General features: G+C 62.2%; 49 protein-coding genes and 1 pseudogene (1 of these 50 running past the window's edge). 22 read left to right on the top strand and 28 right to left on the bottom strand.

Annotated features, from left to right (window positions below; genetic code table 11):
• Positions 1–2107 carry the 3' portion of a hypothetical protein gene (locus tag IPL79_00250; GenBank protein MBK9069431.1) on the top strand. It extends 410 nt beyond the left edge of the window, so 2107 of the gene's 2517 nt are visible here — the last part of the coding sequence; its start codon lies off the left edge, out of view; its stop codon occupies positions 2105–2107.
• Here the strand turns inward: IPL79_00250 and IPL79_00245 are convergent.
• Entirely contained in the window at positions 2091–2873 is a 783-nt protein-coding gene (locus IPL79_00245) for a CPBP family intramembrane metalloprotease (GenBank protein ID MBK9069430.1), read from the bottom strand. The two genes, IPL79_00250 and IPL79_00245, sit on opposite strands and share 17 nt — an antisense overlap.
• A 10-nt stretch (positions 2874–2883) precedes the next feature.
• Positions 2884–4349, bottom strand: a pseudogene (locus IPL79_00240) (glutamate--tRNA ligase).
• A gap of 135 nt (positions 4350–4484) precedes the next feature.
• Here IPL79_00240 and IPL79_00235 point away from each other — a divergent pair.
• Both IPL79_00235 and IPL79_00230 read left to right on the top strand, forming a co-directional pair.
• Positions 4485–5663, top strand: a complete 1179-nt coding sequence (locus IPL79_00235; GenBank protein ID MBK9069429.1) for a hypothetical protein — start codon at positions 4485–4487, stop codon at positions 5661–5663.
• A gap of 269 nt (positions 5664–5932) precedes the next feature.
• Positions 5933–6631 (top strand): hypothetical protein, encoded by a 699-nt coding sequence (locus IPL79_00230; GenBank protein ID MBK9069428.1) that lies wholly within the window; start codon positions 5933–5935, stop codon positions 6629–6631.
• 668 nt (positions 6632–7299) lie between these two features.
• On the opposite strand, the gene IPL79_00225 is transcribed toward IPL79_00230, so the two are convergent.
• Positions 7300–8013, bottom strand: a complete 714-nt coding sequence (locus IPL79_00225; GenBank protein MBK9069427.1) for a response regulator transcription factor — start codon at positions 8011–8013, stop codon at positions 7300–7302.
• 35 nt (positions 8014–8048) lie between these two features.
• Positions 8049–9617, bottom strand: coding sequence for a HAMP domain-containing histidine kinase (locus IPL79_00220; GenBank protein ID MBK9069426.1), 1569 nt, complete (start codon positions 9615–9617; stop codon positions 8049–8051).
• Positions 9618–9820: 203 nt separating this feature from the next.
• On the opposite strand from IPL79_00220, the gene IPL79_00215 reads away from it, so the two are divergent.
• Positions 9821–10771: a hypothetical protein gene (locus IPL79_00215; protein MBK9069425.1), complete on the top strand. Its 951-nt coding sequence runs from the start codon at positions 9821–9823 to the stop codon at positions 10769–10771.
• Positions 10772–10876: 105 nt separating this feature from the next.
• Here IPL79_00215 and IPL79_00210 read toward each other — a convergent pair whose 3' ends face one another.
• Positions 10877–11719 (bottom strand): HAMP domain-containing histidine kinase, encoded by an 843-nt coding sequence (locus tag IPL79_00210; protein MBK9069424.1) that lies wholly within the window; start codon positions 11717–11719, stop codon positions 10877–10879.
• 89 nt (positions 11720–11808) lie between these two features.
• Here IPL79_00210 and IPL79_00205 point away from each other — a divergent pair, with 89 nt between their 5' ends.
• Together IPL79_00205 and IPL79_00200 are read left to right on the top strand one after the other, a co-directional pair.
• Positions 11809–12783 (top strand): ParA family protein, encoded by a 975-nt coding sequence (locus IPL79_00205; GenBank protein MBK9069423.1) that lies wholly within the window; start codon positions 11809–11811, stop codon positions 12781–12783.
• 13 nt (positions 12784–12796) lie between these two features.
• Positions 12797–13126 carry a hypothetical protein gene (locus IPL79_00200; protein ID MBK9069422.1) on the top strand — a complete coding sequence of 110 codons (330 nt, stop codon included), beginning with the start codon at positions 12797–12799 and terminating at the stop codon, positions 13124–13126.
• Positions 13127–13160: 34 nt separating this feature from the next.
• Here IPL79_00200 and IPL79_00195 read toward each other — a convergent pair whose 3' ends face one another.
• Positions 13161–13880 carry an SCO family protein gene (locus tag IPL79_00195; GenBank protein ID MBK9069421.1) on the bottom strand — a complete coding sequence of 240 codons (720 nt, stop codon included), beginning with the start codon at positions 13878–13880 and terminating at the stop codon, positions 13161–13163.
• A gap of 89 nt (positions 13881–13969) precedes the next feature.
• On the opposite strand from IPL79_00195, the gene IPL79_00190 reads away from it, so the two are divergent.
• From IPL79_00190 to IPL79_00175, 4 genes are all read left to right on the top strand, one after another.
• Positions 13970–14956 carry a calcium/sodium antiporter gene (locus IPL79_00190; GenBank protein MBK9069420.1) on the top strand — a complete coding sequence of 329 codons (987 nt, stop codon included), beginning with the start codon at positions 13970–13972 and terminating at the stop codon, positions 14954–14956.
• A 92-nt stretch (positions 14957–15048) separates the two neighbouring features.
• Positions 15049–16467: a hypothetical protein gene (locus tag IPL79_00185; protein ID MBK9069419.1), complete on the top strand. Its 1419-nt coding sequence runs from the start codon at positions 15049–15051 to the stop codon at positions 16465–16467.
• Complete coding sequence (locus IPL79_00180; GenBank protein MBK9069418.1) at positions 16460–17251, top strand: DUF455 family protein; 792 nt, start codon at positions 16460–16462, stop codon at positions 17249–17251. The genes IPL79_00185 and IPL79_00180 overlap by 8 nt, the downstream gene beginning before the upstream one ends.
• On the top strand, positions 17248–18339 hold the full coding sequence (locus tag IPL79_00175) for an ATP-grasp domain-containing protein (GenBank protein ID MBK9069417.1): 1092 nt from the start codon (positions 17248–17250) through the stop codon (positions 18337–18339). The genes IPL79_00180 and IPL79_00175 overlap by 4 nt, the downstream gene beginning before the upstream one ends.
• On the opposite strand, the gene IPL79_00170 is transcribed toward IPL79_00175, so the two are convergent.
• Positions 18263–18850: a hypothetical protein gene (locus IPL79_00170; GenBank protein ID MBK9069416.1), complete on the bottom strand. Its 588-nt coding sequence runs from the start codon at positions 18848–18850 to the stop codon at positions 18263–18265. The genes IPL79_00175 and IPL79_00170 overlap by 77 nt on opposite strands.
• 260 nt (positions 18851–19110) lie before the next feature.
• On the opposite strand from IPL79_00170, the gene IPL79_00165 reads away from it, so the two are divergent.
• The 6 genes from IPL79_00165 (at position 19111) to IPL79_00140 (ending at position 26179) form a co-directional block, all read left to right on the top strand.
• Complete coding sequence (locus IPL79_00165) at positions 19111–19833, top strand: hypothetical protein (protein MBK9069415.1); 723 nt, start codon at positions 19111–19113, stop codon at positions 19831–19833.
• Between the two features lie 113 nt (positions 19834–19946).
• Positions 19947–22610 (top strand): SBBP repeat-containing protein, encoded by a 2664-nt coding sequence (locus tag IPL79_00160; protein MBK9069414.1) that lies wholly within the window; start codon positions 19947–19949, stop codon positions 22608–22610.
• A 69-nt stretch (positions 22611–22679) separates the two neighbouring features.
• Positions 22680–23459 (top strand): hypothetical protein, encoded by a 780-nt coding sequence (locus IPL79_00155; GenBank protein ID MBK9069413.1) that lies wholly within the window; start codon positions 22680–22682, stop codon positions 23457–23459.
• A gap of 191 nt (positions 23460–23650) precedes the next feature.
• Positions 23651–24220 carry a ribonuclease gene (locus IPL79_00150; protein MBK9069412.1) on the top strand — a complete coding sequence of 190 codons (570 nt, stop codon included), beginning with the start codon at positions 23651–23653 and terminating at the stop codon, positions 24218–24220.
• Entirely contained in the window at positions 24217–24654 is a 438-nt protein-coding gene (locus tag IPL79_00145) for a barstar family protein (protein MBK9069411.1), read from the top strand. The genes IPL79_00150 and IPL79_00145 overlap by 4 nt, the downstream gene beginning before the upstream one ends.
• A gap of 133 nt (positions 24655–24787) precedes the next feature.
• The gene (locus tag IPL79_00140) at positions 24788–26179 is read left to right on the top strand and encodes a right-handed parallel beta-helix repeat-containing protein (GenBank protein MBK9069410.1); all 1392 of its coding nucleotides are present in this window, start codon (positions 24788–24790) and stop codon (positions 26177–26179) included.
• A gap of 12 nt (positions 26180–26191) precedes the next feature.
• On the opposite strand, the gene IPL79_00135 is transcribed toward IPL79_00140, so the two are convergent.
• A complete protein-coding gene (locus IPL79_00135) occupies positions 26192–28891 on the bottom strand; it encodes a hypothetical protein (protein ID MBK9069409.1) in 2700 nt (899 codons plus the stop codon).
• Between the two features lie 154 nt (positions 28892–29045).
• Between IPL79_00135 and IPL79_00130 the strand changes: the two genes are divergently transcribed.
• On the top strand, positions 29046–29489 hold the full coding sequence (locus tag IPL79_00130) for a hypothetical protein (protein ID MBK9069408.1): 444 nt from the start codon (positions 29046–29048) through the stop codon (positions 29487–29489).
• Between the two features lie 138 nt (positions 29490–29627).
• Here the strand turns inward: IPL79_00130 and IPL79_00125 are convergent, their stop codons facing one another.
• From IPL79_00125 to IPL79_00115, 3 genes are all read right to left on the bottom strand, one after another.
• Positions 29628–30233, bottom strand: a complete 606-nt coding sequence (locus IPL79_00125) for a hypothetical protein (GenBank protein ID MBK9069407.1) — start codon at positions 30231–30233, stop codon at positions 29628–29630.
• A gap of 150 nt (positions 30234–30383) precedes the next feature.
• Complete coding sequence (locus tag IPL79_00120; protein ID MBK9069406.1) at positions 30384–30824, bottom strand: J domain-containing protein; 441 nt, start codon at positions 30822–30824, stop codon at positions 30384–30386.
• 53 nt (positions 30825–30877) lie between these two features.
• On the bottom strand, positions 30878–31486 hold the full coding sequence (locus tag IPL79_00115) for a J domain-containing protein (GenBank protein MBK9069405.1): 609 nt from the start codon (positions 31484–31486) through the stop codon (positions 30878–30880).
• Positions 31487–31696: 210 nt separating this feature from the next.
• Here IPL79_00115 and IPL79_00110 point away from each other — a divergent pair, with 210 nt between their 5' ends.
• Both IPL79_00110 and IPL79_00105 read left to right on the top strand, forming a co-directional pair.
• Positions 31697–33160 (top strand): hypothetical protein, encoded by a 1464-nt coding sequence (locus IPL79_00110; protein MBK9069404.1) that lies wholly within the window; start codon positions 31697–31699, stop codon positions 33158–33160.
• A gap of 316 nt (positions 33161–33476) precedes the next feature.
• Positions 33477–34769 (top strand): hypothetical protein, encoded by a 1293-nt coding sequence (locus IPL79_00105; protein ID MBK9069403.1) that lies wholly within the window; start codon positions 33477–33479, stop codon positions 34767–34769.
• Between the two features lie 37 nt (positions 34770–34806).
• Here the strand turns inward: IPL79_00105 and IPL79_00100 are convergent, their stop codons facing one another.
• The 3 genes from IPL79_00100 to IPL79_00090 all read right to left on the bottom strand — a co-directional run bounded on the left by IPL79_00100 (position 34807) and on the right by IPL79_00090 (position 38172).
• The gene (locus IPL79_00100) at positions 34807–35637 is read right to left on the bottom strand and encodes a hypothetical protein (protein ID MBK9069402.1); all 831 of its coding nucleotides are present in this window, start codon (positions 35635–35637) and stop codon (positions 34807–34809) included.
• A gap of 159 nt (positions 35638–35796) precedes the next feature.
• On the bottom strand, positions 35797–36882 hold the full coding sequence (locus tag IPL79_00095; protein MBK9069401.1) for a hypothetical protein: 1086 nt from the start codon (positions 36880–36882) through the stop codon (positions 35797–35799).
• A gap of 216 nt (positions 36883–37098) precedes the next feature.
• Positions 37099–38172 (bottom strand): Fic family protein, encoded by a 1074-nt coding sequence (locus IPL79_00090; GenBank protein ID MBK9069400.1) that lies wholly within the window; start codon positions 38170–38172, stop codon positions 37099–37101.
• A gap of 255 nt (positions 38173–38427) precedes the next feature.
• Here IPL79_00090 and IPL79_00085 point away from each other — a divergent pair, with 255 nt between their 5' ends.
• Positions 38428–38667: an addiction module protein gene (locus IPL79_00085; GenBank protein MBK9069399.1), complete on the top strand. Its 240-nt coding sequence runs from the start codon at positions 38428–38430 to the stop codon at positions 38665–38667.
• Positions 38668–38691: 24 nt separating this feature from the next.
• Here the strand turns inward: IPL79_00085 and IPL79_00080 are convergent, their stop codons facing one another.
• Positions 38692–39270 carry a hypothetical protein gene (locus IPL79_00080; protein MBK9069398.1) on the bottom strand — a complete coding sequence of 193 codons (579 nt, stop codon included), beginning with the start codon at positions 39268–39270 and terminating at the stop codon, positions 38692–38694.
• Positions 39267–40061 (bottom strand): hypothetical protein, encoded by a 795-nt coding sequence (locus tag IPL79_00075; GenBank protein MBK9069397.1) that lies wholly within the window; start codon positions 40059–40061, stop codon positions 39267–39269. Before IPL79_00075 ends, IPL79_00080 begins: the two co-directional genes overlap by 4 nt.
• Before the next feature lie 300 nt (positions 40062–40361).
• Between IPL79_00075 and IPL79_00070 the strand changes: the two genes are divergently transcribed.
• Both IPL79_00070 and IPL79_00065 read left to right on the top strand, forming a co-directional pair.
• Complete coding sequence (locus IPL79_00070) at positions 40362–40679, top strand: hypothetical protein (protein ID MBK9069396.1); 318 nt, start codon at positions 40362–40364, stop codon at positions 40677–40679.
• The gene (locus IPL79_00065; protein MBK9069395.1) at positions 40598–41488 is read left to right on the top strand and encodes a DUF3800 domain-containing protein; all 891 of its coding nucleotides are present in this window, start codon (positions 40598–40600) and stop codon (positions 41486–41488) included. Before IPL79_00070 ends, IPL79_00065 begins: the two co-directional genes overlap by 82 nt.
• 238 nt (positions 41489–41726) lie before the next feature.
• Here IPL79_00065 and IPL79_00060 read toward each other — a convergent pair whose 3' ends face one another.
• From IPL79_00060 to IPL79_00005, 12 genes are all read right to left on the bottom strand, one after another.
• Positions 41727–43166 (bottom strand): hypothetical protein, encoded by a 1440-nt coding sequence (locus IPL79_00060; protein ID MBK9069394.1) that lies wholly within the window; start codon positions 43164–43166, stop codon positions 41727–41729.
• A 53-nt stretch (positions 43167–43219) separates the two neighbouring features.
• Positions 43220–43438 (bottom strand): hypothetical protein, encoded by a 219-nt coding sequence (locus tag IPL79_00055; GenBank protein MBK9069393.1) that lies wholly within the window; start codon positions 43436–43438, stop codon positions 43220–43222.
• Positions 43439–43869: 431 nt separating this feature from the next.
• On the bottom strand, positions 43870–44811 hold the full coding sequence (locus IPL79_00050; GenBank protein MBK9069392.1) for a hypothetical protein: 942 nt from the start codon (positions 44809–44811) through the stop codon (positions 43870–43872).
• Positions 44780–45739 carry a hypothetical protein gene (locus IPL79_00045; GenBank protein ID MBK9069391.1) on the bottom strand — a complete coding sequence of 320 codons (960 nt, stop codon included), beginning with the start codon at positions 45737–45739 and terminating at the stop codon, positions 44780–44782. The genes IPL79_00050 and IPL79_00045 overlap by 32 nt, the downstream gene beginning before the upstream one ends.
• Before the next feature lie 869 nt (positions 45740–46608).
• Entirely contained in the window at positions 46609–47949 is a 1341-nt protein-coding gene (locus IPL79_00040) for a hypothetical protein (protein ID MBK9069390.1), read from the bottom strand.
• 111 nt (positions 47950–48060) lie between these two features.
• Positions 48061–48321: a hypothetical protein gene (locus tag IPL79_00035; GenBank protein ID MBK9069389.1), complete on the bottom strand. Its 261-nt coding sequence runs from the start codon at positions 48319–48321 to the stop codon at positions 48061–48063.
• Positions 48322–48364: 43 nt separating this feature from the next.
• Complete coding sequence (locus IPL79_00030; protein ID MBK9069388.1) at positions 48365–50815, bottom strand: DEAD/DEAH box helicase; 2451 nt, start codon at positions 50813–50815, stop codon at positions 48365–48367.
• Positions 50816–50817: 2 nt separating this feature from the next.
• The gene (gene brxD, locus IPL79_00025) at positions 50818–52191 is read right to left on the bottom strand and encodes a BREX system ATP-binding protein BrxD (GenBank protein MBK9069387.1); all 1374 of its coding nucleotides are present in this window, start codon (positions 52189–52191) and stop codon (positions 50818–50820) included.
• Positions 52188–53882, bottom strand: coding sequence for a BREX-2 system phosphatase PglZ (pglZ, locus tag IPL79_00020; GenBank protein MBK9069386.1), 1695 nt, complete (start codon positions 53880–53882; stop codon positions 52188–52190). Before pglZ ends, brxD begins: the two co-directional genes overlap by 4 nt.
• A gap of 31 nt (positions 53883–53913) precedes the next feature.
• Positions 53914–54786 (bottom strand): hypothetical protein, encoded by an 873-nt coding sequence (locus IPL79_00015; protein ID MBK9069385.1) that lies wholly within the window; start codon positions 54784–54786, stop codon positions 53914–53916.
• 511 nt (positions 54787–55297) lie between these two features.
• Positions 55298–57019, bottom strand: a complete 1722-nt coding sequence (locus IPL79_00010; GenBank protein MBK9069384.1) for a hypothetical protein — start codon at positions 57017–57019, stop codon at positions 55298–55300.
• Complete coding sequence (locus tag IPL79_00005) at positions 56940–57587, bottom strand: hypothetical protein (protein MBK9069383.1); 648 nt, start codon at positions 57585–57587, stop codon at positions 56940–56942. Before IPL79_00005 ends, IPL79_00010 begins: the two co-directional genes overlap by 80 nt.
• Between the last annotated feature and the right edge of the window lie 84 nt (positions 57588–57671).

The raw sequence follows: 57671 nt of genomic DNA, 5'->3' as shown, positions 1-57671 counted from the left end.
TGTAGAATTTGTCCGAGACCAGGGCGGTGCGTGGCTGGCGAAGCTGACGTGGACCACGAACGTCAAGAATGAAGCGCTGCCGCAGCCGACCGTTTCCTTGCTCGATGCCAAGGGCGTCGAGTACAAAGCGACCAGCCCACTGGCAACCGTGTTCGTCGCGCACAGTGGCGACGTGCTGCAACTCGCCAAGCGCAAGGTCTCGCGTCCGCCGCCCAAGCAAGCTTTGACCCCGCGCGAGATGATGCTGCCCGATGGCACTTACGGCGTCATTAAAGGGTCACTAGCTGACCAAGCGTCACCGCGCCAGCTCGTGGTCGACCACGTGGGCGTTCCCCTCGGCGTCGCCACGATGGTGCGCGGCGAGCCAACCTCGAGCGAGTTCGGACCCGACGACTTTTCCGCGGGCAGCCCGCTGACCTCCGAAGTCGACCTCATCGAAACCACCGCGCCTCACCTCTTGCCCGACCGCAAGGTCGTGGAGATAACGACGGCCGCGCTCCGGCTTGGCAGCGGCACCGTGGTTCGCGGCAAGCTCGTACACAAATCTGCCGACGCGCTTGTGCTGACCGATCACGCAACCGGCAAGAGCACGCTCGCGGTTCGCCGCGACGGCAAATGGCACCAAGGCCAGAGCAAGGATCGATTTATCGATGCAGACGGCACCGCGTGGCACGCAACCCAGGTCGGCGCTAGCGACGGCGATGTCGACTATATCATCGGCCGCACCATCGTCGATGCGCATACCTTTGCGAAGGCCAAGATGTTTGCCCGCACGTTCAAGGACGGCACGTGGTCATTTGAGCCGGCTCCCGAGCGTTCGGGCAGCTCCCTTAATGGCACCGGCGACGTCGCGATCGTAAACGGCACGAGCTATCGAATTGTGTCCGTGCCCGCGTCGGGGCAGAGCCAAGCCGACATGCTCATCGGCATGTTTGAACTTATAGGAAAGCGCAAATCGGCCGAGACGTCGGCGCATCCCATCGCGCAGGCTTTGGCCGAGCTTGGGGTGAAGACGCCAAAACAGTGGAAACAACGACGTGCCGCCATCGTGGCCGATGTGCGAGCGAATGCGGCGGCGGTGATCGCAAAGATGCCCCGCGCGCTGAGGCTTGAGCTGGCCTCGATGACCGTGCCCGGCGCGGAGGACTTCCCCTTTGTCATAGGTGTCAAATCAGCTTACATCAACACGCCGCAGACGATCGCTGATTGGAACAAGATCGCAAAGCAAGAGCTCAATGACTATCACCCCGCCGACCTCGCGTTTTTTACGCGCGGGCCGGGGGGCGAGTTAGTCCCCGCTTCCATCGGGGCGCTGCGCGACTTTTTTGATAAAACCCTGGGCCACTATCGCCCGCTGGTTCACTTTAAAGACCTGGCGCGCCCCACGGACGTCCAAGTGATCGACGAGGCATCACAGCTGGTCGGCGACCCCGTGCTCACGGCCAAGGCGCGCGTGCAAATTTCCAAGGTGCAGCGCGGGGCCGACGACAAGCTCATCGTCGCCTATGATGCCTGTGGCAACGTCGCGGTACGGCGGCTGGATATGGAACATGCAACCGACGAGCACCCTGCGATCGCGCAGTGGCAACAGTGGCTTAAAAAGCTGCCGCTGCTGACGACGCTGCAATCAGACTATTTTTCACACACCATAAAGAAGAATAACGGCGCCTTCGGAAAGCAAAAAATCGGCAAGGTAAACGGGACCGAGAACGGCACCAAGATGGGCTTTATGCCCGGCGGCTACACCGAATCCTCTGGCCTGCGGCGGCTCGTGCATGAAAGCCTAGGCCATGGCACCGAGAGGATGCTGCCTTTGATGCAGACCATGATCGCGCTGACCGCGTATCTCGACGCCGCCGAGGGCACCAATTTCATGGAGCGAACCTATCAAAAAGGGCCTTGGGAGCAACACACCACAAACCTTGAGGCCTATGCCGAAGACTCAGCGCGCTACTTCATGGAACACCCATATCACGCCCAGCTGCTGATGACGGTGCTGCAGGCCGACAGCCCGGCGCCAAAGGCAATGAGCGATGGCGGCTTGTATCAGCGCCTGCGCGGCGCCATGGGCCTCGACCAGGCCGCGGCCACTACCGGCGAGCCATAATCGCCAACGCGTCCATCGCGACGGCCACCGCGATGTGGAGCACGACGCCACCCCAAATGCTCTTGCTGCGCAGCGCCATGGTGCCGAGCACGAGCCCCGCGATGACCGAGCCGATCGCTTCGGGCATCGGCTTGGGAAAATGGATCATGCAATACGGCACGACCGCGATGAAGATGGCGTGGGCGCCAAACATGGGGCGCAGGCCATGCAGCAGCCAGCCGCGAAAGAAAAACTCGACGCCGATAAACTGCGCGCCGTAGATGAGCTGCCATGCGATAAAATCAAACGCCGAGCGGTGCGCCAATGAGTAAAACGGGTACGTGTCGCGAAACGCGGGCGCCTGCGAGGCCAGCCACACCACCGGCAGCACCGCGAGCAACATGATTCCATAGAGCCATGCGTGCTTTGGCAATTCGCCTAAGCCAAGGTGAAAATCTCGCACCCGCTGGCGCAACACCCACCAGATAGCGGCGCACGGCAGCACGATGTAGCCCACCACCCGCCACAGCCCCCACCAACAAAACTGCCACAGCTCCCAATACGCGCCAGCCGCGTCTTGATACGACGAAAAGTGGCGCACAAAAAACCGCCGCGCGCCGACGTACTCTTGCAGCAGCATGCCGAGGGTTGCGACCAAGAGCACGGTAGCGACCACCACGCGCTCGCTGGGGCCATTTGCCGGCAGGGGCGCGCGCTCGGCGTCGATGGCATCAAAGGCAGCAACCACGTGGGCGTAGCCGCGGCGAACGAGCGAGGCGCTGGCCATGCGCCCTGGCCTACCGCTTGCTCTTGGCGATGGCGTCCGCGGCTAGGCGTAGCCGCCGGCGCACCATTTCTTTGCCGAGCACGGCTATGGTTTCAAACAGCGGCGGCGACGCCTTGCGGCCGGTCGCGGCGCAGCGCAGCAACATATAGGCATGCTTGCTCTTCCACCCAAGCTGCTCGGTCCATTCGCGCGCCTGCGTCTCGAGGTCGGTGGCATCCCACGCCTCCAGCGCCTCGCAACGATCGACGTAGGCGAGCAACCCCTTGGCGATATCGCCCGGCGCGACCTCGGGCCACATCATGTCGCCCAAGACCTCGCGGTAGTCGACATCACCGGCAAAGAAGTACTCGGTCGCCGGGATAAACTCATCGAGCTTGCGAATTCGCTCGCGAATCAGTGGCGCCACCTTGAGCAAATAGTCGCGCCGCAGCCGCCAGCCGAGCAGCGCATCGACGAGCTGTTCGTGCGAAAGCTGGTGCAGATACTGTTCGTTGAGCCAGGTAAGTTTTTCGAGATTAAACACCGGCCCGCCCAGCGACATCCGCTGCCAGCTAAACACCTCGATCATCTCGGGCACCGAGAAGACCTCGCGTTCCCCGCCAAACGACCAGCCCATCGTGCCCAAGAAATTGACCAGCGCCTGCGGAAAGATCCGACGTCGCGATAGTAGTTGATCGACACCGGATTCTTGCGCTTGGAAATCTTGGATTTGTCGGCATTGCGCAAGAGCGGCATGTGAATGAACACCGGCGGCTCCCAGCCAAACGCCTGGTAGAGCAGCACGTGCTTGGGCGTCGAGGTGATCCATTCCTCGGCGCGGATGACGTGGCTAATTAGCATGAGCTTGTCATCCACCACGTTGGCGAGGTGGTAGGTGGGCAGCCCGTCGGATTTCATCAACACCTGATCGTCGATCTGGGTGACGTCAAACACCACCTCGCCGCGCAAGGTGTCGTGGACGGTGACGTGGCCCGCCAGCGGCGTCGCCAGACGAATCGTATGTGGCTCGCCGGTCGCCGCGCGCCGCGTCGACTCGTCGGCCGCGATGGCGCGACAATGCCGGTCATAGCCGGGATTTTGCTTGGCCGCCATCTGCGCGGCGCGCACCTCGGCCATCCGCTCGGCGGTGCAAAAACAGCGATAGGCCTTGCCGCTGCCGACTAGCATCGCGGCGTGTGTCTGGTAGATCGATGCGCGCTCGCTCTGGCGGTATGGCCCATAGGGCCCGCCAACATCCGGGCCCTCGTCCCATGACAGCCCGAGCCACCGCAAGGCGTCGTAGATCATGCCTTCGCTGTCGGAGCGCGCCCGCGCCTGGTCGGTATCCTCAATGCGCAGGATGAACTTGCCGCCGTGCTGCTTGGCAAAAACGTAGTTAAAGAGCGCGATATACGCCGTACCTACATGCGGGTCGCCTGTGGGTGACGGCGCGATGCGTACGCGCACCGGGCCCTTTGGCGCGTCGGCCGCTAAGATCGCTGGCGAGTGATGTTGAGACGAATGCGGCTTGCCTGGGGCGTCGGTCACGCCACGCTTTTATCACGGCGTGTTAGACTGCGCATAGTGCGTACCCCTTGGCTTGTTGGTGATATTTTTGCAGTTTTACGGCTCGTGGCATCGCTGCTTGTGGTGCTCGGCACGATGGGCTCGGCGTGGAGCGAGGCGCCAGGCGCCGCCCGCGAGTTCAAGCAAGCGCAAGGCGAGGTTCGCCAGGCCACCGCCATCCGGCTGCCGGGTGGTCACATCGCCACGCGCAGCCTGATTGCGCTCGCCGACGGCACGCAGGTGTGGCTCACCCAGCCCGGTGGCGACATGTCCGGTTTTCGGACAACAGTCTTTCCCTCGTTGCCGCTGTTGCGAGCCGGCCAACACGTTGAAGTTTCGGGCCTCGCGACGCCGTTGCCAAGCGGCGCCCTGCGCCTGCACGCCACATCGCTCCAGGTCACGCTAGGCGATGGCGACGCGAGGCTGCCCTTTGTCAGCAACACCAGCAGCAGCGGGAATCGCTTGTATTGGGCAGCGAACTGCATCTACCTCGGGCTCGACGAGGCGGGCACGACGCAGCTCGCTGGGGAGCTCGAATTTGACGTCATCCAGGCCGCCCTCGACACCTGGACCGACGCGACCGCGAGCTGCTCGTACCTGACCTTCATCCCCGAGCGCATCGGCGGGCGCGAGGTAGCCGTCGACGGCGTCAACTTAATCAAGTTTCGCGACACCAAGTGGTGCGTGCCGGCCACCGCCGACGCACCCGAGGAGTGCTTGCTGCCGGCGGCATCCGCGCTGACATGGCTGCAATCAGTCAATGACCCAACCAGCGATCGCGACGGCGAGATCGTAGATGCCGATATCCAGATCAACGGGGTCAACTTTGCCATCGCGCATAACGGCACGACGCTTGGCGCCGCAACCTGTCAATCCGAGCTTAGCAACGTCATCACGCACGAGCTCGGGCACCTCCTCGGCCTTGGCCACACCTGTCGCCTCAGCGGCGAAGAGCCCGCCGTCGACCACCTGGGCAATCCCGTACCACTATGCACGCAAACCGCCGATCCGGACCTCACCGAGGCGACCATGGCCGCAGGCCAAGAATGCGGCGACGTCAACAAGAACACCCTGGAAGCCGACGACATCGCCGCCATCTGCGCCAACTATGCCGCCGTCGACGTGCCCGCCACCTGCGAACGCGCCAACCTCGGCGGGAAGGGATGCTGCTCCGCCTCCGGCGGCTCAGCGTCGATCTTGCTAGGTCTCGTCGTGTTGGCGCGCCTGCGTCGGCGCGGCCGCTAAGGCCATCACATACAAGTCCCTTGTAAATGTGCTGAGCCTACCGGCGGGGCCCGTCGCGCCGCCGGTCAATTAGGCCACGTCGAGCCTCCGCGGCGCGAGCCATCTTTCGCCTTGCGATGCGGCGCACCTACGGCCAGGGCGAGCTGGCCGCGTAACTTGCTACTTCTGATGGTTTTTTTGGACGGTCATTGATTTAGCATTAATGTGCAAACTGGGCCGAAAGGCTCCAGGTCCGCAATAATGTTTCCGGTTGCACACGGAAATCACCCATGTCGCACCGCGGCGCTGTCTTGATTCTCGGGGTCAAACACGCAACTGTCGACCTCCTAATGTACGGCGTGCCAAACTTTGAGCCCAATTTTTTTCGCGATCCACACACGCTGATTGAAGTATTAGGTGCAGAGCTTAACGGACTCATCGGCAAAACGTTCGAAGATTACTGGGTCATGTGGGATCTTCGAGAAGACGTGCATTACACGGATGGTCCTGTTGTTCTAAAAATAGGCGGCGAACCATACGAATTTGTTGCAAGGGATCTGGACAAGTTCAGCATAACGCGTGCACGTGTTGATCTGCTAAGTCCCTTGGACTGGTATGGCGCGGGCGATGAGCTTCCATTGGCGTGGAGAACTCAGACGGAAACGGCAATCAATCAACTGATTGGACGCACAGTAAGCGGCATAGATATTTTGCTGTATGCGCTTACGACGGACCTCATCTTCGCCAAAGAGAGCCCCAGCGAGCTTGCTCAATCTCATACCTCCGCGCAAATGCTTCACGGGTTAGAGCTAGCGTTTGAAACTGACGCCGATCGCGCTGGACCCAACTACCTTCAAATATGGAATGCGCTGGATGCCACAGGCATCTCAAGCTCGATGGAGGTTGCCGCCTACGAGGGACTGACCCGCGTTGCCTTGAGTCTCCCCTCAAATAGATGGCCACCAAGCCAGCTACTTCCATCCCGATAGCGACTGTCACGGCTCCGTGCCGGTTATTACTTCGATTTTTAGCCCCTAGACGCCAAAGTGCTTGATTTGTCAGTAGCGCAAGGCTACCGCAATGGGTCTGGAAAAAAGTTAGCGAGGCCGCGTGCACGGTCGCGAGCGTGCATGGCGAAGCCGGCATTGTTCGGAGGGAAGCGCTCACCATCCATCGATTCAAATCCCGCCGCTGCTCCGCTATTCACTAAGCGCCTTTTTAGAGAACAGAAGCTTCCGTTCATTGAATAGGGCCACCTTTGTGAGGTCACTGAATTATCCAACCAGAATGAAAACTGGCACACAAATAATTTACCCCCCCCCATCAGCGCCCGGCCCGGGCCCCTCAAAGCCCAGGGCCGGGGACGCGGCAACACGATTGTTAGCCATATCCGAATCTGATCCGCAGAACGCAACGTGAACCAAGGCGTTCCGCCGATTGCGACCAGCGCGATTTTTACGGTTCAGCTTGCTTGGCGATGGAGCGCCGGGGCGCTGGCCATTTGGAGCCGCGCCCGGCGCCTATACGAACAATGTCTCGCGTGAATGAGGGATTTTGCGTCCAGTTTGGCGCACGCCCACAGCGATGCTGAGGCGCGTACGACGGTACGCAACGAAGCTCGCGAGGACGTACGCCGAAATGGGCGCAAAAGACCCATTCACGGCACTAACTTGTAGCCTTGGCCGTATACGGTGACGATGTGCTTCGGCTCTTTCTGATCTTCTTCGAGCTTGCGCCGTAGCTTGACGATGAAGTTGTCGACCGAGCGGTTGTTGGGCGTGGGCGCGACGCCCCACACCTTTTCGAGCAGCTCGTCGCGCGAGACGGGCTCGTCGCGACGCTCGCGCAAGATCTTGATGACCTCGATTTCGTAAAAGGTTAGGCGCTTAACCGCGCGCCCCTTGCTCATGGTGTGCTTGCGCAGGTTGACGTGCCATTCGCCAATGGAGAAGGCATCGTCGCCAGACATCAGCCGCGCCTGGCGGCGAAAAATTGCCTTGATGCGCGCCACCAGCTCGGCGACGGAAAACGGCTTGGTGACGTAGTCGTCGGCGCCGACCTCGAGCCCGCGCACCTTGTCGCTCTCTTGGCCCTTGGCGGTTAGCATGATCACCGGCACGATCGGATCGCGCTGGCGAATCTCTTGGCACACGTGATAGCCGTTTTCGTCGGGCAACATCAGGTCGAGCAAGATCAAATCAGGCTGCCATGACTCGACCGCGGCGATGCCCTCGAGGCCAGTGAAGCGGCTTTCCGTAACGAAGCCCTCGAAATGCAGGGCATCGGACAGCCCGCGCGCCAAATCGGGTTCGTCCTCGATGATGAGGATGCGCCGTTTATCTGGTGATTCCACGCCGCCGTTGTAACGCATTCCGTGCGGCTGCGCCCAGGCGGCCGCGCGCAAAATCACACGGGGTCAGGCAGCGGCGCTTGCGTCGGGGTGCGCCTGCGCGGGGGCGATTGCGTCAACGGAATCGACAGCGTAAACGTCGCACCCTTGCCGATCGCGCTGGTCAGCGTCACATCGCCGCCGTGCGCCTGCGCGATGCGCTTGACCAGCGCCAGGCCAACGCCCGAGCCACGGCTCTTGCCCGCCCGCGCCGCCTTGCTGCGATAGAAGCGTTCGAACACGCGCGCCTGCTCTTCCGCCGCGATGCCCGGCCCATTATCGCTCACCGTGATCTGCGCCTGATCGCCTTGGGGCCGCACCGACACCGCAATGACATTGCCCTTGCCGGCATACTTCGCGGCATTGTCGAGCAGGTTGATGACGGCAATAAACATCGAGCCCTCGTCGGCAAACGTTACGGTCGGCTCGAGCGCGCGGGTCACCGTCTGCCCCGCGCGCGCGATGCGTCCCTCGGCGATCTCCAGGGCGCGCTCGACGATGCCCGCCAGATCGACCTGCGTGAGATCCTGCTCATCCATGGCCGCCTCCATGCGCGAGAAGTCGAGCAGGTTGTCGATAATCTCGGTCAGGCGCACGCTCTCGCGGCGAATGGACTGCGCGTATTCTTGCTGCTGCTCGGCGCTGGTGACGCGGCCCAGCGCCATCATCTCGCTAAACATCGAGATGATCGACAGCGGCGTCTTGAGCTCGTGCGACACGTTGGACACAAACTCGCTCTTGAGCTCGATCGACTTGCGCTCGCGATACATCGCGGCCAGCAAAAAAACGATGCCCGCGACCATCACCAACAGCGCCAGGGCAACGAAGGTCAGATCGAACACGCGTCGATCGCCGAGGGTCGAAGCCGCGGGCGATTGGCGCTCGGCCACCCGCACCCGCCAACGATCAACCGTTTCAACAAAAGGCGCCTCGACCACGGTGCGCGCGCCGCGAAACGGCCAGCCATAAACGATCTCGCCCTGATCGTCGACGACCTGGTATAGCCGCGGCGAGCGAATATCAAAGTACTGGGGAAAGACCGAGCCAACGAGATACAAGAGGTCGCTCTCGACCACGATGTAGTGCGAGCGCCCCTCGACCTGGCGGCGCACGAACGAAAACAGGTAGGGCAAGCCGTCGACCACGAGGTGGGCGTGGCCACGGCTATCGTTGCCCACCTCGCGCAGCGGCAAGATCGGCAGCAGGCTCTCCTCAAAGAACTCGCGAAACGCGATCGCCTCGGCGCGCTCGCGCTCGCGCGACGCGACGTAGCCACCGGGCAGCACCTCCAATTGTTCGTCGAGCACGAACACGCTGCGCACCGGCACTCCCAGCTGATTAACGACCCGGTCAAGGCGCGCGAGGTCCGCCAAATTCACCGCGGCAAACAGCTTGTCGTCGGTTGCCAGGAGCTGGGATTCGATCCCGAGGACCTTCTCCATTGCCAGCTCGTGCAGCGTATCGCGGATGGTGATGCGCTCCTGGGCGTACGATTTCTGGGACAGCGAATACGAGTACCAAGCGAGCGCGACGGCAGCCAATAACACCGCGAAAATAATTAACTTTATGGGGGAAAAGCGCAGCACCCGGGGTGCATCCTAGCCCAAGTTGGCCACTTGCTGCGGCAAACGAGATCTCCTGTGATGCCTAACCAATCGCTTTTCTAAGTAGCTAATCTTGCTATGAAACCAGGTAGCGTGCTACCGGGGATGTACAAGTGCCAGGGTAGGTTCTCTGGCACATCAGAATTCTTCTTACTTAGCGGTAAGACTCAGAGATTGAGGTAGGGATGGACTCTATCTTCGAAGAAGATGCGGGCGAAGTAGGCGGCGAAATTGAGGCGAATTGCCCATCACCTCGGTGTAAGGCGGATACGACTCATACCATCGTCAGCATGTACGAAGACGAAATTCGTCGGGTGCAGTGCGTGGTTTGTGGCGATGTCCACGCGTACCGAAAGCCTCGCGGCGACGGTGCTGAAGATGCCGACCTGGTGCCCAAGAAGCGCGCTTATACCAAGCCGACGTGGAACGACGCCCTGACCAAGTGCGCCGAAAACGACCTTGGCGGCTGTCGCGCCTATTCCATTCGCGATGCCTATGAAGAAGGCGATTTCGTGTTGCACCCGGTGTTCGAAGTCGGCGTCGTGACCGAAAGCCTGCCCGACAACAAGGTCGAGGTGGTGTTTCGCGATGGCGCGCGCGTGCTCGTGCACAATCGGGGCGACCTCGCCTCGCGCATGCCGGGGCTAAGCGATTTGCCGACGCCGCGTGAAGGCAAGAAGCGCCGCGCAGCAGGCAAGGAAGAACTATCCGACTCGCCACTGCGCACCGTGCAACAGGCGATCGAGTTAGCCAAGGCCGCGACGGTGCGTCGCGCCGAAGGTGGCAAGGCTCCGCGCGGTGGCAAAGGCACCGTGCCTCCACCAGCCGCTGTCGGCAAAGGCAAAACGCCAGACGCCAAGGCTGTGCCGGTCGCTGGTAAGGCCGCTGGCAAAGTGGCGCCAGCACCTGGCAAGGCACCCGCCAAGGCGGCAAGCAAAAGGGGCCGGCAGCGGGCAAAACCGCCGCCAAGGTCGCCGCCAAAGCTCCAGCCAAGGCGAGCAAAGCTGCCGCGAAGTCTGCGCCCGCCAAAAAAGGCAAGCCCGTCGCCAAAAAAGCGGCGGCCAAGCCTGCCAAGAAGGCGCCGATCAAAAAGGCCGCACCTGCTAAGAAACCGGCCGGCAAAAAGCCCGCCGTGAAAAAGGCCGCGCCCGCCAAGAAGCCAGCCGCCAAGAAAACCGCGGCAAAAAAGCCCGCCCCGAAAAAAGCCGCCAAGGCTAAATCCAAAAAACGCTAGCGCCGCGTTAGATCGCGGGCAGCAGCACGGTGAACTGGGTGGTGTTTTTATCCGACACCACCGAGATCACGCCAGCGTGGCGTTCGATCAGGCGCCGGGCAATATAAAGCCCAAGCCCCGACGAGTCGCTGGTGGAAGAGCCGTGATGCGTCGCGTTGGAGAAGGTCCCGAACGGTTCAAACAGGCGCGCGAGCATGTCGGGCGCGATGCCGGGCCCCGGGTTTTCGATCACCAGGCGCACCCATGGGCCACCGAGTGCCTCGATGGGAGGCAGGTCGACAAGGCACGAAATTGTCGAGCCAACCGGCGAATACTTGGTGGCATTGCTCAGCAAGTTGACGACCACCTGGTGCAACTTGTCCTTGGCGCCAATCGCGACGGCATGCGGCGGCAGGTGCAGGGTCAGGTCCTGCCGTCGTTGTCGAAACAACAATTCTAGCTCGGCGGCGACATCGGTGAGCACGCCGGGTAGATCAACCGGGCACAGGGTCAGCGGCGTGGCGTCCGCATCCAGGCGCACGGTTTCGAGCATTTCATCGGCCAACCGGCGCAAGCGGTGCCCATTGCGTTGGATGACCTCAAGCGGCCGCCGCAGCGACTCGGCGATGGGGCCAAAGGAGCCATCGGCCACCATGTCGGCATACCCAACAATGCTGGTGAGTGGCGTGCGCAGCTCGTGCGCCACGATCGCGATGACGTCGCGATGGCTCGCTTCATATTGTGCAAGCGCTGCGGTCAGCCGCGCGATCTCGAGCTCGGCCGCTTCCAAGGCTCGCTCGACCTGTGCGGGCGCGACGGTGGTGCCGCCTTGCGAAGCTGCGCGGGTCTCCGATTCCTTGGTTTTGCTCACCCTTGCCCCACTTTATGCATCTTTTTGCGGGCAATCGCGCCAAAAAGTTGCGCCCAACCCCGTTTCGCCATTTCTATAACAGCATGGAGATGCAGTGTACCAATTGTAGCACTCGGTTCCGCCCCGCGTTTGTCTATCAGGTGGCCGTTGGCCAAGATGGATCTCGCCAGCACTTCTGCAGCGTCGGCTGCCGGAAGGCCACGCTGGGCGACGATGCCTTCCGCGCCAAGCGCGCCCGCCGGATAGCCATCCTCAACCAAAAGGGCGGCACCGGGAAAACCACAACCGCCGTCAACCTCGCCGCCGGCGTCGCCGAACGCGGCAACAACGTCCTGCTCATCGACACCGACGCCCAAGGCAACGTCGGCGTATCGCTGGGCGTCAAGGGCGAAAAGAGCCTCTACCACGTGCTGGTCGAGGGCGCCGACCCTGCCGATGTCGCGGTGCCGGTACGCAATAGCCTCGACGTCATCACCTGCGACCAGACCCTGGCGGCCGCCGAGATTTGGCTGGCGCGCCAGGCGCCGCAGCACCGTTCGCGCGTGCTGACCAAGCGGCTCAATCACGTGCAGGTGTCGCGCCGCTACGACTACGTCGTGCTCGACTGCGGCCCGTCGCTCAACCTGCTCAATCAAAACGCGCTTTCTTATGCCGACGAGGTCGTCATTCCCGTCACCTGCGATTACTTGGCGCTCGTTGGCGTCAAGCAGGTGCTGCGCACCATCAAGGACGTCGAACGCCACCTCGGCCACTCGGTGCGCGTCTCGGCGGTGCTACCGACGTTCTACGATGCGCGCACCAAGCTGTCGCGCGAGGTGCTCGAAACCCTGCAAGGCCACTTCAAGAGCAAGTGCCTGCATCCAATTCGCCACAACTCACGCCTCGCCGAGGCGCCGAGCCACCGGCAAACGATCTTCGAATACGCGCCGCAATCAAACGGCGCGGAGGACTATGATCGCGTGGTCGACTGGATGCTAACCACGAATTCAAGCACCGACCAAGTCGTCGCGCCAGACGCGCCGGCCACACCATTTTTCACGCCAACCGCATCGATGCACGTTTAATAAGGGGGACACTATGAAAGAAGAAAAATTGTTACGCCACGATCCACTGCTAGAGGCCGACGCCATCTTGAGCGAAAGCTTCTATGGCCGCCCGCTCGCGGCGAACGCCACGTCGACGGTTGACGACACCTTTGCCGAGGGCACGCAGATAACCCCTCCTGCCGAGAAGCCAACCCACTACAAGGTGATTTGCATCTCGATGTATACCAAGGACCTTGAGCAACTCGACGCCAAGGTTGCCGAGCTCAAGCGCCGCGGCTGGACCAAGGCCAACAAGTCGCAGCTGATTCGCCTCGCGCTCAGCCAGCTCGACGTCGACGCGCTCACCACGCCGCCGCAGTGAATCTGCTAGGCGCGCGCGCCTAAGGACATAGTCGCTACTGGCGCCCCGTCCCCGACCGCGCCAGATAGCGCGCATGATGCGACAACGCCTGCATGCGCCCCGGATCTCGGGAATCGTAATAGCCGCGAATGGCCAGCGACCGATCGAGCAGGACAAAATGCCCGCTGTGATTGATGTTGGGCACGGCGCCCTCGCCCGCGCCCGGCTCGCTGCCGTTGTGTTCCAACGCGAGCTTAAGGCCGTCTTCCATGACGCTGCGGATTTGCGCGAAGTCGCCGGTAAGAAAGCGCCAGCGCCCAGGGTTAGCGGCATAGCGCTTGGCATAGGCCGCGAGGCGCGCCGGCGTGTCATACGCGGGATCGACGCTAAACGACAGCAGCTTCACCCCATCCGCGACATCCTTGGTATCGAGCTGCAGCTTGGCCATCAGCGCGCTACTCACCGGACAGATCGTATCGCAGCGGGTGAAAATAAAATTTGCGATGATGACGTTGCCGACTACCTCGCGCTCGGTGACGGGCACGCCCGCCTCGTCGACGAACGCAAACGCCGGCATCTGGCCAAGCGTTGGCAGGTTGAGCGCGCCGCGCTTGGCCAAGAGTGACCCGCCCGCGATGATGCTAAAGAGCACCACGACGAGCAGCGCGAGGATGACAAAGGCGAGCCGACCCGAGATGCGACGCGGCGCGGCCGCCTGCGCCGGCACAGACGCCGAGGGCCTAAGAGTGGGGACTTGCTCCATGCGGCGAAGCATGGCAGAAATTTGCCGGCGCGCTGCCCCCCGCCGCACGACTTTGTGACGCAGGCCTTGATTGTCTGGGGCAGACCTAGCAACGTCGGCGCGTGCCCATTTCGCTCGAGGTCGCGCGCTTGCTCATCGGGGTGCTGATGATCTCCTTTGGCGCGGAGCTGCTGCTGCGCGGCTCGGGCTCGCTGGCGCGCAAATTGGGCAGCAAGGCCCTCGTGATTGGCCTCATCGTCATTGCGTATGGCAATGCCGCACCTGAGCTCGCGGTGTCCACCGATGCCGCGCTGTCGCAAGCGACGCCGCTGGCACTCGGCAACATCATCGGCTCGTGCATCGCCAACCTCAGCCTGGTGCTCGGGCTGGCTGCCGTCATTCGGCCGGTGATCATTGATGGCCGCCTGCTGCGCCGCGAGCTGCCGGTGCTAGTGGGCTCGGTGCTCCTGGTCCCGCTCTTGCTCCTTGATGGCACCATCAGCCAGGTTGAGGGCGGGCTGCTCATCGGTTGCGCGGTGGTGCTGACGGTGCTGACGCTGACCATCGCGGCGCGCCACGATCACACGCTGGGCGAGCAGCGCCTCGTCGACGCTGCGCGTGATGCCGGGCAATCGTATGCCGGCCGTACCGCCCCGCGCACGGCGTGGCCGATGGCGCTCGTAATGTTTGCGGCGGCGATCGCGTTGTTATTTTTTGGCAGCGGCGTTTTCCTCGATGGCGCGCGCGCGCTTGGCCGCGAGGTTGGCATCTCCGATCGCGTGCTCGGCCTGACCCTGGTTGCGCTTGGCACCGCCATGCCCGAGCTGGTGGCAGGCGTGATGGCGGCGTGGCGAGGCGACGGTTCGCTCGCGATTGGCTCGATTATCGGCTCCAACTTGCTCAACGTGTTTTTGGTGCTCGGCGTGGTCGCCTGGATGCGCCCCATCAGCCTCGGCGCGCGAGCCAACATGTACGACCTGGTCGGCCTGGTCGTCATCACCCTGCTGGCGGCATTCTTTGTCCGGAGTGGCCGCCAAATCGACCGCCGCGAGGGCGCCATTTTGCTGGCCGCCTATGCCACCTTTGTGACGCTCGCGGCTGTGACATAGTGTCCGCTCAGGGGGGGTAAACCCGCCGTGAGCGGCACTTACCGATTGCAACAACGAGGGCCTTGCGGCACATTTCCGCCTTGGTGCCCCCCATGCTTTCACAACGCGGCCGCTCCCCGATTTTCTCACTGCTCGCCGGCATCGCGCTCGCGGCCAGCGCGCCCTTCGCGGCTGCCTCGCCGCTGCTAAAAACCCCGTCGCCTGATGGACGCCCGATGCCGGCGCGCGCGTGGGTCGATCCGTCGATGGTGCAAATGTCTTCGCCGCAGGCGTTTGCCGCTGGGGGCACGGGTTCGCGCCTCATCTACCTTAACAACTGCAACGTCCCCGACTCATGCTTGGTGACCTATGGCCCCGAGGACTCGCGCACCAACCATTCTGCAATTATCGACGTCGACCAAGGCGAACTTTCGCCCTTCCCATATTCGGCGACCGTATGGAACGACTTCGTGCAGTGCGTGCGCGAGACGCTGCTTCCCTTTGACGTTGAGGTCACCGAGTCCGACCCGGGCAATGTGCCGCACTGGGAAAACATGGTCGCCGGGCATCCCAATGATATGGGCATGAGCAGCGACATCGCCGGCGTTTCGCCATGGAGTGGCGGCTGCGCGGTGCTTAACAATACGATCACGTTTACCTACGCAGAGAATCACAATGAAAGCGCCTATCAGCTGTGCTGGACGGCCGTGCAAGAAGTGGCGCACTCATGGGGGCTCGATCACGAGATGCTCGTCAAGAGCCCGATGACGTACCTCAGTGGGCAGCTGCCCAAGCGCTTTCAAAATGTCGATGCCTTTTGCGGCGAGGACCAAAATCGCCCCTGCGAGTGCGGCCCGAGCAAGCAAAACAGCTGGGAGTACTTAATGAATCTCTTTGGGCCATCGACGCCGATTCCGCCCACGGTGTCGATCTCGGTGCCGCCGGATGGCGCGCGCGTTGCGCAGGGTTTTGCGGTTAAGGCGATCTACAACGATGACGTCGGGGTGGAAAAGGCCGAGCTTTATATCGATGGCGTGCTGATCAGCACGGGCACCAGCGAGCCATTTGTCTTCAACGCGCCTACCGACTTGGCGCCGGGCATGCACCAGGTGGTGGTCCGCGCCTATGACGTGCAAGATGCGGTTGGCATATCGGCGCCGGTGAACGTCGAGATTGGCCCGCCGTGCGTGAGGCCGTCTGAGTGTGGCGCGGGCAATACGTGTTTTCTCGGCGAATGCGTGCCGGGCCCCGATACACCCGGTGGCATGGGCGCGCCATGCTCAGAGAACGAACAATGTTTTGACGCCTGGTGCGCCTCCAATGGCACGATTGGCGTCTGCAGCTCGGAGTGCGATATCGCGGCCGCCAATTGCCCAAGCGGCTTTGACTGCGTGCAAGCTGGCGATGCTGGCGCTTGCTGGCCGAGCTCCGATAGCGGCTGCCAAGGCAGCACGCCCGACAACGTGCCGCTGCTGCCATGTCTGCTCGCGATGGTGGTGTCGTGGGTGATCGTGCGCCGTCGCCATGCCTAAGCCAGCGCATGAGCTGTTTGCCTTTGCGGCCCGGGTCTTACAAAGCGATGCGCTCGCCGATAAGCTAGCGCCGCCGCCGCGCAGCACCGCAAGCTCCGGCACGCCGATGCGCCTCGCCGCGCCGGTTCGCCCTGCCACCTTGCAGATGGTGCCGGCCAAGCTCGCCAAGGTGCCGCCGCCGCAGGGTTTGACTGACCCGCACCAACGCGTGCGCATCTTGCATGCGCTGGCCAATCACGAGCTGCAGGCGGTGGAGTTATTCGCGTGGGCGATGTTGGCGTTTGCCGATATGCCGCCCGCCTTTCACCATGGCCTGCGCGGCATTCTTGAAGATGAGCAGCGCCATTTTCGCCTCTACGAGGCGCGGCTGGCCGACGACGGCGTGGCGTTTGGCGATTTGCCGGTGAGCGGGCATTTTTGGAATATGCTCGACGAACTCACCACGCCGGCGCGTTTTCTCGCCGTGATGGGGCTGACGTTTGAAAACGCCAACCTCGATTTCGCGCAAGCCTATCGCGCGGTCGCCCTGGCTAAGCACATGCCGGCGCTCGCCGAGGTGTTCGAGATCGTGCACCGCGAGGAAATCGCCCACGTGCGCTTTGCCTATCACTGGCTGCAAAAGTTGGTGCCTGGCGACGGGTGGGACGCCTACGTCGCCAACCTGCCCGCGCCGCTGACGCCGGTGCGCGCGCGCGGCAAGGAATTTGATGTGGCGGCGCGCCACGCGGCCGGGCTCGATGACGCGTTTATCGCCAGGCTCGCCCGCGCGACGAGCGTGGCATGACCACCGTGAACGCGCGCCGCGCGGTGCTCGTTGCGAACTTTGATTGCGAGCGCACGTGGGGTGGCGGCGCGCCGCTGCCCGCTCGCGTCGCGCGGCGGCTGGCACCGCTGGCCCCGCTGATGCGCGCGCTCGTGCCTGCCGATGTCTCGTGGCGCCTGGCTGGGATGGGCGCGCCGGTGGAGGCCGAAGCGGACGAAGCGCTGCTTGCGTGGGGCGCGCTTGGCGACGCGCCTGAGCAAGAGCTTGACGACGGAGTGACACGCGCCAGTTTTCCGCTCGCGGTATCGACGCCCAACGCCATGCCAACCTCCGACGAGGCGTTGTGGGCCTTGCTGCTTGCGGCGACGCCTCACCGCGCGGCCGCGATCGCCGGCAGCGATCGACGCGAGGTCGCCAGCCTTCACGACGCGCTTGGCATTGCCTTTGGCCCCATGCACCACGTCGACACCATGGGCGAGTTACAGGCCGTGCTCGCCACCAGCGCCGCACCCTTTGTCCTTAAGCCCTCGCTCACCGCCGCCGGACGCGACCGTGTCGTCGTCGCGCAGTCGTCCGATTTTCGGACGTTCGACATTGCGCGCGGCTTGCTGCGCGATCACGGGCGCGCCATCGTTGAGCCATGGGTGACGCGCACGCGCGACGTTGGGCAGGCCGGGCTGCTGACGAGCCGCGGCGAGCTGCATGCGTTTGCGCCGCACGAAATTGTTACGTCGAGCGACGGCACGTTTATCGGCGCGCGCGTGCATGCGGATGACGCGTGGTTGCCGGCGCCGTGGCGCGCGCAGCTAGCCGCGGCCTTTGTGGCCGCCGCGCAAACGCTGGCACACGTTGGCTACCGCGGCCCGTTTGGCATCGACGCCTTTGCCTATCAAACGGCGGCCGGCGAGGTGTTTCGCCCGCTGTGCGAGATCAACCCGCGCCTGACGTTTGGCTGGCTGGCGCAGGCGTGGGCGCGACGCCTCGGCTCGCCGGGGCTGCTGACGTTGCGCCGCCCAAGTCCCGCCCAGGGCCCTACGGCGTTGGCGCTGACGACGCCGGTGGCGGCATCGTCGCCGGCGGCGTGGTTTGTCCCGGCCCCCGCTGCGTGATCACTAGCTTGCTCACCGGCTGCAGTCGCGGTCGCAAGTCGCCACGCCGCTCGAGGCGATTGCCTTGGCCGTGAAATTCTGGAAAAGGTTCGTTGTCATTGATCATGGTCACCGCGACATTGCCGCGCCGCGATACCATCAACACGGGATGTAGCGCGGGATCCGCCACCGGCCAGTCAAACGAGAGATGAATTCCTTGCGCGTCAAACGCCGTCACGGTCGTGCCCGCCACAACGCCCGGCAACAGCGTAGCTAGCTTCCATGCACGGCGATCTTCGTCTTTAAAATCTGGCGCGCGTTGATCGAGCAGCGCGTTGGTGATGGTGAGCACCTCACGCTCGCCGGCAAGCACCGCAATGCCAAACGGCTTGCGCTCGGTCTCCTGCGGCGGCGGCTTCGACGTTCGCTTGGCCTGATTTTCGTCGCTAGCCTTGCCACATCCGAGCATCGCCGCGCACAACACGCCAAGCGCCAGCCAATGCGGCGCGAGCGGGCTCGAGACATCGTTCATACTGTTCATTGTACCCGGGCCAGGCGCTGCCCGCCGCCCTTTGCAGCCCAAGGTGGCGACTACCAACCCCATCGTTGGGTGGCTCCTCGCAACACGATTTGCCAGCGCAGAACAATAAAATCCTCGCAACTACCTAACATCGCAATGAAATAGCGCCTTAGATGGTAGGCACGGGTCTTGCTTAAGTTACAGATGTGTCATTATTTTCCGCCAAACTCAGCACTCGGGGCGGCCTCGGGTCTCGAGGCGTTGCCTGTGCCTTGCTGCTCGTCCTACTGACGGCATGGACGGTACCGCTGACGCACGCCGCGTCCTATCGCGGACGCAGCGGCGGCTATCGCGAAGCTCGTCCAGCCTCCGCGCTTAGGCCGCCGAGCATAAATCGAAAACCGGCGCCCCGCTTAACATCCAAGCACGCGTCGGCGCTTGCGTTTCGGCAGGCCGCGGATCAAGCCACGCGGAAACAAGCCGCGGTGAGCAAGCGCCTCTCCAAAATCAAGTTGGCGCCGCCCACTGTCATCGAGCTCCTCGCGCGCCAGCCTGGCCCCATCGGCGAGTTTATGCGCGGCGTCTTGCGCGACGGGCCTAAGCACATGTGGCATTCCATGGTGAAACGCCCCGCCATCTTTTTTGGCGGCCTGATCGCGGTTGGCACCATCGGCGCGCTCGGCGCCATGTATGACCTCCATACCGAACCAGCGGTTGTCGTCGCGGGCATCGCGGCGCTTGCCATACAACTATGGAGCGGCCTCAAGATCGTGCGCCAAGCCCCACCCCACCAACGCGCGCGCGCCATCGGCGCCGAGCTCGCCTTTCCGACCTTAGTTTGGGCGGGCAGCAGCGCCGCCGCGATGTCGCTCGGGCATGGCGCCACCACCTCGGGCGCAGGCGATGCCGCCGCCAAGGCCATGTTGTTTGGCGGCGAGGCGCCGGCAAATCTGAGCATGGCGACGCGCGGGGCCAAGCCGGCCGCGACGCACTAGCGCCAGCCCAACAACGCTTTGCTGGGCGCCACGCAGAGGAGGCATGGCGCAGCTAAGCGCGCCAAGCAGACACTTAAGCCCGCCTTCCGCGCACGCGGTGATATGTCGGCGACATGACAATAAGTGGGATTTGGCCGCTCGCGCTCGCAACGGCGGTGATGGGTCTCACGCCAAACCGTACCTCGCAAAACGTCAGCTCGTCTGCGCTGCCAAGTGCCGCGGCGATCGCCGGCATCGAGGTGCCGTTTCAAGAAAATCGCGGGCAATGGGACGCGCGCGTCGCCTTCAAGGCCGACATGTTCGCCGGTTCGCTGTGGGTTACAAACAATGGCGCGCTCGTGCATGCGCTTGCGGGACAACGTGCGGCCGATTCGAGGTCACCATCGCCTGAGACCGCGTGGTCCTTGGTCGAATCGTTTGTCGATGGCAAACACACCATGCCCACGATGATCGACCGCTCGCCAACCAACGTTTCGTATTTCCTCGGCGACCAGGCTAGCCAATGGGCTGACCGCGTGGAGACCGCGTCGCGCATCTCGCTCGGCGAGGTGTGGCCTGGCGTCGAGGTGCGCCTGCAGGCGCGCGGCAGCCGTATCGAGAAGTTTTTTCATGTGTCGCCCGGCGCAAGCCCACGCGCCATCGCGGTCCGGCTCGATGGCGCGCGCAAAATCTCCATCGACGGCTCTGGCCGGCTGATCGCCGCAACGGATCATGGCGACGTCGCTTTCTCCTCGCCCATTGCGTTTCAAATCATTGCGGGCCAGCGTCGCGACATCGCGGTAGCCTATCGACTTACGCCCTCGGGCTATCGCTTTACCGTTGGCTCTTATGACCAACGCCACGAGCTCGTCATCGATCCGATCTTGCAAAGCACGTACGCCGGCGGCGACGGCACCAACTTCGCCAGGGCCATGGTTCGCGACAGCGCGGGCAACATCCTTATTGCGGGCACCACCGGCAGCCTCGATTTCCCTGGGACCACTGGCGGGGCCCAACCTTCTTATGGTGGCTCGTTTGACATGATCGTGCTTCGTTTTAACAGCAGCCTCACAACGATGCTGCAGGCAACCTACCTTGGAGGCGACGGCTCAGACGACGCCAATAGCATAGCGGTGGATACCGCCGGCAACGTAGTCATCGCCGGGGAAGCGGGATCAAACTTTCCGGGTACCGCCGGCAGCGCGCAGCCAACATGGGGTGGCTCGCAAGATATGGTTGTGGTGCGCCTAAATGCGACGCTGACGACGCTGGTTCGATCAACGTACCTTGGCGGGGCCAATAGCGAAGGCGCCCAAGGCCTCACCCTTGACAGCGCTGGCAATATCTTTGTGGTCGGGCGAACCGGCAGCACCGATTTCCCTGGCGTGAGCGGGGGCGCACAAGCAACCAAGGGCTCAGGGAACGACCTCGTGATTGCAAAACTCAATAGTGGACTGACCACCCTGATCCAAGCCACCTATTTCGGCGGGTCGGGCGCCGAAGGTGAGCTCTGCGCCATCACCGTCGATGAAAGCGACAACGTGCTGATCGCAGGTGCCACCAGCAGCGCGGCGATGGCCGGCTTTGCTGGCGGCGCGCAATCGTCTTATGCCGGTGGCGGTGGTGATGCCGTTATCGCAAAATTCAGCAATGCCTTGACGTCCCTTATTGGGGCCACTTATTTGGGGGGCACCGGCAACGAAGGTGCGTCCGCGATTGTCATCAACAGCGCCGGCAATGTCGTGATCACGGGTTCGACCCAAAGCGCAAATTTTCCGGGCACCGCAGGCGGCGCACAATCCAGCCACGGCGGCGGCTCCGATATGATGATCGCGATCCTGAGCAGCGACCTGACAAGCCTAGTCAGGTCAACCTACCTAGGCACCGCGATGGACGATCATTCCTATGCGCTAGCAATAGACGAAAATGGCGACGTTCTAATCGCTGGCAAAACGCCTGGCACAAACTTTCCGGGTGTTACAGGAGGCGCGCAAGCGACGATCAGTGGCGTGGACGGAGATATGGTCATCGCGAGGCTTAACGGCACCCTTACAACGTTGAAGCAAGCTACCTATGTCGGCGGCACCGCCGACGATCAAGCGGCGGCTATTATGTTTGACGGCGCAGGCAATATTCTCGTCGCCGGTCACACACAAAGCACCAATTTCCCAGCGACCTCCGGCGGCGCCCAACCAGCCAAGGGCGCAGGCGCATCCAATGTCGCGGTGGTTCGCCTGACGCCGAGCTTGCGGCTAGTTGAGCCCGTGCCGCCACCCGACGCGCCGACCATTACGGCCCCCGCACAGAACGCCGTCATCGGCGACACCACGCCTACGATTAGCGGCACCTGCGAAACCGGCGCCGAGGTGGTCGTGAGCGAGGCCATAACCGAGTTGTGCACCACCACGTGCGCCGCGTCGGCGTTCAGCTGCACATCGACGGCACTGGCCGACGGCGAACATATTATTTACGCCACGCAAACCACCGCCGCGGGTGAAAGCGCACCGTCTGCGGACCGAACGTTTACGGTGAGCAGCAACGGCGAAGACCTCGACGCCGACGGCGATGGCATCACCGATGACCTCGACAATTGTCCGTTGGTGGTAAACGCCGACCAAGCCGACATCGACGACGATGGCGTCGGTGACGCCTGCGAGGACACGGATTCACCAGACGAGCCCAGAGGCTGCGGTTGCTCATCACCCGCCACCCCCGGCGCCGGCTCGGGCATCGCCGTTGCGTTGCTCGTTCTCCGGACATCGCGTACCCGCTCCAAACGTCGAACCACCTACATGTAGCCGCGACGCGCCTTTGTTCTAGCAGGAGCGCCGCCTTGTTCGCGCAGTACGCGCGTGCGACGATCTCTCGTGATCCAAAACATACCGCGAACGATCCATGCGCGCTTGCTTGCCGCGTTAGCCAGCACCGTGATGCTGACCAGCTGCTACTTCGAGGGCGGCGCCGCATATTATCCAAAAATCCGCCAGACCGTCGAAACGCCCGAAGTCCCCACGCTCACCGACAACAGCAGCGGCTGGTCGCTGAGCATGACCATCGGCTTTTATCTCGACGTTAGGATTAAACGCGCCGGCTTTGGCCTTGGAGGCTCACCCGGCTTCAACGGCGGCGGCGTCGAGCCGTTTGATGGCATCGCGAGCGCCGATGGCAAGGGCCTCGTGCTGCGTGGCGACGTCACCGTCCCTACCCGGTTTTTGCCGCGCAAACTCGAATCGCGCTTTACCGCCATCTACCATGGCCTCGAGGACGTCTCGGCCACCGTTTTACCCGAAACCGAATCGCGCACCTCCGAGCGCGTCGATGCCAGCTCGTGGTTTTTTGGGACCGGGCTCGCCTACCGCCTGCCGGTGCGCAACGGCATCAAGAAGGGTAATTTTCTGTTTATCCTAAACGCCGGCATCGAGCGCTACGCCGCGGAGGTCGAAGACATCGATCACCGCATTGTCCGCATGTCGGGGACCGGCCTCGGCGCGCGCCTAATGGTGGTGCCGGCCATGATCGGCACGCCAACGCCCTCGCCTTACGAGTCGTACAAAAGCCCGGACACGTACAAAGGCAAGGCGGGCTGTTACTACGCGACGGATTGCGATGTCGACGGCAATTGCACGGTGCAATACAAGTGCATGTAGCGGGCTAGCCCGGGCTACGCACTACGGGGTCACTCCACACCCTTTTTTCCGCAATTGATTCAGTTACTTGTCTACCCTACTGCGTGATTACCACGCTGCCTCAATAGTAGGCACTCTGCTCCGCAACGACTTAAATGCAAACAGGTTTTAGACCCGGTACGTGACCCTATCGAGGTTGCTATAACGACCGCATGCCCGCCCGCCGCGCGCCGCGCCTGCGCCGTTTGCCGATTGCTCAATTTGTGCCGCCCAAGTGGCGCGCGGCTATCACGATTGTTGTCGCTGTCGCCGTGTTCGCGTTTGCGTGGTGGCAGCAGTCGCGGCAGCCGCAGCCGTCGACACCGGCGCAAACACCTGCGACGACTCAGCCCCAATCGCCGCCGCCGATACAAGCGCCGGCAACCGCGCCACCCGCCGACGCCGCCTCCCTCACCATCCCCGATCAAACCATCCGCAATGAAGACGGCCGAGTCCTCTATCGCGGCGACATCGATCTCGCGGCAACGCTGGCACGCATCGCCGCCGGCGCGCGCGACGAGCACGTCAACGACGGCGCATACTATCGCAACTTCGAGCGCCGCCTGCCCGCGCAGCACGACCGCGACTACTATCGCGAATTTGTCGTGCGCACGCCGGGCCATCGCGGCGTCGGGCCGCAGCGCCTCGTGCTTGGCAACCGCGGCGAGGCCTATTACACGCCGGATCACTATCAAACCTTTCGCAAGCTGCCCGTGACCATCGCCGAAAGCGAGCGCCCATGACCGACCGCGCCGTCGAAGATTTCGACACCCTCGCCGCCACGTGGGCAAATCTGCCGCCCGGCTTTCATCGCCATGCACTCGACCGCGCGCGCGCTATATCTTCGCCACTCGCCCTCGCCGCCGCCTGCAACACGCACGCCCTGCGCCTGGCCGTGCTGGATCTCCGACCCATCACCGACAAAACCTCCCTGCTGCATGCGCTGACCCGCGCGCTCTCACTCCCGCCTTCAGCGCGCACCGGCTTTGACGCCGCCACCGACGCCATCGCCGCCTATCTCGCCACCCCACCCGCCACCACCGCCATCTTGCTCTGGCAATCGCCCTCGCTCCTCCGCCGCCGCGATCCCGCCACCTGGCGCACCGCCCTCGACGTCTTTACCGAAGCCGCCGCCCGCGCCGCGTCGCACGGCCCCGCCCTCGTGCTGGTCACCTAAGTGGCAACAGCGAAAGGCTACGCATCGCGTATCCCCACCGACGCTGCCAAAGCGCCAACGCCTTACGCCGCCCTGCCTTTCCCGCTTACCCGCCATGGCACCCGCCCGCCAATCGACGTATAAACGGCGGTACATGAGGCATCTGCTTTTAGCCATGGTTTCGCTGGGTTGGTTCGCGTTTGCCGCCGCCACCACCGCGTCGTGCAAGAAGGAAAACGCGGCGTACTGCAGCCCCGACGAGCCCGCCAGCGCCGAGCAGCACCCGCTCAACCGCTGCGCCGCCGACGAAGTGTGCCTGGTCGGCATCGCCAATAGCTGCCTACCCAAGGCCGCCTGCGACGACGGCTCACTGTGCGGTGGCACCTCGGGCACGCCCTTCTGCGCGGCCAACGCCGACACGCGATCGGCCACGTGCGAGGCCGCGTGCACCGCCGATGTTCAATGCGCCGCCCTCTCGGCCGACTTGCCCATGTGCGCCGGCGGCGACTGCGTGCAATGCATCGCCGGCGCCGACTGCGCCTCGACGCTGTGCAACACCGACAACACCTGCGTCGACGCCGCCGAAGTCGCCTACGCCGCCCACAACGGCAGCGGCAATACGTGCACCCTCGCCACCCCCTGCGACTTCGCCACCGCGCTGACCAAGGTTTCCGCAACGGTGAAATATATCAAGCTGGCCGCGAGCTCGTCGTCGCACTACCAAGCGCCCTTTGTTATCAGCGACCTCGACGTGACAATCATTGGCGATCTGAACGCGGATGGCATCCCCACCGCGCGCTTCGTCGATATCAATATTTCCGACGACCAGCCGCTGTTGAAGATCAACGGCACCGGTTATGACGTGCGCTTTGTCAACGTATCGATCGAGGAAGGTAACAACTCGTCGGCCGCCGACGCCGTCAACCTCGAATGCTCCGGCACCGGCACGGTCTCCATTATCGGTTCGCGCGTGATCGACAGCGAGGGCGTTGGTGTTCGATCGGGTTCGTCGTGCACGTTGGTTGTGGAAGGCTCGACGATTGCCCGCAACAATCTCGGTGGGCTAGACATCTCGGGGCCGTTTTCGATTACGAATAACTTTATTGCGTTTAATGGCGACGAAAACGCGTCTGCCGTTGGCGGCACCAGCATTGCCGTCGCCGGATCTCCTACCAGTTCGATTTTTTCCCACAACTCTGTAGTCAGCAACGAATCGAATCTCGGGGCAGGCGGTGTTGTTTGCACGATTAACCAAGCAACAGTGCTATCCAACAACATCATTGCTCTTAACGACTCAACATTTGGCCAATTGTCTCTCGCTAGCCAATGCACAGCGAGCAACACCGCCAGTGACGATTCGCTCGGCACCAACCCCGTCGTCGTCTCCGTCTTCCCGTTCGTCAACGCCGCCAGCAGCGCCAGGTTCGACCTCCACCTCACCGCCGACCTGCCATCGCAAGGCACCCCCATCGCCGCCATCACCACCGACATCGACGGCGACACGCGCTCCACCACCGCGCCCGACATCGGCGCCGACGAACGCTAGCCGAACGCGCAGCTACTCACGTTGCCGAACCACAATGGCGATGGCCGGGTTCACTTGATACCCACCTTCCACCGTTTGCAGCAAATCGCGCAGCCCCAAGGAACGTAACGTCGATAGCGCGACGTGCAACCGATTAGAAGCCGACTCAAACGACAAATTATCGTGCCACGCCGCATGCGTTAAGGCGTCAAACGTAAGTGGCGTCCCCGGGCGCTCAAGGCGCTCCTCAACTAACGCACCAAGTATTTTCTTCAACGTGTTTCGTCGGCGCACGTCGATAACATTTTCTCCGTACGTCAAAAGTCCAGCCGGATCCCATTGCGCGACCGAAGCCGCACCAGCCTGCCGAGCGGCGCACCGTTGATAAAGGCGATAAAACAGCTCGGCATCGTCACCTTCCACCAGCTCCTGCAACACCGGGGTGCCTTGGACCGCGCAGCGCGCGCAGTACACCGCGAAAGTCACATTCGCTTCGGCGGCGCTCGCGGCCTCCGCCTCGGCCAATTCGAGGCAGCGCGATGCCTCCTCGACATTGCCGAGCGACAGCATGGCCATGGTTTGGAGCGCGTGAATGAGCGCCAAATACCGCTTGGCACCCACCGCCGCGATGAGCGACAAGGCGCGAAAACTGAGCGACAGCCCTTGCGATGGGTCGCCTTGCTCGAGATAGGCGCTCGCCAACGAATACAGCGCCGAGCCTTCGCGGTGCGGGTGCCCGATCTCGCGAAAAATTCGCGCAGCCTCGGCCTGCTTTTCGATGGCGCCAGGCACATCGCCGCGTGCCTGGGTTGCGATGCCTAAGGCGAGCGTCGCGGCCGCCTTCATCATCTTTGAAACGCTCGTGCTGCGCGCCAGCTCCAAGCACTGCGTCGCGAGCGCCCACTCCTTTTGAATAATTCGGATCACGCCGAGCTCATACGCGACCGCCGCCAAGCCCAGCCGATTTTGCTGCGTCTGAAACAGCGAGTGGGCGCGCAAGGCATCGCCCAGCGCGCCCCCAACCTCGCCAAGTCGGCGCAAGATGTGCGCTTTTCGCAACAAAACCTCTGCCTGCACATTGTCGCGGTAGGCCGCCGATACCAATGGCCCCGGCTGGCCCTGCGTTGCCTGCACGAGCGCGCCATCGATCAAGGCTAGCGCTCCAGGCAAATCTCCCTCGACCTCGATCACTTCGGCTTGGCGGCAACCAACGAGCGCGGCGACAACCTGGAGTTGCGCCGCATCCTCGTGGTCAGCCAGCAGCGCCAGGCATGCATGCCAATGTTGCTTCGCTTCCTCAAAGCTACCGAGCTCTCGATAGGCGGCGCCCCGCTGGCACAAAACGAGCGCCTGCAAGCGCCGATCTGGACACTCAGGAATCCGCGTCAGGAGCTCAAGGCGGCTCCGATGGTCGCCTTGCTCAACGAAGAAGCACTCCATCCACAAGGCGAGCGCGGCCGCTAAGTCTTCGGCAGGCCGCTGCTCGTTCCCAAGTCTAAAAATACACCCGGTTTGTTTGGCCGCTTGCAGCGTTGTCTCAAGCGCGTACCGCGCATTCGGCATCATCAACGCCAAATCGTTGGAGAATGCCATGGCCTTAACACCTTGCCAGGCGCGCATGGCATAGATTTCCGCATGACGCAGCCGCAGGCGCCACAACGCATCTGGCGGATGATCTTCGCCCGCGCGCTCGCGAACAGACTCATAAATTTGATAGTAGGCTCCGGTAAACTGAACCAAGCCATAGCTGCAAAGGTGATCTAGGCTTTCGTCCGCTCGCACCTCTGCCGAGCTAAGGTCGCTTGCCTGTTGCGGCAAGACCTCGCGATGTAGCTGCCGCCAGTCGTCTCGCGAAAAGGGGCCGTGGAAGGCCGCCAGCAAGGGGAAAGCATGCATGGCGGTTGATGGCACCAGCTTTAGGGTGTCGGCGAGCGCCCGCCGCAGCGAACTATGCTTGTCAGGCCCTGTCTTGCCGAAACCGTCGAGCGGTCGCTGCGCGCGTTCCAACATGTCGCGGAACGAACAAAACCGTGCCGAGCTTGCCGCCAGCTCGAGCGCAAGCGGCACGCCTTCGAGCAGTTGAACAATTTTACCTGAAAGCAGCGCGTCTTCATCGCAAGGCAGCGCAAGTGGGTTGCCCGGCGCCGCGGCACGAGCCTCACGCGCGCGCTGAATAAAAAGCTGCCATGCGGGGCTTGCCTTGATCGCCTCAAGCGACGTTGTCGCCGGCGTCGGCAACGGCCCGAGCTGATGCTCAACGTGACCCGGGACGTCAAGCGAGATGCGCGACGTAAGCAGAATTGAAACGTGCGAACTGGCGAGCCATTCGACGAGTTGCAGGTTTAGGGCCGGCAGCAATTGTTCAACATTGTCGATGCAAACTACGGCTCGGCCAAGTCCACGCATGATCGCCGTCGACGCGGCGGCCGGGGAGATGCCCGGCGCCGCCAGCTGACCTCGTTCGCCAAGCCCCATACATACCGCCTGGCACAGCTCATCGACGTTGTTGCAAAACGTGGCATCCAAATAAATGCAACCGCGTCCGCCGTGGTCGGAATAGAGTGTTTGCAGGCGTTCTGCGGTTTCGACGAGCAGCCGCGTCTTGCCCATGCCTCCAGGCCCGACAATCGCGACAAGGCGTTTATCAGTGGTGAGATGCCGCTTGATCGCTTCGAGATCTGGCTCGCGACCGACGATATCGACCAGTTGTTGTGGGAAGTGCCTGATCTCCATCGAAGGGTCCAAGTCTAAGTCCAATCAGCTAACGATGCATTAAGCATTCATTATCCGCATAACATTTTCGGGTTGACTTAAAACTCCTTAAAATCAATCGTGAACGCTGTTCGCGCATTGCGGGGCGATGTGCACATGCCTAGCGTTTAGCCATATGAAGCACATACTTTTGCTGATCGCCCTAAGCCCACTCACCTCCTGCTTGCTCGAGGAAAACCTGCCGATTCCAACGCCAGGCCCAGCGCCGCAGGAACCACAAGATCCTGAGATTGATCCCGCGGATTGCTATGCCAATCTCGCCGAGCTTCCGGCCGGGCCGTATGTTTCAATGACGATGGACTATCCGCATTACTGCCAAACCCAATCTGGCAATTTTTGGATTGGCCGCGACCACGCCAATACCGTCTGGCTAACCAATGGCAACGGCGGCTCGGTTGAAGGGACGTATCAGTACGATGCGGCAACGTACGTTTTCACGTTTACCTCGGCGGACGGGTGCCTAGCTATTTCGTCTCACCTTTACTCCATTGAGACCTCGCCCGGCTCAGCCACATTTGGCGGCACCGGAACCGAGTCGGTAGATTGCACCGTCCCTTAGCACACGCCACGTCTTCGGCGCGGTGCTGATTTCGCGCCAAACAAATGCTCGTCGTCAGATACAACCGTGCTCCAAAACAATATCGGCGCCGACGAGCGCTAACCCAACAACGCCGCCTGCGTTCAAGCCGCGCCCACGCTACGGAATCGCAGGCGCGGACGCATCGCTGTCGCCTGGAGCGTCATCGGCCTTATCCGACCCAATACGCGACGCGAATAAATCCTTCGCCAAACCGACGGTTGAATCACCAAGGTACCAGGTGATCTGGCCGACCATTACCGCCAGCACGGCAAAGCCGGCGCTAAGCGCCACCAACGCCGCCGGCTGGGATGACTCCAGCGCCAAATTAAAAATCCCCTCGGCGATGCCGCCCATCTTGGCCGTCAGGCCGACGAGGCTCACCGTTAAAAAGCTCGCAAACGCGGTGGTCAAGATGCGCCCCGCGAATTGCTTGGCGGTCACGCGCTTCGTCGCCTTAGCCTTCGCTTTCGCCTGCACGTTCGCCTTCGCTGCCACCTTGGCCGGCGCTTGCGACGTCGTCGCCTTGCTATCGCTCAATTTTGTCAGACCGCTGCGCTTAGTTCGAGTGCCCGCCGCCACTCGCGCCTTTTGCACTTGCCCCGCGCTCGCAATACTGCTGCGCCGGTTCGCCTCCGCGCTATGCACCGGCGCCGCCACCCCGGCGGCAAAGACAGTCACAACAACAGCGGCAGCGAGACGACGGTGAAAATGTAAATTAGTCATACTTATTCCAATAAGCAACCTTCGTGCCGACTGCCGCCCACCCCAATTCGCGCACTTGCCCCCGCGCCATCTCGTTCCCTCCGGCTTCCCCCCTTGCCGCTGGGGCCACGTGTCGCCAAGCCTAGCGGACGCAGGGCGCCGTCCGCCCACCTACGGCGAGGTGCTGATGTCCAGCCACACAAAAACGCAGCGCTCGGAGTCTTCGTTGGTGTTGGCGGCGGCACCGGCGCGCGCGGCGGCCTGCGCCCGGGCGGCGGCGGCGCGCTCTTCGGCGTCTTGGCGGCGCAGGCGCTCGTTGGCGTCGGTCCACGTCGACACGTTGGGCGTGGTTGGTTGCAGCGTGGGCTTCGCAGTTATCGCTGCCACAGGTGGCGGCGGCGCCTTGGCTAGCGGAAATCCCGCCGCGGCGATCATCTCGTAGGCGCGCCGCAACTCGATAAACGCGGCGTTGGCGTCGGCGGGCGTCACGCCGGCCAGCGTGGCGTGATCGGGATGCATCGCCAGCGCGAGCCGACGAAACGCGGTTACCACGTCGGGCCGCTGGCTGCCGTAGCGGAGCTGCAAGATGCGATAGGCCTGCGCTAAATTCATTGTGTTTCCTTTCGTTGGATGGTGCTTGCGAAGCGATATGCCGCTGGCGGCGCTCACTCGGTAAACAGCGAAATCAACAAGGCGATCAGCACGAACAACCAAAATTCGCGATCGGCCTCGCGCTCCGCGACCTCACGCGTCTGCGCGGCTCGCCACTGCGCCTCGGCGCGTGCACGCGCCAGCGCGGCTTCGCTGGCAATGCGCGCTGCCTCGGCCGCAATGAATTCGTCCGCGTCCCTCGCCGCCTTGGCCTCGCGCGCCTCCTGCCGACGCAACTCGTCCGCCTCGCGCCGCCATTGTGCCGCGCGGCTTTGAACGTATTGCTCCCAGGCGCGGTCGTCCTCCGACGCCGACGCGCTCGTTTTTGCCGACGTTCGCGCCGACGTCGATGATTTCGCGGATGCCGACGCCGCCGCGCGCGCCGCCGCCGCCGGAAACCCCGCCGCCTCGATCACCTCATACGCCGTCTGCACCTCGCGAAAGCGCGCATTGATCGCCGCCACCTGCGCCGCCGTTTGCCGACGCGCCTGCGCCGCGAACCGATCGGGATGCCGCTCCTTGGCCAGCCGCCTATACGCCGCCTTCACGTCGGCACGCGCCGCGCCAGGTGCCACGCCGAGCACAGCATATGCTGCCACCAATGAAATCGAAGTTCGCGCCATTAAGCCTTGCTCCATCCGGCAATTTCCGCCGTTCTCCCAGCATGCGGCGGGCCTCTGTCATCGAGCGCCGCCCGCACGCACCGCAAAATTTTCGGCTAGCCCACCGCCACGACACCGCTAGCGTCGCGCCAGCCGACAGACACTAAACGCCGCCATAGGCGCCAATACCGGCCAAATTCGCTGTCAGAGGTCGGATCTGATACTGAATTCATGCACCCTAAACCAAACGTCGTTATAGCCGCGCTGCTCGCCCTCGCCCTTGTCATCTCGCTCAGCCTAGTCGCAGGATGTCGCCACGGCGCCGGCCGCGGCGTCGATGCCACCGCCTCACTGAGCGGCACCGACCTCGCCATTGGCTCGCTTCGCAACAACCTGAACTTCGAAACCGCCCTCTCAAGCGCAACCGGCGCCGCCGACACCGTCGAGGCCGACGCGGAAATCACCCGCACCGCCGGTGGCTACCAAAACTCCGAACCGGCCGACATGGAAACCTTTCGCTATGGCGACGCCGATGCGGACGAGGTTTGCGTCCCGCGTCGCCCCACCAAGTATGAGCTCACCTATGAAAAACGCCTCTTGGCGCCCGGCGCCGCCGATGCAAGCTCGCTCAAGCTCGACGACGAGTTCGTCTGCGAAAAAAAGCGCATGTGGTTCACCATGGAGCAGGCGCTGCCCGACGGGCAATTACTCGCGCTCGGCGCCGGCTCGCTGCTCATGACCAACGCCTCGGGCTTGGTCGCCGCGACCTACGACTCCACCAAGGGTTGGCTATTGGGTGCCACCGTCGCGCCGGTGTCGGCCAAAGAGCCCATCGCCGCCTACAACGATCGCGACGACGAATACCTCGCGCTGACTCGCCCCGGCCACGTCGCCGTCATCGCGCAACGCGCGACCACCGCGGCGCCGTCAAGCGGATCAGGTAACCCCATCGCCACCAATGCGTGGGTGGTCACCAGCGTCATCGCCGATCCAAACCCGCGCGATCCGTCGCCGCTCAGCTCGCTGCACGTCGCCGGCAATCACGTGCTGTGGTGGTCGGCCAGCAAACACCGCGGCTACGTGTTTGAGCGCCAAAACACGGGTGACTACATTTACGTGCAGCAGCTCGGCCTCTCCACGCCGCTGCTCGCCACCGGCTACAGCCGCGTCGTCGCGATGAACTCGCTCACCATTGCGATCTTGGTCCGCCAATCGGCGCGCGCCCCGGAAAGCCTGCATCTCTTTGGCAAATACAACGCCAACTCGACCGCGCATGCCGAACGCGACCCAAAGTGGTACTACGAATCCAAGTCGGCGCTGGGCGACGCAGACAGCGAGTTCGTCGGCGGCACCGGCTCAAACGCCGGCGTGGCCATTTCTATGACTATCCCAGGCAGTCGCGGCCAATTCGTTACGATCTATGACAGCGAGGCACGCACGCTGGTGCAACGCCTCGAGTATCGCGACGACGAGGTTACCCCCATTGCCATCACCAAGGACGTGCTCATGCTCGACTGCACCGACGCCATCGAAGGCCCTTACACCTGCATGCTCGTGCGCAACGTCCACGATCGCTTCGAGCCCTATTCCAACATCGTCGGCGTTCAGCCGCTGGCCTATCGCGCCCGCGTCCTCATCGGCCGCGACCACGCCGGCCCCGGCGGCGCCGCGCGCCTAGTCGTGCTGCGGCATTAAGCGCTTGCTTGGTAAACGCCTTCTCACGGCGCTGATGATCTCACGTCGAATGCACCTCCCCGGCGCGCGCAAACGCTTCGCCTCAACCTCGGTTTCAGAGATCGGACCTCACCCTACATGAATCAAGCAAACTCGCCGCTCGCAACGCCCCGGTTGGGATGGCTCGCCTTGGCGCTCGCGGTTTGGCTCGGCTTGTTCGGCCTGCTCGGCGGCTGTCGCAGTGGGGGTGGCGGCGGCGCAGCGTCAGCCCTTGCCTCCGCCGCACCGTCCGCCGCGCCTGCGTCGCCACCACCCCCCGCTCGAACGAATGGATCCATTGAAGCGCCTGATTGGCAGGTTAGACAATCAAGGGCCCGTCGACCTGGGAACCTTTCGCGACGGCACGACGCCCGACGGCGTGACCTGCGTACCGCGCCGCCCCACCAAGTTCGCGCTGCGCTACGAGCGCAGCTTGCTCTTGCCCGCGCTCAATGAATCGGCGCAGGTCTTGCCGCCGTCGGCATCATCGTCAATTGCAGCCTCGTCTGCCGCGCCAGGCGACAAGAGCTCGCTGCTACGCGACGACGATTTCGTCTGCGCGCCGACACGCCTTGGCTTTTCCGTGGTGCAAACCCTGCCCGACAGCACCTTGCTCGCGCTGGGCCGCAATTCGCTGCTGACGGCCGACGCCGCCGGGTTGCAGCTCGTTGCGCTCGTTGCACCCAATGGCGGGCAGCACCGCACGACCATCTCGCCGATCACCGTCAAGTCGCCCACTGCCGCATACCATCGCTACGCCAACGAATACCTTGTGCTGGTTCGTCCCGGCGAGGTCGCGGTGGTGCGTCATAGCGAATCGATCGCCGCTGCGACGCCGACCAGCACGGTTGGCAAGGCCACCTACGCCTGGCAAATCACCGACGTCATCACCGACCCCAACCCTAGCGATCCCGCGCCACCAACGTCGCTCCACGTAACCTCCGACTATCTGCTGTGGTGGTCGGCGTCGAAACACCGCGGCTATATCTTTGAACGCGACGAAGCCGGCGCCTACATCTACGTGCAAGCGCTTGCGCTCGCGGCGCCGCTCTTGGCCTCGGGGCAAAGCGAGGTCTTGACCATGGACAACGCCGGCATCACCATCCGCGTCCGCCAGTCGGCCCGCGCACCCGACGGGCTCCAATTCTTCACTAGGCTCGAGCTGCAAAGCGCCGCCGACTCACCCGATGCGATGTGGTTCTACCAGTTTCAATGGCCCATCGGCGACGCGACCACCACGTTGATTAGCGGCGCGAGTTCAAACGACGGCCTGGCCTTCACGTACGCCGACAAGCAGAGTCGTGCCTACGACGTGCTCGTGCTCGACGCTAAGCGCCAGCAAATTGCCCAGCTGCTGCACTTCCGCACCCGCGCCAAGGCCATAGCCATCACCAAAGATATGTTGCTGGTCGACTGTGCCGACGCCGGCGGCCCCCGCACCTGCATGTTCGTGCGCAACCTCCACGATCGCTTCGCGCCGTACGACTACATCGCCGGCCTGCAACCGCTCGCCTATCGCGACGGCCTCTTCATCGGCCGCGACCACGCCGGCCCCGGCGGCGCGGCGCGCCTGGTCGTGCTGCGGCATTAGTCATTTCGTTGCACCAGCGACAGCCTGCGCGCGTGCGTTAGGCGCGTCGCCGACGCAAACCCACCCACGCGCCAACCGCCGCCATCACCGCCAACGTGCCGCCACCACCACCGCCTCCATGCGCCAACCCACCTTGCACGGCGCATCCAAAATAGCCTTTCGGTTGCTCGCCGTCACTCGGTGGCGGATCGGGTACAATCGGCGCGGTGCCGCTCTCGGCGCCACTGGCCGACACCGCGACCACGTCATAGGGTTCATTAAATTCCGTGCCGGGCACGGCAAACGAAGGCATTTCCGGCAACACGAATTCGCGCATGAACGCGAAATGCAGTTCGTTCTCGGGCACATACACGCGATGCGCCACGGTGTCAGTGGTGGCGCGAGGCGCAAGCTCAAGCGAAACGATCACGTGGTTGCCCACTGGCGGGCACGGCCCGGCCTCTTCGGAAGAGACAAACTCCGTGTTGAACTCGGATATCACCGGCGGCAGCGGCACGTCATCGGGACCAAATCCCGTGGTGAATGAATAGGTGTACGTGGCGCATTCGACTTGCTCGATGGGGGGCGAGACCGATACATGATACTCCGTATTGGGCGCCAACGCCGCTGGCAGCGACACGAGCGGTTGCGTATCGACAATTGGTAAATCCGCATGGATCACGTTGTCGTCGGCATCGCGCACGGTGAGGGCGCCGTTATACGTCGTCCACAATTTGGTGTTGGTCGGCACCAACGTGGCGCCGTCACTTGGATACCGCAAGGTTGGGCATGGCTGTGGCGGCACGCAGGCGTCGGCGCGCTTGGTCGCAACCGCGCCGCCAAGTGCCGAAAACCCCGCAGTAACAATGACAAGGTTAGTTAACTTCATGCGGCCACCCTGCCAAGCCCGGGCGCATGCATCAACATAGTTCAGTCGCAGCCACGCTTAAGTGTGAAAATGTCACACCTAGGGGGGCGCGGCGCCTGCTCACGCGCGACCAGCGCGTCGAGCGAGGGCACCAGTTTGCCCGCGAACCTAATGCACCCACTACCTCACGTTATACGCCACGCTGGTCAGCGCAAACGTGCCGTAGACCAGGTCGCCTTGTGGATAGCTGTAGATGGCCTCGGCGCTGCTCGCCAGGCGATGGCCACCAATCTCGCGGTAGGCCGTCAGCGGCGTCGACCACGGCAGCTGCTTGCCAGCGTCCGCCGCGTAACGATCTTCCGACGTGAAATTGACGAGCGCACCCTGCGCGTCAAAGTGAAGCCACGCCGACACGGTAATGCCATTGTTGGTGAACGACGCCTTCACCTTGTTGCCCTCAACCGCCAACCACGTAATGCGTGGGTCGATCAGCGTCGCCGGCGCCATGCAGGCCATGTCGTTAAAAAATGTCACCGTTTCGGCGACGCCCATTGCCGCGCCGTCGAGATATTGCACGCGCACCAGCGACAACAAACGAATATCCATAAACGCCGCGCCGTTGACAAAGCGATGATAGCCGGCGACGGGCAAGTGCTTCATCACCGCCTTCATAAAAAACAGCCGCGTCGGCACCTGCATAAAGTTGTACTGCTCGGAGGTAAACGGCATCCACGGCGAGGCGGCGTCCTTGCGCAGCTTGCCGGTAAACGCAATCTTAAAGTTATGCACCTTGGGCTTACCGACGGCGCCCGCATACCGCACATACTGCTTCACCAACTCCGGCAGATGCTGCATGTCGGCCTCGGTCAAAGGCGCCGCCGGCACCGCCGGTGCTTGTCGCAACGCCGCCTGCACATCGCTGGCAAAGCGGCCATGAAACCGCGCCGCGCTGTACCCCAGCACCACCGCAACCAAGATGATGAGATTGGCAATGGTGCCAAACTTGGCATCTTGCCAGCTCGAAACAATGAGCGCCTGCGAGACCACCACCGCGACCACGCCGGCGATCCACCAATTACTTTTTGCCAGCGCCACCAACAGCGCCGCGGCCAGCAACAACCCACACGCCACCAACCATCCCGCGCCCAGCGCCTTGCCCACCGGTTGCGTTAACTGGCTCACCTCCGCCAACCCAAACGCCTTGGCAAAGCCAAGCAAGTGGATCAACCCATGAAGCACCATGACAACAACGAAGGCGGCGCGCATTTCAGGCAATTCCTATCATTATTCGTCCGCGAAATTCGCCAATTGGCACTAGACATGGAGTGCGGCGATTCCCCCACAGATCTGACGACCGCCACGCTCGCTTCGCAAATGCGCATACCCAAGCCGAGCTCGCAAGCATGGCCGCGTCAGGTATCCGCCGCACGTACTCATCAGCTTCGCCGCTTGTGGCAGCCTTCCGCAGCCGCGGCGCCTCGACTACGATATAGTCACATTGCTCAGCAACGCAAAAAGCGGCTCATTGACATAGAAGTTGGTCTTGCCGACCTTCTGCTTGCGCAGCAAGCCGGCCTCGCTGAGCTGGTTTAGGTACTTGGTGGCCGTAATGCGCGACACGCCTAGATCGTGCTCGATAAATTCGATCTTGGTATAGGGATAGCGAAACAGGTTGTTGAGCAAGTCTTGGCTATATAGTTTTGGCAGGCGCGTGCGAATGGCGTGCTTGGTCTGCAGCATCAGATCGCGAAAGGCCTTCACCAACCCAATCGCGCTGCGGGCGGTGACACCCACCCCCTTGACCATGTAGAGGCACCACTGCGGCCAATGCGCCTCGTCGTCGCGCACGGCTTGCAGCAACTCATAATACGCCGGCTTGGTCGCGGTGATATAGCGGCTCAGGTACAGCACCGGCAGCTCGAGCAACCCATCGCGTTGCAACATGAGCAGGTTCAAAATGCGCCCCGTGCGCCCGTTGCCATCATAAAACGGATGGATGCTCTCAAATTGATGGTGGGCGATCGCCATGCGCAAGAGCGGATCGAGGCCGTCGTCGGCGTGCATAAAATCGACGAGATTGGCCATCAGCGCCGCGACCTCGGCCGCGCCTTGCGGCGGCTCATAGACCATCGCCCCGGTCGCCTCGTTGCGCAACGCCGTCCCTGGCAGCTTGCGCAAGCCCGCGCGGCTGTGCTCGAGCTCGGCCTGCACCGCGAGCAGCGTGTCGAGCCTAATCAGCCCGCTCGCGCGCACGGCCTTAAACCCCAAGGTCAGCGCCGCCACATAGTGCCGAACTTCCTTGGCGGCCGGCGTGGTCGAGGTGGTCGGCGACAACGCAAAGAGCTCGTCGTGCGTGGTGATGATGTGCTCAATTTCCGAGCTGTCCTTGGCCTCTTGGATGCCCAACGTATCGATCAAGATCGCTTTATTGGGCAGCGACTCACACAGCCCCTTGAGCTCGGCCAGGTAGCGGTGCGCCTCGGCCAGCGCCACCCAAACGTCCTTGCGGTCGAGCAAGGCCGGGTTACGCAGCGGTAGCGGGAGCAGCGTGGACATAGATAGACTTAGCCTATTTTCTTATCATGTCGGCCGATATATGTATAGATTTTTCTATTTTCTATACATTAAATAGCATACTAATACGCAATAATTAGAACATAACCTTCTCAGAGCCGCGTCGTAGCCTTGAGAACAGCCTTACCTCATACGCACGCCTTGGCCCCACTCTGACGGCCTTCCCAGCCTGCCAGCCCCCGGCGCGCGCAGCCTTGCTGCCGCTCGCCGTGGGCGCCCCGCGACTAGTTTTTTAGCATGCCGCCCACGGGTGCTATCCTTGCCGACGTGACCCGCGCTGCCTTGACCAACGCCATCGAGAGTTTGCCGGCCGATGAAAAGCTCGAGCTGCTCGGTGAAATCTGGGATTCCTTGGAGGGTGACGTGGCGGTGCCAGCGTGGCAGCAAACCGAACTCACCCGCCGCGAACAGGGCGTCGTTCCAACCGCCTTCGCAGCGTGGCCTAACGTGAAAGCCCGCATCCTTAAAGCCAAGTGATCGTTTCACGGCATCCGCTCGCCCTCACTCGCTCCATCGCGGCCCTATCCGCTTGCTAGCCCTCACCTCGGCTAGCTCGCCAAACAGCTCGCGCACGAGTTCTAGCAGGTGTGCCCGGATGGTCACGGGGTTGCCCATCGCCTGCTTCATCTCCAACGCGAAGCGCTTGGTCAACACGTCGTAGGAGAGCGGGCTAATGGCGTGCATTTCCTGGACGTGGCGTTCATCGCCTTCGTCCCACCGCACGACCTTGCTTAGTACTAGATCGTGGCGCTCGAGCACGTACACGCGTAAGCGGATAAGCTCGCTCGGCAAGATTTGCACCAGCCGCGCCTCATAGTTGTACGGCACCTCCGCAATCGGCGTCGACGACACGGGGATAGGCACCTCGCGCGCCGCATTGACCCGATCGATGGCACGGCGCACCGCCGCCGGCAACGTGCCGTAGGCGTCGACATCGCGCGTAACCGCCGTGACGTGGTAGGCCAGCGCCGCCGAGGCGCCACCGATGAGCACGACTTTCGCTTCCGCGGTCAAGGCCGCATCGAGCTGACGCAAAAACCGTTGCAACTCGTCGTAGCCAAACCGTGGCAGCGGGCTCATGGCCGGGCCACCTTGCGATACAAGTCGCGAAAGGCGGCGGCGTCCAGCTCCATGGAAAACCCCCATTTTTTTGCCAAGGCAAAGCCGGGCTTGGCGGCGCGCCGGCTGACCGCGCCAATAAAAAATGGCTGCAGCCGATGCACGCGGTGATCAACGAGCGCCTCCGCCAACGTCGCGAGCCGTTGGTCGCCGGCCACCTCGCCCGCCAGCTCGAGGAGAAAGCCAAGCGCGTGCTTTTTGTCGGCGGCGAGCTTGAGCGCGCGCAGGCCGACGTGGGTGAACTCATGGCTGCGCCGCGAGAACAGCACCGGCAAGGCCTTGGCAACATCAGGGCGTCGGCGCGCAAGCTCGAGGCTGCGCGCGAGCAAGGGCAGCAAGGGTTGAGGTTGCGGCCCAGGCTTCGCGGCAACCGCCTTGGGTTTCACCGCGCCTGCCTTCGCCAGCGGGGCGCCAAGCCGGCGCAGCGCCTGCAACAAGGCCTCATCAGCCCGTGACGTGGCGGCGACCGCGGGCGCATGCGACGTGGCCACCAACGCGCGCAACACCGCCGCATGCGGGTGCGCGTGGTTCGCGGCAAACACCTCCTTGCCATCAACCTGGCCCGCGGTCACGAGCTGCAGCCGCTTCATCTCGGCGAGCTCCTTGTGGGCCGAGCCAAAGCTGATGCCGACGGCGTCCGCCAGCTCGGTCACGCTGCCACGTTGCGGCATGCCCGCGGCGTGGCGCGCCTCGCCCCATAGCAACAACAGGAGGCGGCGTCTGGCCTTGGATTTCACGAGATACGTCAACATCGCCATATATTACTATTTTTGATATTTTATAACTATCAATTTATTTGATAACAACGTCACGGCCAAATCGGCAAACCCACCGCCACCTACGCCGGGCCTACGCATGGCCGTGCCGCCCGCCGTGTCGGCGCTCATGCCGCGAGACGATATACGCCGCGCCGCGCAACGTTCTCGCCGGTTTTGTTCTGGGCGTGCCGGTTCGCGGCGCCGCGCTGCGCGCGCGGCGCCGCTCACCGTCGCTGCAATGTGGGGTTCGCTCGCTTTGCTCGCTCCGTTCTCGCGCGGCGCGGCGCGCCCACCGTGCCTACCGCCGCCCACCATCGCCGCGCTCAAACCGCGCTCGGCGGCCGCCGCCTCGCGCGCCCGCCGGGCAGCTCACGCGGGAGCGCCCGCGCTCACCCAAGCGACGAGGCCGTGATGCGCGGCGTTTGGGGCGGCGCGCCGTTCGTGTTCCCCGGCCCGGCGCGCTGGAATGCCTTAGGCCTCGGCACCACCGCCGCCCTCGCGCCGCCGCTGGTCTACAACACCAAGCCGACATGGCCAAGCGCTACGGCACCCACCGCACGCAACAACTGGTGCACCGCGCCCTCGAGGCGAGCGTGGTCGCACGACGTTTAGCCTCGACCATCCCTTCGCGCGAGAAATCGCCCGGCCGCTGCGTATTACCAAGTACAGTGCCGTCCGGCTTACCACCTACTTGGCCTCAGCGTTCACGGTACATCGTCTATGTCGACGAGGCCGGTGACCACGGCCCCGTCTCACCTGAATTTCCGGTGTTTGTCTTGGCGCTATGCATCTTTGAGAAGACGGCCTACGCCACGACCGCCGTCCGCGCGCTGACCAAGTTCAAGTTCGACTTCTTCGGCCACGACGCCGTCGTGATGCATGAGCGAGAAATCCGCAAGCAGCGACCACCCTTTGAGATGCTGCGCAATCCCACGGTGCGCGCCAGCTTCATGCAGCGACTCAACGAGCTCGTCGAGGACGCCCCATTCACCCTAATTGCCGCCGCTATCGACAAAGGTCGGCTCTCAAAAACATACGCTCACCCCGAAAACCCGTACCATCTCGCCGTCACCTTTGGCCTCGAACGGCTCGCACTGCATCTCGATGACCTCGGCGATGAGGGCGAGGTTCATGTCGTCTTCGAGAGCCGCGGAAAAAACGAAGATGCCGAGCTTGAGCTCGCGTTTCGGCGCGCCTGCGACACCTCGACGCTGCTTGGCAGTCGTGGCTACACGCCCTTATTTGCCCCCAAAAAGGCCAACCACGCCGGGCTTCAACTTGCCGACCTGATAGCTCGCCCCATTGGGCTGCATTGCATGCGCCCCAGCCAGCCCAACCGAGCCTTTGACCTCATCCAAAGCAAATTTTGGCGTGGACCGACGGGCAGCCTCGAAGGCTGGGGCCTCAAGCGTTTCCCTTAACACCCTCTCGGCACCGCCGAAAAACAAAATGCCTCGAGCAATCCCGAGGCACAATGCCGACCGAGCAAACCCAGTCCTGTCTTAAAATGTGCCCGTTTCCGACGTCATCGTCAAGGGTGAAGATAGGCGCGCTACGTGGGCCGCTAACTCGCCAGGACGACCGGGGACCATATGGTCTTTGGTTTCCTGGGCGTGCCGGTTCGCCGCGCCGCGCGCGCACGCACGCCTTTTCTCTACGTCATTCCCAACGATAAAGCCGCAACACCGACGGGCTCGACGCCGTGACGTAAAGCTCGTCGCCACCGGCCAGCATGGCCGCGCTGCTGAGGAAGTCGCCGGTGCCCGCGTAGTCGGTGAGGACTTGGACATGGTGCCAAAGCCCGTCGACCAGGTTGTAGACCGCAGGAAAATAGCCAAGCGACGGATCCGCGCCGCGCGCGATCGTGCGCGTGGCACCGCGTGCCAACACCGGCGCGCTGATGTACGCGCCGCCGGTCAAGCTTTGTGCAAGCGCAATGGTTCCACCTTGGCCCACTCGCCAGACCTGGGACGTCGCCGTGAGGTTGAATCCTGAGGCGTGATACTGAATTGTAAGATCTGCATCGCCAAGCGCATCAGCCGTGACCTGACGCGGATAGCCATTAATGTCAAGCAGCGTAGGCACGCGCCCAACAAACGCCTGCGAGCCGGCGGTAAGCGTGAAAACACTAAGCCCGTGGACGCCGGCAACCTGCGCCGGGATGGCTAGTAAACCGCGCCCCATCGCCACCGCAAAATGCGTCACCGTATGCCCCGGCGGCAACAGCACGGGCGTCGCCACCGGCAAGGCCACGCCCGGCAGCTTGCGCGCGAGTGCCATCGAAAAATTTGCCCCGATGTCCGTCGCCAGAACGTGCTCGCCATCAAACCGCAACGCGAAGACATTGGCGCCAGATGGGCTGCCGCTGGTCGCAATCGCATCCGTCACCTCATAGACGCCATTGACGCGCTCAATCACATAGCTGCGATACGCCGCGTTCTGGCTCGCCAATCCGCCGATCACCATCATGCGGTTTTCAAACCCGATCACCGTCAGCTGATAGCCAAGCCCGGCAGGCGCCGCGATTTGGTTAATCTCCACCCACTGCCCCGCAACGCGCTCCATGAACAACAGCCGCTTGTCGTTCACCTGCGACGCGTAAATCGCCAACACATCGCCCTCACCCGCGACGTCCGGGTAGCCATCGCCATCCGTATCGCTCGCCGCGGCGCCATTCGCATACACCGTCAAATCGGCCGTCGGAAACCCCACCGGCAGCGGCACCTCCGCGTCCAAAACGTACTTCTTCACCGCCGTGCTACACACCGCAACACTCGCCGAAATCTCCGCCGCGTCGAGCACGCCGTTGCCATTAAGATCCAGCCCCGCATTCATGCGCGTGCCGCCGTTGACGCATTCCGCGCCGGGCGCAATCGGCTCGCTGCCCAGCACCGCGCTGGTGCCATTGGCGCCGTTGTTGCCATTGCTGCCATCGCTCCCCGGCGCCCCAGGCTGCCCGTCGGCGCTCGCGCAGGCCAACGCCGTCTCGCTGATCTCGACGTCGTCGAGCACGCCGTTGGCGTTGGCATCCACCCCGGCGTTGACGCGATACCCGCCGTGCGCGCAGTCGTCCCCGGCCTCCACCGCGTCGATGCGCACCAGCGCCGGCGTATTGGGCGCCGCGACCGGCGTGCAAACGTACGACGTCTCGTCTACCTCGCCGTCCTTGTGTCGGGCGCTCCATTGCGATTGCTGTCGAGGCCGGTTTCGATCGCCTGCCCGCCCGCCTCGCAGTGCGCGCCCGCCGCCTCGGGGCGCACCCGCGTCGCCGAGCTAAACGGCAAGTCGTCGGTCGTAAGACCTGAGGACTTGCCACAACCCGCCACCAGGAACATTGCCAAACCTGCCGATACCCACGTGCTCGCCGCCATATAACCCCTTTTCGTTGCAGACATTCATCACCACGGTAGCATCGCGCGCTGACAGCACCGGCGACGTTGCTTGGGCGTGCCGGTTCGCCGCGCCGCGCGCAGCGCGGCGCCGCTCACCGTCGCTCCCCTCTGGGGTTCGCTCGCCTTCTCGCGCGGCGCCCAAGGCGTCGCCGCGCGGGCTCGCTCCGTTTTCGCGCGGCGCGGCGCGCCCATCGTGCCCACCGCCGCCCCACCATCGCCGCGCTCAAACCGCGCTCGGCGGCCACCGCCTCGCGCGCCCGCCGGGCAGCTCACGCGGGGAGCGCCCTCACCGGCCCAAGACGCTCTTTGCTCCAACAAGATCGCCCATCGAAATAGTGACGACGCGGCGCGCGACGAACACGCGCTCCCCAGTTTCATTCAAACAGTCTGCGACGACGACCTTCGGTCCATCAGGCGCCCGGCAGGACATCAAGGATTACCCTAAGCCGCGGGATAAAGCTCGCCGGAACCACGACCAAGTCGCCTTGCTCAGGCCACCGATTTTCATCCGCGTTCTGAGGCGCCGCGGTCTCGAGCGTCGCGAGCGCCGCGGCGATCGCAAGATGCTCGAAAAGCCAACTGCCATGCGCAACGAACCGCTCAAGGCTCTGTGCCAAGATAGTCTGGGCATCTAGATCGAGCGCCAGCGCAGGCGCAAGCGTGACGAACGCTTGAACCTTTTCCCAGTGGTCGCGCGCATCTAGCGGCTCATCACCGCGTTCCCCCTGCGGCGGTCGGGCTGTCGCGTCGATACCGCACAAGTACATTAAGGTCGCGACGAGCCCAACGGTCGAGCTCATCTCCTCAAAGGAAGAACCAACTTCCCGCTGCGCTTGGGCGAGAAGCCCCTCCCCGCGGGCCAGCAGCGCGATAGCTGCACTATCTGCAAGTTTATACAGGTCACCCGAGTCAACAAGCCGATGTCCCGCGCGGCGCCACTCGGGTCCCCGCTCGAGTAGAGCGAGCGCCCTAAGCACGCCCGCCACAGCGGCGAGCTGAACCACCGCGCGGTGCGCTTCACCTGGCGCGTTCGCCTTCTCCAGCCTTGCAAGCATTCGCTTCACGAGCTTCTTTGTTTTGCTTCGACATCCCTTCGCGACTGCGCCTAAATCAATCGCTACCCCATGTGCGTTTCCGAGTTCACCTCCGTGCTCGTGATCAGCACCGATCTCTTCTTCAATTGGCCGCGTAGAACCCGATGGGGCAAGCCCGTCCCCGAGGCGACTGATGAGCGCGTCCAGCAGGTAGGCCAAGTCGCCCCGCGCAAGACGCTTGCTGGCGGTCGGTCTGCCTTGTGCTACGATGGCAAGGGTCGACAACTCAGCGTGCTGGAAGTTGATCATCGCGCTCACCCCTGCCCCGCATCACATCCGGGTTCGTGCTTACAACGCCGTCAAGTGCATCAAAGATCACCTTTTCGGTCACCCGAAGTAATGCTGAGATCTGAGATGGGTCGTCTTCTAGCGCCCCGAGCGCCTGCTTCAGCGCGTTACGGCTGTCAGTGGCCGCGTGGCGGGTGATCTCAGCCGGCCGGTGGACAACCGCAATGATTCGCCCCATCGCACTATCTCCGAACAAGAACACAGTCTGCTCGGCAGCTCCGGAAGGCACGAGAACGCACGCCGCCGGTGTCCGAGCGTCAAATACAACGGCACCGAGCGCGCGGCTCTCGCGGTCGGCGGCAACTAGCACGACGTCCTCGGGGACGGGTCCCGAAAGAACGAACCCACGCTCAGTAGGTGTCGCCAGCAGTACGGTGCGTACTTCACGTTTCGTCGTACCGGGTGCCTCGACGATTTCCACATTTTCCCATTCACCAGATGACATTTCTGGCGCATCGGAAAAGGCGTTCAGCCCCAGGGCGGCGCCCACTCCTGGCGTCGCGTCGATGACTACCGCCTCGGCATTGCGGCGCCCGGCGCTGAGCAAGAACGCCGGCGCGCTCGCGTTGGCACTGCCCGTCACGAGGAGTTCCCCTTGGGGCGACTCGAACCACAACGCCTTCGCGTGCATGTACCGCGAGGCGCCTTCACGCCTTCGCGTCGTTGGCACAAGAGATCTTCCTGCAATATTCACGAAGCGCACTCCTGGCAAGCGCGCAGACGCGTCGCGTGGAATCACGACAGATGACGGATCGATGGCCACGGTTAGGCGCTCCGGTCGCACGTCATCGAGGAGGCGTTGCAAAAATTCGAGAGATCCATCAAAGAAGGGCGATACCACCAGCGCCCTTGTCACGCCGGCGGGCACCGCGCTCCGAATCTGGTCCCAAAGCGACACAGCCTCACCTGTCGACGTAACGAGTTCGCGTGGTGGATTCCCATCACGAGCGGGCGCGCTGAGCCATGGTGCCCCGCGAAAACCGCCTCAAACGCGTGCTCAACCTCCGGCACCTGTGCGGGAAGGAAAGCGCGCATAAAGTCCCGTGCACCCAGAAACGGCGCCACGCCCGCTCGAAGATTTGGCCCTTCCGCGCGAAACACGCTCGTGAGCTCATCATTAAGCCCGAACCCAGAAAGCGTCAGGTTGTGGCTGCCTACGAGCAACGCCCCCTTCTTTGGCCCGATTTGGAGCACAAGCTTGGGGTGAAATGCGCCGCTGCACTTAACTGGAATCAACGTGTAAGCCGTGCCGGCCAGCCGAGGCCGTTGCTCCGGAGCCGCCAGCACCTCCCCTAGGCGACCAGCATCCACAAAGACGAGATTGTGCGTGCACCCTGCAGCGACCAACCGGCGAAGCACGACCTGCTCGTAGAACGGCAGGTAGCAAGCATACGTCGTAATGATCGAGGCACGGAAACCGGATTCGCCTAGCTGGTCAAATAGCGAAACACCGGTTGCCTCTTCAGCCACAAATACTCCTGAGCTCGAATCCGCCCTCCTGCGAAAGAACAAGGCCACCACCTTCCGCAGGCTCGATTAAGCCTATGTCGCGCAAGATCTGCAACGCCCGCTCAACCCGAGGCACCGTGAAAGCCGGCTGGGGAACATCGACGACGTGGAGCCCGTTCTCTAGTGGTCGAATGCGAAACGTATCTTGTTGTTGTGCCCGCAGCTTCCGCAGTGCGACTCGCAAGTGGCGCTCGATACCCCAGTGAACCGCGAGCCACGCGATCCACTCGCTCACTGTTAGGTTGGCCCATGCCCCTTCTAACTGGTGTTTGAACGAGAGCAGATGCAGTTCCTGCGATCAAAGTAGTCAGGATCGAGCTCGAAGTCACAATAAGGGTCGTCGGGAAGGCCGCGCGCCGCGAGTGCTAGCAACAGCGTCACCGACGTAACCGCTCGATCCTTCGGACCTGATTGGCCGGGCGAGGCCGTGCAGCGCCAACCGAGCTGAATCTCATGCGCGTGGTTTTGCCAATCCTCAAGCCCTGGAAGGCCGCGTGACTGATAATCGATTGCCACGTCGAGTCGTTGTGCTAGGAGTTCGCCACCGAGGTCACCACATAGTCCCTGCGCGATGGGGCCAGCCTCGGCGCTCGTCGCAATCTTGCTTAGGCGCTGCTGAACGATGGAATCGAGGACCGCCGCGAATAAGCCTTGCAAGGCGACAGAGAACAACTCATTGCGATGATAGGTGCCCCAGCCGCGCATTGCCGCCACCAGCGGCTTTGGGGGCGACCAGCCCGTCCCAGTAGGGAGCGTGCCGGTGTAGCAGGCGACGCGAAACGCCTCCTCGAAGTCGAGCGTTGGGTGACGGGCCACATCATGAGCAATCAGCTCCAATGTTAACCCGAGCGACGACCGTCTGCGCTCGCCGCCCCGGAGACGAAAGCTAGGCGATCGCGCAAGAAAGATATTGCGCAGGGCTTCGCGCTCCTTGGCGTTGGTTGCGAGATGGCATGGGCAGACAGAGGCAAGCGCATCGAGGTCCGCCGTGCTCACCGTCGGGGCCTCAAGCACAGCGAAAAAGCGGTCCGCATCGACCCCTTCATCAAACGCGGTCGCCAGGTCGACGCCTCGCTCCTGATCATAACCGGGCACGGAAATTCGGCCTTTGCCCGTCGCATCCAAGATCCGCAAGTCGCGCAGCGGCCCGAAGTAGTACTGGCCAAGGCCACCCAGTCGATTTTTAAAATAGCGGCGCGGCGCCTCGAAGCCGGCAAAGTCATCCAGGTCAACTACGTCGCCTTGAACCTTCTGCAGCTCTTGGCGCCCAACAAGCCCTGCATCATGACGCTCGGGGTCTTGGTCCTCGGAGCCTCGACTGTGGCGGATAGCAATCAACACGAACATGCACTCGGCGCGCCGAATCACCCGCGCGAAGGCGTCACGCGACTGACGTTGTTCGGGGTACCTCCGGTCAAATTGCCAAATCAGCCACGGATGGAAGGCATAGTACCGCGCACGGTCGGTAACGTTGGTGATACCTGGAAGAAGCTCAGCGTACAAGGCGGTGCACGGCGCCTGCACCCCGAGGTGGTCGAGCCCCCCAATGGGCTTCGGGGGTAACACCCACCCCGTTTCAAATTCGATCGATGTCGCCATTTCCGAGCCTCACGCTGGCGAAAACGCCCGCGGGCCGCTGCCATTTGCTAACGCAATACTTGTACCCGTGCTGCTTTAGGACTCGCCGGAAGCCAAACGTGTTTCTAGACATCAACCACCGCCTCCCACATCAGCCTTGACACCAACGTCCTTGAGCCGCTCATACAGCGCAATCAGCACCTCAACATCGCGTGCCGCGCGGTGCAACTGGTCAGCACCGAGGGGGCGGCGGCTCCAGTTGGAGGTATCTTCCACCTGGTCGAGTGAAACGCCTAGCTCGCGTTTGCAGACCATCGCGAGGTTGTGGCCGCCGAGCGCTTCAGCGCCGTGTGCGTGGGCAGAAGCGTCCATTGTGGAGAAGATGTCGCTCATCGACACGCCCAATGCAGCGAGCGCACGCCCCACAAGTCGGCTGTCATGCATGACCTTTAGTGGTGCTGAACCGTTCAGTAACTTGACGATAGGATTGAGATCTCCAACGGCCAGCGGATCGATAAGGAAGGTACTCGTGGGCGTTGCTATCTGGAAGCAAACACAAGGCGCCGAGGTCAAGCGTGGTCTCAACGGCTACGCCAACGACGGCGGTATCGCGCAGCGCCTCGCACACGGTGAGCAGACCCGCCGGCGAGTCCACCCATTCCACTTCGTTCTTGAGCGCGGCAGCAACGCCGGTCTCGATGCGCGGTGCGAGCTGCAAGGGAACCGGCCCCACCGCTTCAATGTCGCCAAGGCGCGTACCGGTAGGCCGCGCCGCGATTCGCGTGCCATTAACCTTCACTGCTGCGAGAAAGCGAAGCGTGCCGGGCTGGTCAAGAAGGCGCTCGGAGAGCAGCCGGTCTTCGGCTTCTTCAGAGAGGCAAGGCTGAAACTTGCTGATAATTCCGCGCGCCATGCCCCGGGCAGCGCCAGCTGCAACCTGCTCCCAATTCATACCCGCCAGCGAGCGAATCGCGTCGCCCGCAACAGTGAACGCGATATCTTTGCAGCGGAGCGAGAGATTCCCTGACACCCTTTTTTTCCCTGTCAGCTGTTCAAGTTCCGCTGCGAGTAGCCGATTTACCGCCCCGCCGGCAAACGTTTGCCACTGCACACCGTCTGAATTCTCCTCCAAAGGTGCGGTGCCTTCCTGCAGCAGGCCCTCGTAGCTCTCCCTCATAGCAGCTAGCTCGGCAGCGGCGGCCTTGCTAAGCCATAAGCCCTCCTGCTTCTCGTGGATCAGAACGTCCATCATGCCTTGACAGAGCGCGTTCGAAAGCACCCCTGGAAGCCCAAGCCAGCTCGGGACACGTCCGTGTTCTGCCGGGCGCACATGAAGCACTCCCTTAGACCAGTCAATTTGTCCCACCTCCCATGCGCGCCCAGAGAGCCGGAAGCAAAGCGGCCCCTTGGTGGCGTCGTGCATCGTTATGAAGAGCGCTTGAATATAGCCAACATCTTCCTTCCCGTGCTGAACACGCATCACCGGAGGTGCTGTAAAAACCGCGTAGAGTTCGAAAAAATTCTTCTTTCCGTAGAGCTTCTCACCTCGAGTGCCTAGCGACAAAAGCCCGTCAGCCTCGTAAAGAATTTCGCGAGCTAGCATCGTGTCGATCAGCTCGGCAACGCGCTGGCCCCGCACCGAAGAGAATGGATACGCAGCTGCAACCCAAGGCATTAGATTGTGCCTGGAAATGCCACCCTCTTGGAGAATGAGCGCCATGACCTGATGTGCGAGCACGTGCATTGCATGCGAGGCGGGCAGGACGTCCTCTACCCAGCCCGCTTCGGCGAGTCTAAGGAGCGCCACGGACTGAAGCAATGACTCCGAGCTGAGGCAGAAGAAGGTACAGTTCGCGCGCGTATTGGCGCGACGCCCCGTCCGGCCGAGGCGCTGAAGAAATGAAGCGACCGACGAGGGCGCGTCAACCTGGAACACTAGATCGAGATCACCAACGTCGATTCCCAACTCCATCGTCGAGGTACAAACAATTGCTGTATTCTGGCCCTTGGCGAACTGCTCCTCAGCCAGCGTGCGATCAGCCCGGCTAACTGAGCTATGGTGAATGAAGACCTCAACACCTGTCCCCAGGAGTGCGTGTGCAACCTTTTCTGCCTTGGAACGGCTCTCAACGAAGACTAGGCTCTTCTTGCCCCGCGCTATCTGCCCAATGGCAATAGCGGCCTCACCGATGTCGGCGCAGAGTTCGACTCGCAAGTCGCGCGCGGCTTTGGGCTTTGGTGGGTCGACGAGGCAAAACGGCCGTTTGCTCGATCCCCGGAGCCAATCACCGATTACGTACGGGTTACCAACAGTTGCCGAAAGACCAATGCGTTGAATATCGCGCCCCGTGAGAGCTACTAGGCGTTCGAGCAAACTCGCCAGGTGCGCTCCGCGATCGTCGGCGGCAAAGGCGTGAACCTCGTCGATGATAACCACGGACAAGCCCGAAAAAAGGGCCTTGGCGTCGGTGCGCTCGCTAATCATCATTACTTCGAGCGACTCGGGAGTGGTCATTAAAATGTGCGCAGGGGCCTCGCGAAACGTCTTCTTGCGCGAATCAGACACATCGCCGTGCCACTTAAAGATATCGAGCCCAACCATTCTCGCATACGACCGGAGTCTCTCCTCCTGGTTGTTCAATAGTGCTCGGATTGGGCAAACATAGAGGACTGAGACGAGCTTAAGACTCTCCGAAAGAATTCGCGAAAGAACGGGAAAAATCGATGCCTCGGTTTTCCCCCCCGCTGTCGGAGCGAGCACCACCGCGTTGCAGCCATCCAGAATCGCATCGATTGTCAGCTCCTGAACGGGGCGAAGCGACCGCCAACCAAGGTCGTGGACAATCGCGTGCTGCAGGTGCGGATGAAGGCGATCGAGACCGGCCATTGCTACCCATCCAGCCGTTTCTTCTTCGAAGCCGGCAGCGGCGCTGGAGCTTCGCCTGATTCCGATTGCGCTTCCTCGTCACCTGCGGACTCCTCCACAGCCCGACCATGCTTAGCAGCCAGCTCCTCCGGTGTAAGCTTGCCGTCGTCCAGCTCAAGCTTGTAGTGTGCCTTGGGGTCATACGCTTCGTGGATGTCCACTCGATCCATGACATCAATTAGCTCGCGCAAAAAAAGGCGTGGAGCAAGTGCAACCTTGCCGCCAAATCCTGCGGTTACCTGCGACACGAGCCCCTGCAGGAACGAGTCGTCCACGCGCGCCGCGAGGCGCTCCGGATTCTTTGCGGGGTAAAGGTCCCATATACGCGTACCAACGGTTAGCAATCGCTCATCTGTAAATGGCATCAGACGAACCTGCGGCGCCTTCAGATTATCAAACCGGCTATCATCACTGAAGTTAACCTGCACACGCTGATGCAGCGGCGCGAGCGCTTTAAGTCCTTTATAGCCCTCAAAGAAATCCCGAGTACCAGTGATCACAAGGTAGAGCCCAGGGAGATCTTCCTTCGCTAGCATGTCCATCAACTGTCGGAGCGCATTTAGAGACTTCTCCCGCGTATGCGAGTTCATTCGTTGAACCGTCTCGACTTCATCGAGCACAACGACAAGCCCTGCGTAACCCGACTGCCGAAGCAGCTGCAAGGCCCTGCTAGAAACGTCAACGAAGCCTGGCCGTCGACTTTCCCCTTGGTTCCCGCCATTTTGAGCACCGACCGATCGGTATTCGGCTGCCCGGCGAGCCACGCGAGAAGGCCCTGCGCCGTCGCAAAATCGCCCTTGGGTCGCACTGTGGTAGGCGCGCAGCACCTGCGCAAAAGCTGGATTGCGCTTAGAGAGGTCGGCGAGCTTGTCTTCCAGCCGCTGTTCGGTCGCCTCGGCGAAGCCGGGATCGTCCTCGGCTATGCCGCGCAGGCGCGTTACCTCATCGCCAACTTGGTAGAGCCAGGCTTCGACAATCGCTTGAAACGCGTTTGGCCCGTCTGCCGCGGTCTCAAGCTTCTCAATGAGGCGACGATAGACGGTTTCCAAGTGATGAAGTGGCGTGTCATTAATCGAGATCTGAACTTCCGAGCTTGCGAACTTCCGTTCGCGGGCTTTGGCGCAAAGATACCTGGCGGCGAACGTCTTTCCTGTGCCGTACTCCCCGCGAATCCACTTCGAAAGACCTTTACCGCCAGCGACGAAGTCGAGGTCTTCATTGACTGCTTCAACGAGCGCATCAAGGCCAGTCGCAAAGTGATCGAGGCCAGAATTAGGTACCAGGCCGCTGCGGAGGGCATTTACGATCGCGGCAGATTCGGGGACAACGGCCATCATCGACCTCCTTCCTTTGTCTTCGATTGAAAGCGGTACATGGTCTCACCACTTGGCAAAATCTCGTCGGTAAAAAGGACATGGCCTTCTGCATGCAGAGTGCGACGGAGGGCGCGCATAAGGCCATTCAAGCGGCCTGGGTTTTTATTTAGGCGCTCCGCTAGCTCGCTGGCCCTTGCAGAACCAGTCTCAAGCAGGAGTACCAAAATCGACTTTTCGTCAACGCTGAGCCTTTCGAGCAGAACTGCTGGCAGCGGAAGAGACCCCGCCTTGTCAGCTGGAACAAAGAGCGAGAGTTGCGGCTTTGATTTAAGCCTCGGAGGTACTGGGTCTGTCGGAATTGGCGTGACGATTGGCGGCTGAATCGGCTGCGGTTCAGGTTTTGCTTCGCTAAATGTGCTTCGCCCGTACCACCAAGGTGGCTCATCGGCGTGCAAGCCATCGCGCTCGATCCACGCGAGCGGCACAACAACTTCCTCAAGACCGCAGCCACCATGAAAGCCAACCTGAGGACCTCCAAGATAGGCACCTGATCGCCAGGCGAACGCGCGCCGTTCCGGGGGGCCTCCCAGCCCGGCTAGGTCAAGTTCGATGAACCCTTCCGGCACAGGGTCGTGCTTAGCCAAAGCAACGTACCGCGGCGTCTTACCGTTACCTGCACGGAGTGACTTATCGATGTACGGGCTATGACCGTGGTCGGCCGTAAGGAGCACTCGCCTTCCTGCCTTCAGCGCGACGCGCAATGCAGGCTTGAACGCCGTAATGTCCTCGGGAGCAATCTTTACCGTCGCGCCGGTGTTAGACGAGCCGATCTGATCATCGACAGCATTAAATACAACGCCGACTACCGCAAGCGCATTGTCTTCGAGGGCGGAGAGCAGTCCTTGGCCACCGTCCGCAAGATCCCCCTTCAAGAACAGACGCCGCGTTTTGCTTCCTAGCGCGGCGTTTTGATTGAACCGTGCCTTGTCTGTCTTGGCTTCATCTTGCTCGCGAAAAACAGTTTCCGCCACGAGCGTATCGTGCGGCAATTCGCCAAGGAAGATTGCGCCCCGAGCGTGACTGGTAACCGTCGGCAACGGGGAGAGAGCCGGCAGCCCGCGCACATGCCCACTAGCGTCGGGCTTGATGCCGAGCGGAAACGTGCTGTCCTGGGCGAGCGAGTACAGGAGCTCGAGAAACACCGGGTAGCTACAGCCGTCGAGCACAATGAGAAAAAGACGCGCGTCCGGCTCGGATTGCCAGATTGGCGCCACAGCTCGCTTCCAGATCCGATGAAGCGGCGTGAGCCCCTCGCGGTGGAGTGCGCCTTCGTAGCCGCCCGCGAGCGTCTCGGCGAAGTGCCGATTTTCTCGGTCTCGCCGTTCGCGACAGACCGAGAGCAATTTATTTGCCTCGGCATGATAGTGGACACTGCTTGCCAACGCGCGACGGAGCTGAATCATTGCAAGATCTACAAAGGCACCTCCGCGTTGGAACTCGCACACCTGATCTAAAAGATCAATCTTCGGCATGAACGGCTGATCAAGATAGCGGGATATCCGTGCCATCGACTGCAAAACGGCAAGGTCAGCGCGGTGCATCCGCGCAGCGCGGTGGCTTGTGAGCCATGAGAAATCTTCAGCACTAATAGCCTTACCGCTAGCAGATTGCTGCGCCAGAGTATGGCAGCGGTCAGAGAACGCTAACGGCAATACTCTCGGCTGGTCTGCAGTTGAGTAGGGGTCAGGCATTCGCGGCCCACGCGATCCGCTGCTGCCAGCAACTCGCCCCACGATCGTCGAGTAGCGCGAGGGTTTCCTCCGCCGGGCGAGCCACCGTACGCCGCAGAATGCGACGGTCCATCTCAATGGGCGATTGCGTGGCTGCTGTGCCACAGCGGACCCATGCAGGCTTAGGCAGTTCAGCAGCTTCAACCGTTAGCACAGCACCGTAGACGACTAGCGCGCTTAGCCTAGCATCCGGCTCGACAAGTGCCCAAGCCAGTAGACGACCCTCATCGCCATGAAGTGCAGGCATGGCTTCGCGGACTAATTGACTGATATTGTCCGTCCAACGCGGTGGTTCCTGAACCCATGAGGAGAGCAACTGCGCCGCGCTGCGCGTCCTCACCTGTTCGCCGACACTCACGTCCACCAGCAGCTCAGTCAAAAGACGGCGATCGACCACGGTTGGCAGCGTGCGATGGCTCATCGCGAAACCAAGTCGTTCGACATTCTCCAGCGCCAATTGTTGCATGTATGGAGCATCTGCCCCGACGACACGGAACACCGGCACCACCTCTAGTACGTCGTTGACGGAAAGCGCATGCACGCGTTGGTTGCGTGCACGCCTAAGCAGATCGGGTGCGTTCTGAATTCGCCGCGCCACGTCTTCAGGCATGACAGCGATGAGCGGCGCCCCCTTCGCCTTCCACAGCAGGTGCCGAAGCCCAAGCTCCGATGAGACGCGCTGCACACCGTACGAACCCTTCGGCGTCGGCATCTGCGCGGGAAGGTCCTCGAGCCCTTCTCCGTCGATGACCAGCACGTAGCCCGTTTCACTGGCACCGCCCGCTTGATCGAGAAGTCGTCGCAGCAATAGCTGCGAAGAACTCACTCGATCTCCTCCGACCGAACTAGAACGACATCAATCGGCCGATTCCCTTGCTGCCCCAACGACTTGCGAACGTCGGCAAGGAACGACGCAACGGCGTCTGGGTCGCTGGGATTTACACGTGCCTTCAGGAGGACCGCCCGCGGAGCGACCGGTGGCGAAACCGCCGGAGTTGCGGCACGAACAGCCGGTGGAAGAACCGGCTGCTGCGACTGAGGGCTGCTCGATGAGGCGCTTGATCAATTCCTGCGCCTTCCTGTTCCAGGTCAAAATCCAGTCTTTCGACAGCGGCTGTTCAGCCTGAGCGGCTTCTAAACGGCTAATGGCGCTCCCAGGTGCCCACTCACTTCCGTTCCGACAACGGGATGACCTACACCAGCCGTAAGATTTGTCCTTGCGTGCTCGTTCCAGTTCGGCAAGGGCATCCGCAGGCTCTCAATTTGCTGCACAATTGTGCAATGCATCCGAAGCGTCATCAGGCCAAACGTTTAGCAGTTCGCTGAGCACCTTGTTGCTATCGGTTGTGTTTTTGCGCCAGCGGCGCTAAGCGCATGTTCGCAGTCGACAGCTCTGCCAGCCGCAGCCCCTGTTCGACACCTAGATGGACAAGGCGTGAATGGAGCCCCTGAACAACCGTGCGTTTGATCTGGGCTTTCGCTCGCAGAGCTTCCGCAAATCGGTCTTGCCCTTGCAGCGACCGGTTTGCAGGAGGGCGCGGTTCATCGAAGAGTTGATTGCCAAGGTCGCGTAAGCGATGCCAGTCAGCCGCACTGACAAGCTTGCCTCGCTGAAGCCGGATGCGCGCAGTCTGCGACATCCCGATGCGAACCTCAATCAGCTCACCGTCCACCTCTTGTAGCGCACGATGATCGCGCCGACAGAGAAAACACAAGAAAAGGTCCACCAATAGAGGCTGAAATCCGTACATTTCTCGCAAGTGGTCAGAAATCGGAGTCCACGCGACGGTGTCATGGTCCACGCGTTGGAGAACGTCTTTCAAATAGCGTGAGTCGAGGCGTAACGCCGCTTTGGTTTGGCCGAGGTTAACGAGGTCTAGCGGCTGACCTAACGTTCTAAGCGCTTTCCCAACATTGTCTTCGTATCGTACTGAAACGCTCCCGTCGCCTGCATCAACCATCCATTCGAGCAGTGCTTCAAGATCTTGTTTTTTTGGCTCGGCCGAAAAAGTGGGGTGCTGCGGATACCGCCGGTCCATCAGCAACGTCGCGATGTGCTCAAGGTTCTCAAACATCGTTTCGCGAGGGCGGCCCGAGTCAACGTCCGAGATGAGCGCACAGAACTCACCGTGTCGGACGTAGACCTCTCGTAGCAGTTCATCGAGCTGGCCCTCCAGTGTCTTCTCGCGGATGCCCGCTTGGTCGAGAACCTTGCTCTTATCCTGGGGCCCCAGGGTCTCAAGCAAATCTTCCTGACCTGGCTCGGAGAGAAGATAACGCATCGCGGCAATTTCAGTGAGCGTTCCAAGTTCGGTTGGACTCATGTGGCGCGGCAGCCAGCAAACTGTATGCAGATTGCCCTGTTTCTTGCGCACGTTCAGGGCGCGCAACCGATCTTCATCAACGGTGTGCCCAGGCTCGTCCCACGGGTAATCGATGAGGACCTTGAACGCCCCATCTGGCGGCGCAAAGTCATCATAAGACATCTCACGTACATTCCCGAGCTTTAGGCGTCCACGCCGCTTCGTTCGGCGCCACATAAGGTCAAAGTCACCATCATTTGACCCACCTTCCTCGAAGCCTTTAACACCGTCCAAATTAAGTGCCTGCCGAATCGCCCCCCAGAACACCCTAAATCGCTGAGACGGGTTGTCCACCTTTGACTTCGCGCGTCCAAGAATCTCGCCAAGGCTCACGCGCCCCAGCATGAAGCGCACGATCGCACTCTTACCTTGGCCAGCAACCTGAAGATCTGGCACGCGCTGCGACAGCGCAAGCAAATCGGTCTCAGCGACGCGCACTTGGCCACGGAACGTTTCCCCTTCGACGTCTACGGCGTTGAGCTGCACTAGGCGTTCGATGGTAAGGCCGGATTGTTTCAAGCGTGGGGACACCTCCGCCAGCAATACCGTTTTCACGAATTGATCAAGAGCCCGCCGGCGCTCATCTGTGAACTCTGCACCGGTTTCCTCAGCAAGCCTAGCCATCGACGGCGCGAGGCGCGAGTAGTACTGATGGTGAATATCTTGCATCAGGTCGACCTTCTTGCTGGCTTCCACCCCCGACTCTGGGAAAATTGCCGCAAAGGCCGACCCCACCGGCAAAAAACTCACCGAGGGGCAAATTGGGGTAGTGCACAACGAGTAGTTCGTAGAGCAGCCGCAACCGCGAACGCTCCCGCTGCATAAGCGACGTAACATCGACCAGCATCTCAATGAGCGCTGGGTGAAACGAGTAGACATCGCGCAAATACTCGATATCGCCGCCTGCAAGTAGTGCGGGCAACACCTTTTGGTGGCGCTCGGCCAATGAGGACACCGCCAATTGAACCGCAGCTGCGTTCCTGGGTCGACACGCGGCCTCGCCAATGTGGCGCAGCTCGACGTCTTGTAGATTTGTAATCTCAAAACGCTTGGAGTGGTGGTCGAGGTGTTCATGAATCTTCGACTCATCCACAAAATCCGGAAAGAACTCCTGGAGGTTTCGCTGTCGCGCGACAAAAAGACAAAAATCGGCGCCGCGCGCTAGCCGGTATTGTGGGTCGACGATAACGTTGAGGTTATTAATCTCGGCCACAAATTCCTGGCCGCTCTTTTCAGCAAGCCACAACAGGAATTCGTCAATCATCAATACAACGCCGCCAAAGCCCTGCGACTTCGCATGCTCAGCAATACGAGCGGGCCCTTCGCTCCAGCGCGGGTCGACACCAGC

The sequence above is a fragment of the Myxococcales bacterium genome (assembly GCA_016716835.1).
In the GTDB taxonomy this organism is placed as follows: Bacteria; Myxococcota_A; Polyangia; order Haliangiales; family Haliangiaceae; genus JADJUW01.
This window is presented reverse-complemented; position numbering and strand designations above follow the sequence as displayed.

Coding starts and splice junctions, on each gene's coding strand:
- IPL79_00005 (MBK9069383.1), bottom strand. CDS start 57,587: ATGATTGACGAATTCCTGTTGTGGCTTGCTGAAAAGAGCGGCCAGGAA.
- IPL79_00245 (MBK9069430.1), bottom strand. CDS start 2,873: ATGGCCAGCGCCTCGCTCGTTCGCCGCGGCTACGCCCACGTGGTTGCT.
- IPL79_00095 (MBK9069401.1), bottom strand. CDS start 36,882: ATGCGCGCCGCCTTCGTTGTTGTCATGGTGCTTCATGGGTTGATCCAC.
- IPL79_00185 (MBK9069419.1), top strand. CDS start 15,049: ATGCTTTCACAACGCGGCCGCTCCCCGATTTTCTCACTGCTCGCCGGC.
- IPL79_00080 (MBK9069398.1), bottom strand. CDS start 39,270: ATGAGCCCGCTGCCACGGTTTGGCTACGACGAGTTGCAACGGTTTTTG.
- IPL79_00110 (MBK9069404.1), top strand. CDS start 31,697: ATGCACCCTAAACCAAACGTCGTTATAGCCGCGCTGCTCGCCCTCGCC.
- IPL79_00090 (MBK9069400.1), bottom strand. CDS start 38,172: ATGTCCACGCTGCTCCCGCTACCGCTGCGTAACCCGGCCTTGCTCGAC.
- IPL79_00180 (MBK9069418.1), top strand. CDS start 16,460: ATGCCTAAGCCAGCGCATGAGCTGTTTGCCTTTGCGGCCCGGGTCTTA.
- IPL79_00100 (MBK9069402.1), bottom strand. CDS start 35,637: ATGAAGTTAACTAACCTTGTCATTGTTACTGCGGGGTTTTCGGCACTT.
- IPL79_00115 (MBK9069405.1), bottom strand. CDS start 31,486: ATGGCGCGAACTTCGATTTCATTGGTGGCAGCATATGCTGTGCTCGGC.
- IPL79_00205 (MBK9069423.1), top strand. CDS start 11,809: ATGCAGTGTACCAATTGTAGCACTCGGTTCCGCCCCGCGTTTGTCTAT.
- IPL79_00120 (MBK9069406.1), bottom strand. CDS start 30,824: ATGAATTTAGCGCAGGCCTATCGCATCTTGCAGCTCCGCTACGGCAGC.
- IPL79_00230 (MBK9069428.1), top strand. CDS start 5,933: ATGTCGCACCGCGGCGCTGTCTTGATTCTCGGGGTCAAACACGCAACT.
- IPL79_00160 (MBK9069414.1), top strand. CDS start 19,947: ATGACAATAAGTGGGATTTGGCCGCTCGCGCTCGCAACGGCGGTGATG.
- IPL79_00145 (MBK9069411.1), top strand. CDS start 24,217: ATGACCGACCGCGCCGTCGAAGATTTCGACACCCTCGCCGCCACGTGG.
- IPL79_00175 (MBK9069417.1), top strand. CDS start 17,248: ATGACCACCGTGAACGCGCGCCGCGCGGTGCTCGTTGCGAACTTTGAT.
- IPL79_00195 (MBK9069421.1), bottom strand. CDS start 13,880: ATGCTTCGCCGCATGGAGCAAGTCCCCACTCTTAGGCCCTCGGCGTCT.
- IPL79_00040 (MBK9069390.1), bottom strand. CDS start 47,949: ATGGCGACATCGATCGAATTTGAAACGGGGTGGGTGTTACCCCCGAAG.
- IPL79_00055 (MBK9069393.1), bottom strand. CDS start 43,438: ATGGCGGCGAGCACGTGGGTATCGGCAGGTTTGGCAATGTTCCTGGTG.
- IPL79_00150 (MBK9069412.1), top strand. CDS start 23,651: ATGCCCGCCCGCCGCGCGCCGCGCCTGCGCCGTTTGCCGATTGCTCAA.
- IPL79_00170 (MBK9069416.1), bottom strand. CDS start 18,850: ATGAACGATGTCTCGAGCCCGCTCGCGCCGCATTGGCTGGCGCTTGGC.
- IPL79_00075 (MBK9069397.1), bottom strand. CDS start 40,061: ATGTTGACGTATCTCGTGAAATCCAAGGCCAGACGCCGCCTCCTGTTG.
- IPL79_00215 (MBK9069425.1), top strand. CDS start 9,821: ATGGACTCTATCTTCGAAGAAGATGCGGGCGAAGTAGGCGGCGAAATT.
- IPL79_00035 (MBK9069389.1), bottom strand. CDS start 48,321: ATGAGCGACATCTTCTCCACAATGGACGCTTCTGCCCACGCACACGGC.
- IPL79_00030 (MBK9069388.1), bottom strand. CDS start 50,815: ATGGCCGGTCTCGATCGCCTTCATCCGCACCTGCAGCACGCGATTGTC.
- IPL79_00200 (MBK9069422.1), top strand. CDS start 12,797: ATGAAAGAAGAAAAATTGTTACGCCACGATCCACTGCTAGAGGCCGAC.
- brxD (MBK9069387.1), bottom strand. CDS start 52,191: ATGATGGCCGTTGTCCCCGAATCTGCCGCGATCGTAAATGCCCTCCGC.
- IPL79_00135 (MBK9069409.1), bottom strand. CDS start 28,891: ATGGAGATCAGGCACTTCCCACAACAACTGGTCGATATCGTCGGTCGC.
- IPL79_00140 (MBK9069410.1), top strand. CDS start 24,788: ATGAGGCATCTGCTTTTAGCCATGGTTTCGCTGGGTTGGTTCGCGTTT.
- IPL79_00225 (MBK9069427.1), bottom strand. CDS start 8,013: ATGCGTTACAACGGCGGCGTGGAATCACCAGATAAACGGCGCATCCTC.
- IPL79_00125 (MBK9069407.1), bottom strand. CDS start 30,233: ATGACTAATTTACATTTTCACCGTCGTCTCGCTGCCGCTGTTGTTGTG.
- IPL79_00130 (MBK9069408.1), top strand. CDS start 29,046: ATGAAGCACATACTTTTGCTGATCGCCCTAAGCCCACTCACCTCCTGC.
- IPL79_00065 (MBK9069395.1), top strand. CDS start 40,598: ATGGCCAAGCGCTACGGCACCCACCGCACGCAACAACTGGTGCACCGC.
- IPL79_00085 (MBK9069399.1), top strand. CDS start 38,428: ATGCCGCCCACGGGTGCTATCCTTGCCGACGTGACCCGCGCTGCCTTG.